This window comes from Arthrobacter sp. MMS24-S77 (assembly GCF_054888235.1).
Map to the genome: position 1 here is coordinate 4123363 of NZ_JBTZRN010000001.1, position 56347 is coordinate 4179709.

Below are 56347 nucleotides of genomic sequence, written 5' to 3' on the forward strand. Positions count from 1 at the left end.
GCTGAAGGACATCATCGCCTGCAACACCATGAAGATGGTGACCTCCCAGGCGACCGCGGAACGCCAGACGTTCGCACCGCCGTCGGCGGCGTTGTGCCGGACGGGATGCTGGCGGAGCGCCAGCGGCAAGAAGAGCAAAAGTACGACGGCGGCGGGCAGCGCCCAGAACCACAGCGCCGAGGTCCAGTGCCCGGCAGCCGTGAACACGGGGTAGGTGAAACCGGCACCCAACGCGGCGGAGGCGCAGATCGCCGTCGTGTAGAGACCGCCCATGAGCCCAAGCCGATGCGGGAAGTCGCGCTTGACCACGCCGGGCAACAGCACGTTGCATAGCGCGATCGCGGCGCCGCACGCTGCCGTTCCGGCGAGTAGGGCGGGCAAGTGCCCGGCACCGGGGAGGTCCACGGGACGGAGCAGCAGCCCCGCTGTTAGCACGGCCATAGCGCCGAGCAAAACCCTCTCGGCACCGAAACGGCGGGCAAGGATCGGCGCCAGCGGCGCGAAGACGCCCAACAAAGTCACTGGCGCGGTGGTGAGCACCACCACAGCCCAGCCCGGCAGTCCGGCGTCGGCGGTAACTTCCGGAAGGACCGCCGAAAAGCTCGAGAACACGGTCCGCAGGTTCAGGCCGATGAGCACCAGGCAGATCCCCAGGAAGACCAGTCCACGTCGAGTCTTGACCTGCGTGGGTTCGGCGGCGGGAACCTCATCGATCTCAGCATCGACGAGGACATCCGGAACGACGGAATGCGGCTTGGTGTTCTTGGAAGCGCTTGAACCGGGGGTCACCAACCCATTCTGGCAGTTTGTCCTTATACGCCGACTCCGCGGCGGGGCTTTGACAGCGCGACGGTATTCTGGAGGGGATGAGTGAAACCCCAGAATCCCCTGAAACACCGCAGTCTTCGCGCCCCGTGACCCCAGGCAGCCAGGCCTCCTTCGGCACGTATGGCGGCCGGCCGGTCAGTTTCGTGCGCCGCGGGACACGCCTTCAGGGCCGCCGCCAGGCCGCATGGGAAGAACATTCGGACCGTTGGGCCATCCAGGTTCCACGCCATGTCGCCAACACTTCGGTGCACCCGGATTACGTGTTCGACGCCGAAGCGGAGTTTGGGCGCAAGGCACCGCTGATCGTTGAAATCGGTTCGGGACTCGGCGACGCTGTGTGCCATGCGGCGGAGGAAAACCCGGACAAGGATTTCCTCGCCGTTGAGGTCTACACCCCTGGGCTTGCCAACACCATGATCAAGATCAACAGCCGCGGCCTCAGCAACGTCCGCGTGGTGGAAGCCAACGCCCCCGAGGTGCTGGCGACCATGCTGCCCGTGGGCTCGGTCAGCGAGCTCTGGGTCTTTTTCCCCGACCCCTGGCACAAGTCCCGGCACCACAAGCGCCGCCTCATCCAGCCAGCGTTCGCCGAGCTCGCGGCGCGGTCCCTCAAGAAGGGTGGCCTGTGGCGGATCGCCACCGACTGGTCCAACTATGCCATCCACGTCCGCGAAGTCCTCGCCGGCTCCACCGAGTTTGAAAACCTGCACGACGGCGAGCGGACCGGCGCGGAAAGCCCCCTCACCCAGGTGTGGGAATCCGGAGTCGAATCCATGGTGGGCGGGGCACCCGTCAAGGAAGGCCGCGCCCCGGTCAGCACCGAGCACACTGGCCCCAACGAGGGAGTGGACCACGTGGGCGGATGGGCTCCGCGCTTCGATGGCCGGATCCGCACGAGCTTCGAAAACAAGGCCCACGAGGCCGGACGCATGATCTTCGACCTCAGCTACCGCAGGATCTAGCCAGGGGTTCAGGCGTCCGCTGTTGGAAAATTAGCCTGATCATAGGCGACATACCGGGGCCTATTGGGCCGGGCACTCCTGTAGCTATCCCTACCCGACACGTAACTGACCAACTCAATGAGACCGGACAGGCGAACTTCTTCCTTGCCTTTAAGTGCCTCGGGAAGCATTCCACTGGCGGCACCAGAAGGAGGATTCAACCTACGCATAGAGTCGCGCACTGCCCCTGCAGATCGTTGCCGAAGGGGCAGTGCGGGCAGGCGCTATGCTAGGTCCGAGGCGGCGCGGTGAGGGGCGATTTCGCCAAGTGTCCAGCCATCGGAATCCGTGCTTTGGCTGCCGTGATCCGCCCTAAAATCAGCACCAACACCAGAGCGATGACCACGGGCACGCATACTGAGAGAACGATGATCCTGGTATCCACGCCGAGTCCAATGAGGACGCCGCCGAAGATCGGGCCGACAACCGATCCGAGTCGGCCCAGTGAAGCCGCCCAGCCGACGCCGGCGGTCAGCGTTGCTTGGCGGTACAGCGTCACTGCCACCGCGGCCTGGCCGATCATACCCGCCTGAAGTCCGAGGCCGACGCCACCGAAGACCAGCAGTAGCAGCGCTTTGTCCGGACCGAGGAATGCAGAGATGGCTAGGAACGCGATCGCCGCTGCGGAGGTTCCAGCCAGGACCGACGTCATCCGGAATCGGCGCGATCCTAGGATTAGTACGCAGGCACCGATGATGCTTCCTATGCCCAGGGCCGCCGATCCCAGCGGTGCCAGACTGGTGCTGAAGCCGTAGCTGGTGAGCAGGGTCGGCAACCACGACGAGAACACGTAGAACACCGCGAAGATGAGGAACGAAAAAGCCCACAGGAGAAGCGTTCTGCTTCGTACAGAAGCATCGAACAGACGCGCAACCGATGCATGATGCTTGGCCTCGGCCGCGTCGTTGGGCGTGCTCGATACGTGGCTACCGGACAGTCCGAACCACAGGAACGGCAGAAGTACAGCAGAAGCGATAGCTCCGATAATGAACACCCATTGCCACCCGAACGCGCCCACGATACCGCGCCCGGCCAGCCCTGCGATGAGAGCCCCGAGCGAGATGCCCGTCATCACTACCACCGCAATCGATTGACGCATACGACCAGGATTGACTGCGGTCGCATGGGAGACAGCGGCCGGCAGCACGGCACCCAGTCCCAGGCCGGTTACGAAACGTAGAATCGTCAGCTCCACAATCGAACCCGACCACGCTGTCAGCAGCGAACCCAGGGTGAACACCACGACCGCCGAAAAAATGACGTTTCTAGTGCCCAGCTTGGCCACGAGGCGCCCTACCGCCAGATACCCCAGAGCGACTCCAGCGCTGGTCAGTGCGAGCGCAGGAGTGAAGTGCGAGGGTTGAACACCCCAGTTCTTAGCGATCGCCGGTATGGACAGGCCCAACGCGACCGTGTCGTATCCATCGAGCACTACCGCGGTACATGCGAGACAAAGTACCCACCAATTCGGTTTGGTCTCTTCCTTCTTGGGTTCGCTCATCGTGTCCATCGGACATCCTTAAGGTTGTGAGGGCTTCGAATGCAGTCTCGAAGCGGGGGCATGCCAACGTCATCGGTGGCTCGCCATTCAAGGCCGTGGACGAGGCGCACGCGTCGCAGGCTACGTCACGGCGTTCCCCGTTCAAGCCTGACACGTGCTCTCTGTCGGCCCAGCCACAGAAGCGGACTGGCGAAGTGCGCAAGTGTGATGGAGATCATGGCACTGCGTTAGTTTTATCTCCTTAGTGCTTAAAGGTCAAGCATCAATTTCCTTGACACAAAGTATCTTAGTACTGATATTCTTTGGCATGACCTAGTTCACATTTCGGTCGTTTCTACGGCCTGCAGGACAAGTCGAGAACAACGTCGACGGCCAGCATGAGTGACTATAAAGATTGGTGGACCCTGAGGATGACAACGCTGAGCAGCGCGGGCATCGTGGACCGGCCGGCCGGTACGAATTCTGATGGATTCGTGCCCTCTGGCCACTTCGAACCAGGCATGGACATGCTGGATGAAATTTATGTCGGCGGGGTCTGGGCTCGGGGAGCGGGTGCGCTGATCGAGTCTGTTGATCCCGCAACCGCTGAGGTCTTCGCGACGCTCCATGGTGCCACTGTTGAGGATGTGGATGTGGCGGTCGCGGCCGGCCTGAAGGCCATTGAAGAGTCAGGCTGGGCCCGTAAGATGCCGCACGAACGTGCTGCTGTGTTGCACCGGATCGGCTCGGCTATCGAAGCCAACGCGGCCCGCATCGCTTTTCTGCAGACCCGGGACACAGGTAAGACCCTCAAAGAGACGCGAGCCTTGGCAATGAGCGCTGCGGCCACGTTCCGTTTCACCGCGTCGGCCCTTGAAACCATGGAGGATTCGCTAACGCCGCCTCGGGGGGATTACCTGAGCATCTCCACCCATGAACATATCGGTGTGGTGGCTGCTATCACGCCGTGGAACTCCCCGATTGCCAGTGACGCGCAAAAGGTTGCCCCGGCACTTGCCGCCGGCAACGCCGTCGTGATCAAACCGCCGGTATGGGCGCCATGGGTGTCGCTGCTGCTCGCCCGGATCTGTGACGAGTCCGGACTTCCGTCAGGTCTGCTTTCGGTGCTTCCGGGCCCGGGCCGGACCGTCGGGGATGCGCTGGCACGGCACAGGGATGTCGGCAAGGTCTCCTTCACCGGCGGCACCTCGACCGGTCGGCACCTGGGCCGCATCGCAGCGGAGAAGATCATGCCGATCACGCTGGAACTGGGCGGAAAATCGCCGACCATAATTTTTTCGGACGCGGATCTGGACCAGGCCGTCGCCGGGGTGCTTTACGGCATCTTTTCCTCCAGCGGCCAGAGCTGCATCGCTGGCTCGCGGGTGTTCATCCAGCGCGCCGTCTATGACACAGTCCTGGCACGCCTGGTCGAAGGCGCGAAAGCCCTGCGGGTGGGTCCTGGAACCAATCCGGACACGCAGGTTGCACCGCTGGTTGCCCACGCCCACCGAGATTTCGTTGAAAAGATGGTCGAGGACGCACGAGCTGCCGGGGCACGGGTCCTTTGCGGCGGTGCACGGCCTAGCGAGCGGGAACTACAGCAGGGCGCATACTACCTGCCCACCATCATCGCCGGTGTGGCGAACTCAGACCTGATCTGCCAGGAGGAGATCTTCGGTCCGGTGGCAGTGGTCCTTCCCTTTGATGATGAAGCTGATCTGCTCGCCCAGGCCAATGACAGTGTCTTTGGTCTTGCCTGCGGCGTCTGGACGGCAGACTACCGGCGGGCATGGCGCATTGCTCGTGCCGTTGCTGCCGGCACTGTCTGGATCAACACGTATAAGCAGTTCAGCATCGCTACCCCCTTCAGCGGGGTCAAGGAAAGCGGTCTGGGAACCGAAAAAGGCAGGGACGGTATCCGTTCCTATATGCGCCAGAAGAGCATTTACGTGGATCTTTCCGGCGCACCGTTGCCTTGGGCCGGCGCATGAAATCCGCAGCAGTTTCCAATCCATCCCCGATGAAAGGCAAGTCAGTGAGTGCTCACCCGTATAGCCCGGCATACCAGGCCGGAGGTTTCGGCTTCGTGTCCGGGGCGTTGTCCGTTGATGAAAACTACAAGCCCGTCAGTGGCCGTCTTGAAGCCATTGAGGCCGCTGCAACCAGGCTCTCGGAGCGGCTGGGAACCATCGGCATGTCCCTGCAGGACATCGTCAAAACCACCTACTTCGTCACGGACCTGACCTTACGGGATGAGGCCAACAGCCACTACGAACGGCTCTTCAGTGAGCCCCGGCCAGCCCGGACCTTCGTAGAGGTCACCGCTCTGCCGTACGGTGCGACGGTTGAAATTGAAGCCATAGCGCACCGGGGCGAGGAGTGAACAATGACTATCGCCACTTTGAACACCAGGGGACCGGAAGAATCACCCCAGCCGGTTGCCAACAGTGACCGGGCCGTCGACGGGGAGCCATCCGCACGGACCCTGAGGGTACAGCAGAAGACCTGGGAAGCAGACGGGGTCACCAGTGTCACCTTCGCTGATCCCTCCGGGGCGAGATTGCCCCAATGGAAGCCAGGTTCGCACCTGAGTCTTCATCTGCCCAACGGGCTGATACGCGAGTATTCGCTGTGCTCGAATCCGCTGGATCCGAGCAGCTGGACAGTGGCTGTCCTGCGGACGCCTGATTCACGCGGCGGCAGCCAGTTGGTCCACGATGGCCTGCCGGTAGGGTCTTTGCTCAAGGTCGAAGGCCCGCGCAATAACTTCGCGCTGGAAGATGCTGGACGCTACGTACTGGTTGCTGGCGGGATCGGCATCACACCGATCATCTCCATGGCGCGGGAGCTTCAGGCGGCAGGGGCGGACTGGTCGCTGCTCTACACCGGCCGGTCCCGCGCCACTATGGCCTTTCTGCCTGAGATCGTGGCCCTTCCCCAAGACCGGATTACCATTCACGCCGATGACGAGGCCAACGGCAGTTACCCTGACCTGGCGGCGGCTGTCGGAACCCTGAGCCCCGATGCGCTGGTTTACGCCTGCGGTCCGGAACCACTGTTGAAGGCTGTTGCCGGGGCGATGCAGGACGAAGCCCAGCTCCGGATCGAGCGGTTCAAGGCACCGGAGAAGGCCGTCGTCGCGAAGGAAAACGAATCAGTGTTTGACGTGGTGTGCAACAGCACCGGCCAACGCATCCCTGTGGGGCCTGATGAATCTGTCCTTGATGCTCTCAACAACGCCGGGATAGACGTTCCCAGCTCATGTGCGGAGGGAATCTGCGGCACGTGCGAAACCCGTGTCATCAGCGGCGACGTGGAACACCGTGATTTTCTCCTCAGCCAGGCTGAGCAGGCCGCAAACAAGTCCATGTTCGTCTGCGTCTCGCGTTGCCGTTCGGCCGAACTGATCCTTGACCTCTAAACCCTCGAAAAGCAGGAAGGTAGCCCCATGAATTTCTTTGCAGCAGAGCCTGTGTGTAAATTGCGGTCTCTTCGGTCAGTGTCCTTGAAGGTACCGGAAACGGCGCGTGCCAAAGACTTCTATCACGAGGTCTGGGGCCTTTCCACCGTTGAAGAGGACAGTGACCGCTTCTGGCTCCGCGGAACCGGCTCGGAGCACCACATTCTGAAGCTGGAAAAGGGCCAGCAGAACGCCCTCGGCGGCGTGGCTTTCGCCCTCGCTACGCCCCGGGAAGTGGACCGGGCCGCAGGCAAGCTCACCGCCCTGGGTATTCCCCTCTTCCGCGAGCCGGGACCCTTGGACGACGCTGCAGGCGGTTACGGCCTGCAGCTTGTTGACCCCGAGGGAAGACTCGTTGAACTTTCCGCTGATGTTCACGCCGTTCTCAACCAAGAGCCTGCAGGGCGGCGGGCGGTCCCGCGCAAGATCGCCCACGTCGTACTGAACACCATTGACATTGACCGGGCTACGGCCTTCTACACCCAAGTTCTGGGGATGCGGGTCTCGGACTGGTCTGAACATCAGATGGCATTTCTTCGGTGCAATTCAGAGCACCATGTCATCGCTTTCAATCAGGCCCCCTGGACAGCGGTCAACCACGTGGCGTACGAAATGCAGAGCATCGACCATTTCATGCGCGGCATCGGGTCACTCAAAACCCACGGTATTGCTCCCCAGTGGGGTCCGGGACGCCACGGTCCCGGGGACAACACCTTCTCCTACTTCACTGACCCGGCCGGCCTTGTTTGTGAGTACACCTCTGAAGTGGCGCAGGTTGATGAAGATAGCTGGCTGTGCCGCACCTGGAAGCGGACTCCCGAGCTGTCGGACCAGTGGGGAACTGCCGGGCCGCCCACCGTAAGTGTTCGCACCGCCATGGCCGGAATCCCTGATGAGGGCTACCGCTCGCTGGTTGTTCCGGGTAGCGCAGATTACTTCACCGTTCCCTCGGCAACTGCGGCAAACCATGCAGCTGCCCACTGAGATGGCCACCGCCACCGGAAACCCGGACAACCGTATTTCCCTCCACGGCGTATCGCTGGTAGTCCGCGGTGAAGGAGCGCCTGTGTTCCTGCTGCACGGCATCGGGGAAACGCCTCCTCCTGCGCGGCGTTGGCGCAACTGCTCAGTGAGGCCGGCTACCGCACGTTCTGCTGGGACGCGCCCGGCTACGGGGAATCCGCGGATCCGCGGGGCCCGGTGGACCACTCCAGGCTCGTCCTGCAGATTCTGGCTTCCCTCGCCGTCGGACCCGCCCACCTGATCGGGACTTCGTGGGGAGGGGTTATCGCCACCAAAGCGGCCGCGCAAGCGCCGGATGCTGTCCGCTCCCTGGTTCTAGCGGACAGCACCAGGGGGTCGGCTGTTACCGGGGATTCGGCGGACAGGATGCTGGCGCGCATCCCGGAGCTGGCCGAAACCGGGCCGGAAGCCTTTGCCGGGCGACGGGCTCCCCGGCTGCTCTCGCCAGCAGCGGATGCCGCCACGGCCGAGGCGGTCAGGACCGAAATGGCCGCGGTTCGGCTTCCCGGTTACGCGGCGGCGGCAACCATGATGGCGGCCACGGACACCTCGGATGTGCTGCCGTCTCTGCAGGTACCGTCACTGGTCCTGGTCGGCGAAGACGATGTAGTTACCGGTGTGGCTGAATCCCGGATCCTCGCTGAATCCATAACAGACGCTTCGTTCAAAATCATTACCCGTGCCGGCCATGCCGCCGTGCAGGAGAAACCGGCCGAAATGGCGACATCGATTCTGGAGTTCTGGAAGAGGCTTCCATGACGCGGCTGATAGTAGTCACCGGCTCCGGACGCGGACTGGGGTTCAGTATCGCCGAACGGCTGGCAGCCGGAGGCGATCGCATCGTCATTGCCGAGAAAAACGCCGAGATCGCAGAACGTGCAGCAGCCACTCTGCGGGAACGCGGCTTCGATGCTACGGCAATCATTACCGATATCGCGGATAAGGCCTCCGTTGCCGCCTTGGCCCATGCTGTTCAGGAACTGGGCGGGGCAGATGGTCTTGTCAACAATGCAGCTCTTGCTGACGGGGTCGGCGGGGACACCTTCTGGGAACTCGACGAGGATTTCTTCCAGCGGGTCATGACTGTGAACGCCTACGGTACATGGCTGGTGAGCAAACATCTGTATCCACAGCTGGCCCAAAAACGGGCAGGGTCCATCGTGAACGTCGCTTCCGACGCCCCACTGTATGGCTCGCCGCGCCTGGTCCACTATGTCGGCTCCAAAGGTGCTGTCTTGGCGATGACGCGGACCATGGCCCGTGATGCGGGAGCGGCCGGGGTCCGGGTGAATGCAGTCTCGCCGGGCCTGACCAGGGTTGAAGCAACCGAATCCGTGCCGTCCTCGCGCTACCGGCTTTACGCGGAGAACAGGGTGCTGGAAAGGGACCAGGTCCCCGAGGACATCTCCGGGGTTGTCCAGTTTCTGCTCTCGGACGCTGCGGCGTTCATCACCGGTCAGAACATCGTGGTGGACGGCGGCTTTGTCATGGGGCATTAGACGGCTATCACCATTTGGAACATCCCTCATTCCCAAAACCACCCAACGATGCCGGGCACCGGCTGATGATCAAGGAGGCCAACAGATGGATCTGCAATTGGAGAACCGCACCTTCGTTGTGACAGGAGCGAGTTCCGGGGTCGGGCTGGCTACCGCCCGTTACCTGCTCGCAGAAGGCGCCAAAGTAGCTGCTTGCGCCCGTGACGCCGGGCGACTCGCGGCAGCTTTCGATCAGTGTGTCTGGACTGATAGGGACTCGATCTACCTGGCCAGCTGCGACGTCACCGACCGCAAAGCCACCGACGCATTTGTTGCCGGGACGTTGGAGAACTTCGGAGCTGTTGATGGGCTGGTGTGCAATGCCGGCCGTTCCCTTATGGCCACGTTGGATGAGACGGCTGACGAGCAGTTCCGCGAAGAATTCGACCTCAAGATTTTCGGGGTGTTGAACATGGTGCGCTCGGCGCGGGCTGCCCTGGCAGCGTCACCGCACGGCTCAGTGGTTAACGTCAATGCCATCCTGTCCCGCCAGCCTGAGCTGCGCCTGGCCGCTACTTCGGCCGCGCGTGCCGGGTTGTTGAACCTGAGCCACTCACTGTCTGAAGACCTCGCCGCGGACGGTACCCGGGTCAACTCAGTGCTGCTCGGATTGATCGACACCGGCCAGTGGCGCCGTCGATTCGAGCAATCAGGCAGCGGGCTGGACTTCGCGGACTGGAGCGCCGAGATCACCAAAGACCGGGGGTAAAACTGGGCCGCTTCGGCACAGCTGAAGAAGTCGCCTTCCACATTCTCACCCTTCTATCCCCGCTAAGCGGCTATACAACAGGAGCCACGATCGATGTCGGCGGCGGTGTTGGCCGCTATGTGTAAGGCGCCTGCCATCTGGCTCACATTGAATCGCCTGCCCAGCCTTGATCTACGAAAGAGATGAGTCATATCCATGGAACAAGGAACGAAAATGCCCCAAAACCCTACCGGCGGTGACATCCTCGTCCGTGTCATGCGCAGGCATGGCATTGACACCGCTTTCGGGGTGATCAGCATCCACAATCTTCCCCTGATCGAGGCCGTGGACCGGGAACTTAACTTCGTCGCCGTCCGCCATGAAGCTGCGGCCGTGAATGCGGCGGATGCATACGCGCGCGCTTCGGGCAAGTTCGGAGTTGCCCTGACCAGCACCGGGACAGGTGCCGGCAACGCTGCCGGGTCCATGGTGGAGGCACTGACTGCAGGCAGCCGCGTGCTACACATCACCGGCCAGATTGACAGTGAATTCCTCGGAAGCAACCGGGGAGTGATCCATGAGGTCCCGCGCCAGCTGCAAATGCTTCAGGCAGTATCGGGCTACGCACGGACCATTTTCAACGCCAAAGATGCCGAAGCGGACCTGGAGGAAGCTATTTCGCACCTGCTGTCCGTCCCGCATACTCCGTCCAGCCTGGAATGGCCCATTGACCTTCAGTACCTGGCCCTGCCAGAGGACCAGCGACCAGCGGACCCACCCAGCCGGCCTGAAGCCTCCATCGCCCAGGAAGCCGTGGCCGAAGCCGTCGAACTGCTCTCGCAGGCCAAGAGGCCCCTCATCTGGGCAGGTGGCGGGGCCGCAGGTGCTGGTACGGCCCTCGCAGAGCTGCTGCACCGCCTCGGGGCCGGGTTGCTGACCAGCAATTCAGGCAGAGGGGTGGTGCCCGAAGACGACGATCAGGTAATCGGAAACTTCGCAACCACACCCGAGGCGCTGGCACTCCTCGAAGACGCGGACGTGCTGCTGAGTGTTGGAACGCATTTCCGTTCCAACGAAACGAAGCACTACTCTATGGCACTGCCCAGCACGCACATCCAGCTTGACATTGATCCTGCCGCCATCGGCCGCGTCTACCCGGCCAATGTCGGGCTGGAGGGGGATTCCCGGATCTTGCTCGAGCAGATCGTCGGGAAACTCTCCGCCCCCGGCGTCGAGACGGGCTGGACCGAGCGGGTGCGCGCGACGCGCCGCAACGTCCGTGCCGCCCTGACCGAATACATCGGCGGGTATGCCGAGATCTGCGAAAGCCTTCGCCGGCGGCTTGACCGCGAATCAGTGATCGCCCGGGACGTGACGATCCCCTCCAGCCAATGGGGCAACCGCCTGCTGGAAATCTACTCTCGGGAAACGAACATTTTCCCGCTCGGCGGCGGGATCGGTCAGGGACTCGCCATGGGCATCGGCGCCGCCTGCGCCCGGCCCGGGATCCCCACAGCGGTGATCGTCGGCGACGGCGGACTGGCGGTCCACCTCGGTGAGCTCGCCTCCCTAGCAGGTTCGGGTGCCTGGTGCGTAGCCCTGGTCTTCAATGACAGTGGCTACGGAGTCCTTCGGAACATGCAAAAGGCCAACGGCTTCGCCGAAGCCGGCGTGAACCTTCACACACCGGACTTCGATCTGTTGGCCCAATCACTTCACCTGCCGTTCTGGCGGGTCCGTGGTTCCGGACAGTTCGACCAGGCGCTGGCGGAAGCGCTGGCAGTCCGAGGACCGGCGGTAATCGAAATTGACGTCACGGCCCTGGACCCAGCCCCGGGAGCGTTTGTGCCGCCGGTGCATATCCCCAGCCGGAACCACTAAAGGACGAAGAGGAAAAATGGCACACACAGAACCACCAACTCTGGACAGTCCACAAGCGGACACACGGCGGATCCGGCACCGGGTCGTCTGTCTCCACAACGGCTCCGGAGCCGGGGAATGGTACACACGGCAGGTGGCCGCCTACGATGCCCAAACCTGGGGTGGCGCCCATCTGGGTGCCACCGTCCCAGAAGACCAGCTTGAAGGATGGGTCACAGCTGCTGCGGCAGCGCTGCGGGACGGCGGGGTCACCCCGGTGCACCTAGTGACTTCCGGCCGTGCCGTCTACGGCACGATCGTGCTCGCCGGCCGTTATCCCGAGCTGGTCAAAAGCATGATTCTCGGTGACCCGGAGGTTGATACCTCCGTCGAGGGGTATGCCCATTCGCTCCAGCTCGTTCAAGCCCCATCGCTGGTTATCGCCGCCGCGCCGCAGGCAGACACCGACATCGCCGAGCCCCAGAGCATTGCCGGCGGCATCGACAATGGGGTCTTCGTCATTATCGAAAATACCGCCGTCCCCGCACACCGAACAAGGGCTGACTCTTTCAACGAGTGGGCCACATCATTCATGAACATCGCCGAAGGCCTGCACACCTTCGCCGAATCAGAGGAGGATTCCCGTGGCTGAACAGTACCTAGAACCGAATCAGGCCCGCACCGGGCGTGTGACTCCCTACGAGAAGAAACTCGCCGGGGCACTCAGCGAGATCTTCGCTGACGGCACAAAAGATCTGCCGGGAGTGGTTGCAGGTTTGAACGGCCTCGGCCTGAATGCTCCGGATGGCAGCCCGTGGGACGAAGCCCGTTTCCGCGCCGAAATGCGACGACTGGGAGAATAAGAAATGACAACAACAACACAAACCGCACGCCCCGCCGCCGGCAAGAGCAAGACAAAAAACGTCGTCGGCGTCCGCCACGAAGTCGATGCCAAGGAACTGGCAGCGATGGGCCTGCGGGACCGCTGGTACCCGATCTACCCCTCCCGCTTCGTCGGGGTCGGGGACATGGTCAAGGTCAAGCGCCTGGGCGTGGACTGGCTGCTGTTCCGCGACGCCACCGGACGTATCTGCATGCTCGAGGACCGCTGCCCCCACCGCAGCGCCCCCCTCTCCGTCGGTCAGCACCTCGGAGACCGCGTAGCCTGCAAATATCACGGGGTACAGGTCGATGGAAACGGTACGGTAATTTCCGTTCCTGGCATGCCCGGATGTGCCCTCGAAGGCCGAACCGTCACGACGTCGCTGGCAGTTGCAGAAGCAGCCGATACCATCTTTGCGTTCATGCCACTGACAACTGACTCCGAGGTAACGGAGTTCAAGCTGCCGGACCGCTTGGCCAATCCGGAAATATCCTGGTTCTCGAACTTCGCGGAATGGAAGGGGCCCTGGCGTTTCTACATGGACAACGTCCTGGATCCGATGCACGGCGCTTTTCTTCACCGCGACTCACACTCAATGTTCGGCGGAGACACCAGCGCCCGTTTCCGCATCCGCGAAACCGACCGTGGCTTCTTCTTTGAGAAGACGGACCAGCGCGGCGTGAACTTCGACTGGGTCGAATACTGCCGCGAAGCCATGGACTACGTCGATCTGGAAATCCCCTATGCCGAGTCCGCAGGACCCGGCGGGACTTTTGGCATCGTCGGCATGGCCACTCCCATTGATGCAAATAACTCGGCCATTTTCCATTGGCGCACCCGCACAGTCTCCGACTGGGAGCGCGACGTCTGGCGGTTCATGTACAAGACGACCCTTGAAGAAAAACACTGGGCAGTCTTGGAACAGGACCGAGAAGTCCTCGAAGCACTCGCGGCCGACGCTGACAAAGACGAACACCTCTACCAGCATGATCTCGGCGTCGCACGGATCAGGCGTGTATACGAAGCCGACGCTGAAAAGCAGGCCGCCGTCCTCAGAGGGGAAGGCCTTAATAGCGCCTCCGAAAGTCGGAATGTAAATGGCAATCCGACTTTCGGAGGCCACCAACCTCCTCTCCCGCTAAGGCGCTGTAGAGCGCGTGCAAGCACCGGTAGTTCAGAGTGCGAGCGGAACTAACTGCCCACTCTCAATACTTGAAGGACACTATGAAGTCAGCACGCACCTGCCGGGTCGGAGTTATCGGTTACGGCGCCATCGGTGTACCCGTCGTTGCTGGGATTAATGAGGGACGGGTCGCAGGGGCTGTCTTGGAAGGGGTCATCTCCCGGAGCCTGCTAAGTAATGCTCCGGTGAAGCAGCTGGACCTGACGGAGGCTCTCGAATGCTGCGACTTGCTGGTTGAATGCGCAGGTCAGGAAGCACTCGTCGAACACGCCGAGGTTGTGCTCCGGGCGGGTGTTGACCTGCTCGTGACGTCGGTTGGTGCCCTGGCGGATAGAGAATTCTCAAATCACCTCAACACCGCCGGGCCGGGGCGGCTCTTCCTGACTTCTGGCGCAGTTGGCGGCCTCGACCTTTTGTCCTCAGGCGCCCGTGCGGCAGGCTATGACAGAGTCACGATTACGACGACGAAACTGCCGGGCTCCCTTGTCCAGCCCTGGATGAACGAGGCTTTGGTTGAAGAGATACGCAATGCTCGTGGCCCACTGGACATTTATGAAGGATCGGCCGCTGAGGCCGCGCTGTTGTTCCCCAAGTCCCTAAACGCTGGCGCAGCCGTTGCCATCGCTGTTAACAACTGGGACGTTGTGACGGTCAAAGTAAGGGCAGACCCCGCAGCGGAACTGACCAGCCACGTCATCGAAGCTTCTGGAAACATGGGGGAATACCGGTTCGAAATCCGCAACAAGCCTTCTGAGGACAATCCGAGGACAAGCGGTGTAGTACCGTTTGCCGTACTACGATCTCTGGACTCTATTATCGGTGGCCGAGGTGGACTGATATGAGTGCAGGAACCGCCTCGAACTACAGCCTCCCGCATCGGGCAGTAAGCGTTCAGGAGCCTCGGTCAACCGCTTCCATCGCATTTACATCAAATGCGACTACCGATGCCTCTGCCTTCTTCAATAGCGCTGCGAGTTGATCGAGCTCCGATGGTGTCAGACCGCTCAACATTTGACGTTGCTTGTCTAGATGCCTTCCAAATGCCTCATCGATAACAGCCTTACCATGTGCGGTCAGCTGGGCGTAGACAACCCGACGGTCTTCGCGGGTCCGAACTCTCTCGATGAGGTTCTGCTCCTCCATCCTGTCCAACCGGAAAGTAATACCACCGGTCGTGAGCATGGAGGAGGTCGCGAGCTCGCCAGCAGTCTTCCGGTGCGGTGGCCCGGAGCGGCGCAGATTGGCCAGGACGTCGAAGGACGCAAGTGTCAGACCGTACGCATCAAAGTAGGAACTTTCGACAGCGCGGACCTGATTGGCCAGCCGCAAGAGCCGCCCGAGGACGCCAATTGAGCTCGCATCCAAGTCCGGCCGTTCACGTAGCCAATCCGCCAGAATGCGGTCAATGGCGTCGGCTTCAGTTGAATCGTCAGGCATGGCCCCGTCCTTTCGATGTAGGTGATGCATCTAAACATTGAGCTTTTCGGCAATCAATTAACTCAGTCTAGTTCCACTCAAGGTCTTGTTACTTAGTTCAAGTTACCTTAGTGTTGAGATAGTTAGAGTTGAGGGAGTCGCTCCTGAGCTTTGCTGCCAATTTTTGGTTTACATCGCCCCAGTCAGAGAGGTTTAACAATGAGTGAAACCGTAAGTGCACCGACAACAGATCTGGAAGAGCTCATCGATTCGTCTATCGCGTCCCGTGAGAGCCGTGTCGTTGACTTTGACACTCTGAAGTTCCAGACAAAAATGGGAGACAAATTCCGGCGTGGCCAAGTCCGCTACATCGGCTCCGGAGCTACCGGGGACCACTCGGACGATAACAACATCCTCCAGGCCGAGCACTTCACGTTCTCTAACATGGTTCTACCGGCCGGGTGCGTAGGACCGGAGCACACTCACCCTGACGTCGAAGAGGTGTTCTTTGTCCTCGAGGGGCAGGTGGAGTTCAGCGTCCACGATGTCGAGGACGGTACAAAGACGGCCAGTCGTGTTTTGGGTTACCGCGACCTGATTCGTGTTCCTGCAGGCGTTCCCCGGAGCCTTCGCACTGTCAGCGAAGATGATGCGCTGATCTGCGTAATCATCGGTGCGAAAAAGCCGGAGATTCCCTTCTACCCGCCGACCTCCGAGATGCACGGAGTCACTCGCTAGAAATGTGCTCCGAGAAGCGCGGGTACCAGCTCAAGCTGGTACCCGCGCTTCCGGAGGTCCGGTTTCACTAACCACCCTTTGCGTGCCGCACAGGCACCGGATACCATGTGAGACGTGTCACCGAAGGGTGGCACGTGCTTATGATCTGCGGCGGGAGAGCCCTGCCGGTACGTTTCAGCAGGCGCCGTAGGAGCAAATCCTCCCCAGGAATCTCTCAGGCCCATGTACCGCCGCGGCAAGGCAACTCTGGAAAGCAGCCCGGGCAACCGGACTCACCGACGGTGCAAGCGTCCAGCCGCGAAGGCGGGTGGCGCGGAAACTCTCAGGTCCAATACAGAGCGGGGAGGAACCGAATCATCGTGGTGCGTCCGCGCCACCTGAATTATGGAGTTCCTCATGACCCTGGCACCTGAAGGCCGTAAGCTGCTGCGCGTTGAACAGCGCAACAAAGCCGTCCCGGTCGAACGCAAGCCCGAGTGGATCAAGGCCAAGGTCCAGATGGGCCCGGAATTCGTGGGCCTGAAGAACCTCGTGAAAAAGGAAGGCCTGCACACCGTCTGCGAGGAAGCCGGCTGCCCGAACATCTTCGAGTGCTGGGAAGACAAGGAAGCGACCTTCCTGATCGGCGGCTCCGAATGCACCCGCCGCTGCGACTTCTGCCAGATCGACACCGGCAAGCCCTCCCCCGTGGACCGCTTCGAACCCACCAAGGTCGCCCGCTCCGTCCAGGCCATGGCCCTGCGCTACGCCACCGTGACCGGCGTGGCCCGGGACGACCTCGAAGACGAAGGCGTCTGGCTCTACGCCGAAACCGTCCGCAAGATCCACGAACTGAACCCCGGCACCGGCGTGGAACTGCTCATCCCGGACTTCTCCGGCAAACCCGAACACATCAATGCGATCTGCGACTCCGCCCCCGAGGTCTTCGCGCACAACGTCGAGACCGTGCCCCGGATCTTCAAGCGCATCCGCCCCGCGTTCCGCTACGACCGCTCCCTGGACGTCATCACCCAGGGCCGCAACCTGGGCATGGTCACCAAGTCCAACCTGATCCTGGGCATGGGCGAAACCCGGGCCGAGATCTCCGAAGCCCTGGCCGACCTGCACGCCGCGGGCTGTGACCTGATCACCATCACCCAGTACCTGCGACCCTCCGAACGGCACCTGCCCGTGGACCGCTGGGTCAAACCCCAGGAATTCGTGGACCTGCAGCACGAGGCCGAGGAGATCGGCTTCCTCGGCGTCATGTCCGGACCCCTGGTCCGCTCCTCCTACCGCGCCGGACGCCTCTGGGCCACCGCGATGCGCAAGAAAGGCCGCGACATCCCCGCCCACCTGGCCCACATCGCCGACGGCATCCAGGACTCCGGCACCACCCGCCAGGAAGCCAGCACCCTCCTCGCACACCACGCGACGGCCTGATCCGTAAGGACCCCAGCATGCTCCCCACGCGGATTGAAATCATTCCCTCGGACGGAATCGTCGAGAAGGTCCAGGCCACGGTGCCTGTATCCACAACGCTCACCGTTACCTGTTTGCCCCATCACGGCATCACGCGAACCATGGAGGCCTCCCTCAAGCTCAGCCTCCTTGGCTACAACGTGATCCCGCACCTGTCGGCACGCGGGCTGGAGGACCGGGGCAGCTTTCCGGAATCCTCCGGGACTGCGAAGCTGCAGGGATCACCGAGGTCTTCGCCATTGGTGGGGACGGACCGCGGGGTGCTGGCCCCTACGAATCGTGCCTCCACCTCTTGGAGGACATCGCCGAGTACTCGGGAGGCAGGATCTCCGCGGGCATCGCCGGCTATCCCGAAGGTCATCCTTCCGTGGGCGGGCTGGACCTCTTGGATGCCCTGTTGGCCAAACAGCACCTGGCCACGCACGTTGTCACGCAGATGTGCTTCTCCGCCCCGAAGATCCTCGACTACGCAACACTCCTGCGCCGGGAAGGCGTCGAGCTTCCGGTGTGGGCCGGAGTGGCCGGGGCCGTTCCCCGGACCAAACTGTTGGCCCTGGCAACCCAAATCGGTGTGGGGACGTCCCTGAAGTTCCTCAGCAGCAAGGGAACTCTCGCCCGTCGGCTCCTGAGCGGCGACAAGTACTCACCGGAGAGCCTTGTCGCCGAACTCGTGGCGCACCCAGAGAGTGTCTCGGGAATCCATCTCTACAGCTTCAATAGGCTCGATAAGCCCACGTGGCAAGCAATGGACCTGCGCGAGCCTACGGCCAACGAACCGGCATCCGCGTAGCCGGCGGACAATCACCACCGGCTCCGGGGACCCCTAGCTCCCCGGGACCGAAATTACCGCGACCGTCCTCTGGGCGTCGTCCCGCAGTTCCACGCCCGAGATCCCGGCGAGCTGGACCGGCGTCGCGCCCGTCACCTTGATGTGTCCACTGGACGTCGCGGCCCAACCGCACGCCAATTCCTCGTTGCCGTCGCGGCCTTTGACCCACAGGTACATGGTGCCTTGCAGCGGCATGCTGTGGCCTTCGAGCTGCAGCTCGGTGCCCCACGATTTCCTGACGAGCCCCACGGTGAGTTGCAGGCCATTGTCCGTTTGCACGGAGTAGCTGGCGTCAGGCTTGGGCGGCTGGTTCAGCAGCGGCCCGGCCAGGACTCCCAGCCCGAGGCACGCCGCGGCCACGGCACTCACCAGAGACGTCCACCGCCGTCGGGATTTCCGTCGTCGCGCTGCCATTTTCAGGAGGATCGGCTGCGGGAGCGTTTCTGAAAAGGGTCCCAAAAGTGAGCGAGCGTCGGAAGTGGACTCGACGGCGGGACGCTCGGCGAGGCGTCCGGCCGCGGATTGCGCGGCGGATTGCGCCACGGCAGGGCGCTCGACGGCGGGGCGCCCGGCAGTGAGCGCGACGGCGTCGGGCACGGGGACAGCGTCAAGGAGGGCCGGGAGGCTTTCCAGCTCGCCTAGCTCACGCCGACAATCAGCGCAGGTTTCCAGGTGCTCCTCGAAGGCCCTGGCCTCGTCAGGCTCCAAGCCGCCAAGCAGGTAGGCGCCCAGTAATTGGTGAAGTCCGGTTTCGTTCACCGCTGCACCCCCATTTCGTCCAAAATCGTGCGAAGCGCCCTGACGGCGTAGAAGGCCCGGGATTTCACGGTTCCGCCGGGGATGTTGAGCCTCAGCGCGGCCTCGTTCACCGTGAAACCTTCATAATGCAGGGCTATTAGGACCTCCCGGTGCTCGGTGCTTAGCCGCAGGAGGGCTTCTTCCATGAGGACCCGGTTGAGGAGCTCGTCAACGCGTTCGGTGGCTTCCTCCGGGTCCGCTATGTCGCGTTCGGCAGCCTCGGCCGGCCGCCGCTGGGCCTTCCGATAATTGTCGATAATGACGTTGCGGGCCGTGCGGAACAAATAGCTGCGCAGGCTCCCGGTGATCTGGGGGGCGTGCTGCCATACCCGAAGAATGGTTTCCTGCACCACGTCTTCAGCCGAGATGTGCGTCCGGCGTGCAGCTCAGCACGAAGCGGCGCAGGGCTGTGCCGTGGTCGCGGTAGATCGCGGCCACGACATCCTCGTCGAGCGGCATCGGCGCCTCCTGTCTGCTGCGGCTTCCCCTTCTCCTGCGATACGACGTGCCCGACACGAAAATGGTTCAGCCCTTTGAACCATTCTTCACCTCACGTCGTCGTACGGGTTAGTTTCCGGTACGTCGACGGCCGGTCCAAGCAAAGGAGCACGCCATGAAGAAGCAACTCGGCACCGGTCTGGGCGTCCTCGCACTGGCCATTGTCCTGAGTGCCTGCGGAGGCAGCCCGGGGACTTCTACAACTTCCTCAAGCCCGGCGAGCTCAAGTGCCGCAGCGCCGAGCCCGACGGCGACGAGTCCGGCACCGTCGTCGAGCGCTTCCGCCGCTGCTTATGACCTGGAGACCGCGACGTCGAGCGCCGGCCAGATTGTGGTGGCCGCGAACGGCAGGAGCGTGTACTTCTTCACCAAGGACGTCAAGGATTCGGGCAAGAGCGCCTGCACCGGAGGCTGCGCCACGTCGTGGCCGGCCGTGACAACGACGTCGAGCACGCCGACTGCCGAGGACGTGAGTGGAACCCTCGGCACCATCCCCACGGCAGACGGCAAGATGCAGATCACCATCAACGGCATGCCCATCTACTTCTTCGGGCAAGACAAAGCCGCCGGCGACATCAAGGGCCAGGGCGTGGGCGGTGTCTGGACCTTGGTCAGCCCGTCCGGCTCCATGGTGACAGCAAGCGGAATGGCCTACTGAAACCCTCGCTCACCTTTGAGCACCAAACAGCAAACGCTCCTTCAGATCTGTCCGGTCAGGCCGGCAGATCTGAAGGAGCGTTCGCCTTGGAGGCCCCAAAGGTGAGCGAGCGTCTTAGGCGTCTTCGAACTCGACGGCCGCGATGATTTCCTTCGTCTCCGGGTGGATCATGAAGGCTTCGTCATCCTCTTCGATCATGATGTAGTTGCCGTGGTCCGTGGCGAAGTGCCAGGCGAGGATCGTCTCGCCGTCGTGCTCGTAGTTGGGATCGCCCATGGTGATCTTTTCCAGCTGGTAGCCGGCAACGTCGCACAGTTCACGGATGATGAGCTCGAATTCAGGGGCATTTTCGAGCTCGGCTTCGGCGGCCTCGGCCTGGCGCTCCTCGAGGTTCGGAATGAGGGCAACGCGCTCGGCGATGTGAGCCTTGAGCTGCTCTTCGTCCAGGTAGAGGACGCCATCCTGGCTACGGAGCCATGCTGCGTTGAGTTCGATGATGTCCTCGGTCTCGAGGAGGGATTCGAATTCGCCGTCGAGCGCTTCGAGTTCGGCAACTGCTTCCGGAGCCTCCTCCGACTCGTCAAGGTCGCCGTCAAGGTAGGCCTCGGCGTCGTCCTCGGACAGGGCGTCGAAGGCTGCTGCGGTGCGGTTGAACAGCTCAAGGTGGCCGGTGGCCCCCATACCTTCGAGGCCTTCGCGGACAAACGCATCCACCTCTTCGCGCTCCGGGACGGTGAACACGTACTGGGCAAAGCCGCCTGCGAGTGCTTGCGTCAGGTAGTAGTCCACAAAGTAGCTGCGCAGCGCGTTGGTAGCGATTTCCTCATGGTTGAGGAGCTCCTCGTACATCTCGTTGACCACGGTGACGTTCGCGTCCACAACGTCTGCGTTGGCGGCCTCGATGCTGTCCTTCGTCAGAATGACGGGGTTCTCATTGCTGGTCATGGGATTTCCTCACTGCTGGGAAGCTTGTGCTGCTCCGGACCCTTTCAACGTACGCGGGGGCAGCAGCCGGGCAGGCTAGGCCGAGGTGAACGTCCGGCAAAGTTTCAGGGCCGGTCCCGGCTGGCTAGGATTCATAGATAGCCTCCTGCCGAAAGTAGCCCAAACGAATGCCTTCCCACTCAGACGACTCCTGGGAACTGGCGATTCAGACACCCGCCATTAACGACCGCTCCTTGGCGGCCGGCCTCGCCTATGCCATGGGAAGCCGGGTCAGTGGCATCACTTTCGACTCCGCCACGGGTTTGATGATGGGCAAGGTCCGGGGCAGTGGCCCAGCAGCGTATTCGACGTCCGCCAAACTGGTCCGCAAACCCGGAGGCTGGAGCTGCACCGTGGGGGTGTGCAGCTGCCCGGTCCGCAAAGACTGCAAACACGTGGCGGCCCTGCTCTTCGCTGCCGAGGACCATCCTGCCGTGCGGGCGCAACTGCTCAGCGCCCCGGCGTTCGGCCAGACTGCCCAGACCGGGGCAACCGTGCAGCGACCGGCCTGGGAACAGGCCCTCAGCAAGCTCATCGCCACTCCGGGGACCGCCCCGCAAGGCCAGGGCCTCCCCTTGGCGCTGGCATTCGAAGTGGAAGAGCCCGCCCCGCATTTCTCCTACACGGGCCGGCGCGATCCCCTCCGAAGCGTGCGCCAGCTCAAGGCCCGCCCGGTGATGATGGGAGCCAAGGGCAAGTGGATCCGCGGCGACGTCTCCTGGACCAACTTGAACTACCTCGGCTACAAGCGCGAATTCAACGAAGCCCACATCGACTGGATGCAGAACTTCCTTGCCGCGCATTCCACCACCGACTACCGGCAGCTCACGTCCAGCATGTGGATGTTGCTCAATGAATTCGCCGGCAAGAACTTGTGGAACCTGCTGGCCGAAGCCGCGAAAGTGGGCGTCGCGCTCATCCACTCCGGCGGGACTGAACCTGTCCGCATCGCGGCGGAGCCCGCCGTCGTCGGGCTTGACCTGAGCCGGCTGGAAAGCGGCCGGCCCGACGGCGGGCTGCAGCTGGCGCCGTCGGTGACCTTGGGCGGGGACGCCCTTGATCCGGCGACGTTGGGCTTGATCGGCCGCCCGGCGCATGGCTTGTTCTTCACAGGTCCTGGCGAGGGCCATCTGCCCGGCGTTTCGGCGCCCGAGAACCTCATCACGATGGCCCCGCTGGAGGGCGGCGAGTCGCAGGAACTCCTGGACTTCGTCGTGGGCGCGTCCCGGCTCCAGATTCCGGCCAAGGACGAAGAACGATTCCTCACGGCGTTCTATCCGAAGCTCAAGCAGTCCACCCGGGTTACGGCGGCGGACCATTCCGTGGAGTTGCCGGTCCTCGCCGTGCCCACGCTGTCCCTGCTGGCGAACTACGGCGCGGACCACCGGGTGCGGCTCCACTGGGAGTGGCACTACAAGGCCGGCAAGCTCGTCACTGCCCAGCCCCTCTGGCGACACCCGGACGATCACGGCTACCGCGACGACACCGAGGAAGCCCGGATCCTGGAGACCCTGGGCCGGCCTTGGGATGTGGTTGGCGCGCTGGGCGAATCCTCAAGCGGCGGGTGGGGAGCCCCGCGGCTGGCGTCCTCGGTGGAGCTCGACGGCCTGGACACGCTGGCCTTCACCGAAGAGGTCCTCCCCCGGCTCCGTGAACTGCCCGACGTCGTCGTGGACACCTCCGGCGACATCGCCGACTACCGCGAAGCCACCGAGGCTCCCGTTGTCTCCATTTCGACCAAGGCGACGGACAGCCGCGATTGGTTCGATCTCGGTATCGTCATCACCCTCGAGGGCGAACCGGTGTCCTTTGCCGCGGTGTTTTCCGCCCTCGCCGCGGGCCAGAGCCGCATGTTGCTGCCCAGCGGCGCCTACTTCTCCCTCGACCTGCCCGAGCTGCACCAACTCCGTGCGCTCATCGACGAAGCCAGGTCCTTGCAAGACAACCCGGACCGGCACGGCACCCTGCAGATCAGCCGCTTCCAGGCCGGGCTCTGGGATGAACTCGCCCAATTGGGGATCGTTGACGAGCAAGCGGCCGCGTGGCGCGAGGCCGTGGGCGGATTGCTCAACGACGGCGTGACCGGGCTGCCGCTGCCGGGCTCGCTTGACGCTGAGCTGCGTCCGTACCAGCTGGAGGGCTTCAACTGGTTGAGTTTCCTGTACCGTCACAGCCTGGGCGGGGTCCTGGCCGACGACATGGGCCTTGGCAAGACGGTGCAGGCGATTGCCTTGATGTGCGCGGCGAAGGAGCAGGCTGAATCCGACGCCGGCGGCGCGGACTCCGGCGAGTCCGGTTCCGGCGGCAGCGCTCCTTTTCTGGTGGTGGCCCCCACCAGCGTCGTGGGCAACTGGGCCGCAGAAGTGCAACGCTTCGCGCCCGGCCTGAGCATAAAGACCGTCGGAGAGACCTTCGCCAAAAGCGGCGCGGATCCGCAAGAAGCCATGGCCGGGACCGACGTCGTCATTACTTCCTACGCGCTGTTCCGGATCGACTACGAGGCCTATGCCGCCAAGCTGTGGGCCGGGCTCATGCTGGACGAAGCCCAGTTCGTGAAGAACCACCAGTCCAAGGCGTACCAGTGTGCCCGGAAACTCCCGGCATCGTTCAAGCTGGCCATCACGGGAACACCGCTCGAAAACAACCTCATGGAATTCTGGGCGCTGACCTCCATCGTGGCGCCGGGACTGTTCTCCAGCCCGCGCCGCTTCGCGGAGTACTACCAGAAGCCCGTCGAAAAGAACGGCGACAAAGCCCAGTTAGCCAAGCTCCGCCGTCGGGTCCGTCCGCTCATGATGCGCCGCACCAAAGAGCAGGTCATCAAGGACCTGCCACCCAAGCAGGAGCAAGTGCTGGAAGTGGTCCTCAACCCGCGGCACCAAAAGGTGTACCAGACCCACTTGCAGCGTGAGCGGCAGAAGATCCTTGGTCTCATTGACGACGTCAACAAAAACCGCTTCACCATCTTCCAGTCACTCACCTTGCTCCGGCAGTTGAGCCTGGACGTTTCCCTGGTGGATGAGTCCCTCTCTGCCGTGCGCTCGTCCAAGCTGGATGTGTTGTTCGAGCAGCTTGAGGACATCGTCGCCGAAGGGCACAGGGCGCTCATTTTCAGCCAGTTCACGGGATTCCTGGGCAAGGTCCGCCAGCGCCTTGAGGAAGAGGGTACGGAATTCTGCTACCTCGACGGCAGCACCCGGAACCGGGCCGACGTCGTGAGCGAGTTCAAGAACGGCGCAGCGCCCGTGTTCCTCATCTCCTTGAAAGCCGGTGGCTTCGGCCTGAACCTGACAGAGGCCGACTACGTGTTCCTGCTGGATCCATGGTGGAACCCGGCCTCTGAGGCACAAGCGGTGGACCGGACCCACCGGATCGGGCAGGCCAGGAACGTGATGGTCTACCGCCTGGTGGCCAAGGACACCATCGAGGAAAAGGTCATGGCGCTCAAGGCCAAGAAGTCGCAGCTGTTCGCGGATGTCATGGAAGGCGACGCCTTGGCTGGCGGCGCCCTGACGGCGGAGGACCTGGCCGGGCTGTTCGCTGAGTAAGGTCGCGTCTGCGGCTCAGAAACGGCCACCCCCCCTTCGCTAGCATGTGTTCAAATTCTGACGATCGTCATATCTCATCGAGACTAGATCATCAGGGCTGCGCAGGGCAATGACTTTTCCGAAGTTTACGAAGCGCTCACCCTGGAGCCAAAATTCCTCATTGGTATGCCAAGCGGCGTTATTCTGCGGCTTGGCGCGCATTCACCCCTCGCGTGATCGCCTAATTTAAAGGAAATCCTCAAAAAGCCCATTGACGCCAAATTTCAGTTTGGTATACCGTGAGCGCAATCGACGCCCCGCTTGACGGGGTGCCATGACGAGGAGGGAAGAGTCTCAATGGTTGAGCTGGAATCACATGCCGCTCCCGAGGGATTGGGCTGCGCGGCCTGCGGCCATGATGGCGCGGTTACGGAAGAAGCGTTGGCGAAAGACGCGAGGCTCCTCAGCCGCAGCCGGGGCGTATCCAAGGGACAGACCGTAGCCCTCGCGGAGCGGGTGGAGAGCGACTCGGTCCGCGCGCAACAACGAGGCCTCGGCGCTGACGGACAGCGCGATCAAAACCGCCCGTTAGTGTTGGCCGCAAGTTGGGTCCTGGCGCATCAGAACGGCGAAATGGTCCTTCTGCGCGATCACGAGGTAGTGGTGCGCGGTGACCGAATCGAGGCCGTCCGCCCTTGGTCCGGTACTACGGACGAACGCATCGACATGCAGGGGCAGCTTCTGGTTCCGGGGTTGATTTCCATGCACAGCCACGTGGCGGGCGGCGCCGCCACCCGCGGGTACGTCGAGGGCAACCTCACCCCGATGAGCAAAGGGGCCACCTTGCGCCAGGGCAGGCAATTCCTCAATGCCATGGTGCTGTTGGAGGATCTTCCCGACGAGGACCTCGATACCATGACTGCCCTGAACCTGGCGGAAATTCTCCGAGGTGGTTGCACCACGCAAGTTGAAATGTCCAAGGGCTTGAGATCCATGCAGTCCTACGTTCGCGTCGCGCGGCAATTCGGTATCCGCGGCTATCCTTCCGGCGCCGTGCCAGGAATGAGGCGCATCCTGCCGATCTGGAAACGCGGTGACGACGACAAGAAATTGTTCGATTCGGTGCCCGAGACACTTGCCGAAATCCAGGAAAACCTCGCCTACGCCAGGACTATCAACGGGGTCGACGACGGCCGCATCCTGCCGATGATGGCGCCGGCAACGAACGCGGTGCACACCCCGGAAACGTTCGCTGCCATGAAGGCTGCCGCCCAGGAACTCCACGGACTCCACATCCACCTGCAGGCAGGTTATGGCCGGGCACCGCAGCCGGACAAAGTGGCCATGAACCGGTTGTGGGGCCAGGACGAGATCCCCTGGTTGGACAGCCTTGGCCTCTTCGATGGCTCGGTGCGGGTCTTTGGAGCGCACCTTCTGGGAATCGACTTTGAACGGGACCTTCCGCTGCTTGCCAATCCCAGCTTTACCTTCGCCAACTGTCCGTCGGGCACCGGCGCGGGTGTCACGCCCGCGCAGTGGCCTTGGCCGGAAGTGCTCGGAGCCGGCGTAAACTCTGGCATCGGACTGGACACACACTCGAACGACTACATCGAGAACGTCAAAATGGCGGTCATCTATGGCCGGATCAGGGCAGACTTCCTCGGCGATTCAACCCCGGTACCCATGGTCCGTCCGTCGATTTGGACCGCCATGGAATCAGCGACCCTTGGAGGCGCCCGGGGTCTGGGCCGTGAGGACCTCGGCCGCATATCCGCCGGTGCGAAAGCTGACCTGACGAGCATCGATGTCAGCGGTCTGCTGGTTGGTGTGGGAACGGTTCCTCGCGAGCCGCTCAATCACCTGATGTACGCCAACGGCCTCTCCGTCAAGAACGTCATGACCGACGGCCATTGGCAGGTCCGCAACGGCGCACTCGTGGTGGTGGACGAAGCGAAGCTGGTCCGCGAGGCCGGCAAGGTAGTAGAGCGCATCTGGGACCAGATGGCCGCCGACGGCGTCTTCGTCGAGGAACCCCGCAGCGACCTGATCCCGGCTGCCATTTCCTAGCGTCCGGCACTGTCGCTGAACGCGTGCCGGCACTGTCGCTGAACGCGTGCCGGCACTGTCGCTGAACGCGTGCGGCGCCGCCCGCAGCTCCGCTGCCCGGGCTGAGCTTCCCTTTCATCTTTTTGCCCATGTTTGTTCCCGTTCACCACAAGTAGGAGAAAAATCAATGAAGAACTTTGCTCCCCGGGTACCAAGTCTCTGGAGAAAAGTCGCGATCGCAGCGGTTCTTGGCTCGACGCTCGCCGGCACTGCCGCCTGCGGAGGACAGGGTCAGGCCGCATCACCCACAACAGACAGTGCCAGCGCAGCCCTTGCGGCCTTGGTGCCGGCAGACATCAAGGCGAAGGGGACCATCACGGTCGGAACCCAGCCTGATTTCGAGCCGGCCAACTTCACACCGATCGGTGAAAACGGAGTAAAAGGGTTCAACATCGACCTTATGGACGCTATGGCCGCCAAGCTCGGCCTGAAGATCAGCTACCAGAAGGTGCCTTTTGACCAGTTGTTGGTTGGGGTCCAAACTGGCAAGTTCGATGCCTCCATCGCGGGAATGACCGACCGCAAGGGCCGCCAAGAAAAGGTGGACTTCGTGGACTACCAAGTTGCGGGCACGGTCTTCATGGTGGCCAAAGGCAACCCGAAGAAAATTACGGGAGAGCCCGACGGCGGCTGCGGCATCAAGATCGGCGGGGTCAAAGGCAACGACGACGAACGCCTGGTCGGGATCATGGCCAAGGCCTGCACAGCTGCTGGAAAAACGGCTCCCGAGCTGGTTACCTTCCCCACTGGCAGCGACAAGAACCTCGCGTTGACTTCGGGGCGCGTGGACGCAATGTTCTGGCCGGACATGGCGGTATCCGTCATCAACAGGGAGACCCAGGGGAAGCTCGAATCAGTGCCGGTGAACTTCGAGCCCAAGGTCTTCCTCGGCATGATCTTCAACAAGCAGAGCCCCCAGCTCCGGGATGCCTTCCTGAAGGCGACCGAGGCAATGCATGCCGACGGAAGCTACGACGCGATCCTCAAGAAGTGGGACGTCACTGTCATCGACCTGCCAAAGCCAGGCGTCAATCTCGCAACGTCTTAGTCATTGCCGGAGTGCGGCCTGCCACGGCGGACCGCACTCCGGGCTCCAGTTCCGCAAAGAAGGACAGCACATGTGCATGAAAACAACATTCCCGCCGTCGGATGATCCCCGCCATGATCGTTGACAGCCATCAGGCACCGGCGCCCGATAACACCGGAAACCCTCCCGTGCCCGTTTTTGATCCAACATGCACGCCGGACGGCCACGTGGCCGGGATCCGGGCCAAGCGCCGGAAGCCCTACGGGCAGGTGGCAAGCGGGACGCTCATTGTGGCGATTGCCGCATTGTTCATTTGGTCCCAGGCGGCGAATGAGAACCTGGACTGGTCCAGCGTCGGAGAGTTCATGTTCCATCCGGTCATCTTCAAGGGCATCGCCGTCACGCTGGAACTCTCGGTCTTCAGCATGTTGATCTCGGTGGTCCTCGCGTTCGGAGTGGCCCTCATGTGCCAGAGCCGGAACCGGCTCGCGGCTGTTGTTGGCCGACTCTACGTCTGGTTTTTCCGGGGTGTGCCGCTCCTGGTCCAGATCCTCATCTGGTTCAACCTGGCGGTGCTGTTCCCCAAGATCCTTGGAGCCGACACCAATCAGCTCATCTCGGGCTTCACGGCGGGCCTCTGTGCACTGTCTCTGGCCGAGTCGGGCTACATGGCAGAAATTATTCGTGGCGGCATTTTGTCGGTCAGCAAGGGACAGACCGATGCCGGCCTCAGTATCGGCCTGACGCGCGGACAAGCTTTGCGGCGGATCGTCTTGCCGCAAACCATCCGGGTCATCATTCCACCGACGGGAAACCAGTTCATCGGCCTCCTCAAGGCGAGCTCCTTGGTTTCCGCGATCGGCGGAAGCGATCTTCTGACGCAGACCCAGCTCATCTACGGCCAGAATTTCAAGATTGTGCCGCTGCTCATCGTGGCCACAACCTGGTACCTCATCCTTGTCAGCGTTGCCAGCATCGGTCAGTACTTCCTGGAACAAAAGTTCAGCCCGGACGGCGCCGCCGCCCGCCGGTCGTTGCGGGAACTCATCCGCCGGAATGTCCTGCTGCGGAATCATTCCGACCTTCCCCGAAAGGCAGTCCAGCCATGACCTTCGCTCCAGCACAAGCACGAGGCGCAGCACAGGCACCGCTGATGGTGATCGACGACGTCCACAAGTGGCTCGGAAAGAACCACATCCTGCGCGGCGTGAACATGTCCGTCGCATCAGGGGAAATCGTTTGCGTCCTTGGCCCTTCGGGGTCCGGAAAGAGCACGCTGCTGCGCTGCATCAACGGTCTCGAGGCGGTTGAATCCGGGACCGTTGAAGTCGGTGGAGACCGCGTCGGCTACAAGATCCACAAAGGGCAGCTTTTCGAACACACCGAACGGGAGTCGGCCAAGATGCGACGGCGGATCGGCATGGTCTTCCAACATTTCAACCTATTCACGCACATGACGGCACTGGAGAACGTCAGCTACGGGCCTAGGCGCGTGCTTGGGCTGTCCAAAGCCGAGGCCAATGAGCAAGGGCTGGACGCTCTGGACAAGGTGGGCCTGAAAGACAAAGCAGGGTCCTACCCGGCACAGCTCTCCGGCGGCCAACAACAGCGGGTTGCCATCGCCCGGTCGCTGGCCATGAAACCCCAAGTTATGCTCTTTGACGAACCCACCAGCGCCTTGGACCCGGAACTGGTGGGCGACGTCCTTCAGGTCATGAAGCGCGTTGCTGAGGAAGGCATGACAATGGTTGTGGTGACCCACGAGATCGGGTTCGCCCGCGAAGTCGCTGACCGGGTGATATTCATGGACGAAGGCCGGGTCATCGAGTCCGGCCCGGCGGCAAACGTCCTGGATAGTCCTTCCCACGAACGCACCGCCAATTTCCTGCGACACGTCAGATGAGCCGAACAGCTTCCGCATACGCCGAAATAAGGGACCGGATCATCAGCGGCGAGCTGACGCCCGGGACCTGGCTACGGGAGAGGGACCTCTCGGCCGAATTGAATGTGTCACGGGTCCCCGTCCGGGAGGCGCTCCTGCAGCTTGAAGCAGACGGCTTCACCACGACGGGTCCGCGTCATGGAGCGGTCGTCAGGCAAATGACGATTCAAGATGTCGATGAAGTGTTCGATATCCGGCTCAGCATCGAGGTTTCGGCAGCGAGCATCGCTGCCCGCCAGGTTGCTGCCGGGGCCAGCCCCGAGCGCTTGCTATTGGTCCTCGCGGACGCCGAGGCGCTCGTGGCTAGCGACGACGATGACCTCAAGGCCAGAACCAACGTGGCCATCCACGACGAGATTTTCAGCCTGACCGGCAATGAACTCCTGACCACCGTGATCCGCCCGGTCGCAAACCGCATGAGGTGGCTCTTCGGAAACGTCGTCCAGCAGGATGCCGGGCAACTCTGCCGGGAACACCGCGCGCTGTGCGATGCCATCTGTGCCGGGCAGGCTGAGCTCGCGTCCGCGTTGGCGGTTGCCCATATCGAGCACAGCCGCGGACCCGCCATTTCGCAGTTGGAGGGGAAGCTTCCCCTCCGCCGCCCGTCATCTGCCGTGAACGGCCGGATGCCGAGCCGCGGGGAACGCTGATCCCGCCTCCTTCGGCATATCGGGTTCCGAACGGCCGTCACTTGATGTATACAATTGAACGCGGCCTGAGCAGTACAACGTCGCCGAAGGGGGAACCGTGGAGTGCACCGAAGCGCCGCCAGTGATGCAGGCAAGCATCGACAGAACTGTGGAATGGGATCGGGGCTCTGAAACGTGATGGACATGCCCACTCCCCCGGTGCGCCACCAGCAGCTGATCGTCACCATCTACGGGCTCTACGGCCGCAGTTCAGGCGATGCCCTCCCTGTTTCCGTACTGATTTCCATGCTGGGCGACCTCGGCTACGACGCGCCGGGAGTCCGATCCTCAGTCTCGCGGCTGAAGGCCAAGGGTGTCCTCAAAAGTGTCCGCAAGGACGGCGTCGCCAAATACGAACTCTCTGACACCGTTCTGGACGTCTTCCGCGAGGGCGACCGGAGGATCTTCGCCGCTGATCGATCCCCCAAGTTGGAATCCTGGATCCTCGCGGTGTTCTCCGTCCCCGAGTCAATGCGGAACCGCCGGCACCAACTGCGTTCCGAGCTGTCAGGGCTCGGTTTTGGGTCCGTGGCATCAGGGGTATGGATTGCGCCGGCACAAGTCCTTGACCAGGCCCGGGAGCGGCTTGCTTCGCGCAGTCTCATCCAGTTTGTGGACTTCTTCCGGGGCGATTACCTGTTTGAGGGCCCCATGCGGCCGAAGGTGGCCGAATGGTGGGATCTGAAGGCCATCGACGAGCAGTTCGCAGAGTTCTTGGATCTCTACGAAGGGGCCGGGGATCTTTGGGCCGGGCTGGTAGGAGATGATCCAGTGACCGCTCTGGCCAACTCGACGGCCCAGCTGCGCCGGGATGCTTTCCGTTTCTACATTCCCATGTTGACGCTGTGGCGCCGCTTCCCGTACCGGGACCCGAACCTGCCGATGGAATACCTCCCGAAGGACTGGCGCGGCCCGGCGGTTCGCGAGACGTTCCAGGCGGTTCATCGCCTTGCCGCGCCACTCGCGGCAGCCCATGCACACGACCTCATCCACGGCGGCGTCGATCTGGTGGCGCCCTAGCGCCTAGCGCAAGTCCAGGGAGCACGCGGGAGGGACCCGCCGCAGTGCGGCCGGTCCCTCCCCACGCCCAAGGAGTGCGCGCCCACACCCTATGAGTGCGCTGCCCCCTCCAGGTTCCGCTCGACGTCGGACTCTGCAGTTCCCGAAGGGTCGCCTTGGCGGCCCCTCTTCAAAATGAAGTAGAGGACGACGATGCAAATGGCGAACGGGACCCCGAAGATCAATGTCATCCGGAAGGCCTCGACGAAGAGCGTCGTGACCATGATGGCAACCATGAGGATGGCTCCGCCCCAGGACGCCGCCGGGTAGGGTCGAAGCTTGTATGACAGGGCTGTCCCGTCACGCTTCACTGAGCGTCGGAATGCCAAGTGGGTTACGAAGATCATGAGCCACGTGGCCATGGCCCCGAACATCGACAATGCCATCATGAAAGTGAAGCCCGACTCCGGGTTCATCGCGTAGACGCAGGCCGCAACCGCGATTCCACCTGTGCAGAGGATCAGCGCGTTGACCGGGGATCCGTTCTTGTGGAGCCGCCCGAACACGGCTGGCGCCTGCCCGGCCCGGGACAAACTGAACATCATGCGGGTGGAGATGTAGAGCTGCGAATTCATCGCTGAAAGAGCAGCGACGATCACCACCACGTTGATGACCGAGTCTGCGAACGGAATGCCGATGACCTGCATGACGGTGACGAAGGGGCTGTTTCCGGCAAGGATCTGGCTGACGGGCGCAATGGCCAGGATCAACGCCAGGGTCAGGATGTAGAAGAGGAAGAGACGGAATACCGTGACCTTGAATGCCTTCTTGACCGCCGTTCCCGGATCCTTCGCTTCACCCGCAGCAATGGCGATCATCTCCACGGAGAGGTAGCTGAAGATCGCGACAATCACGGCCACCCACATGCCGGACACCCCGTTGGGGAAGAACCCGCCCTCGGCAGTGTAGTTGTGGATGCCGTAGCCAGCATCCTTCTTTCCAAAGACCAGGATGGCGGCGAGCAGGATGAATCCCAGGATAGCGAACACCTTGATGCTGGAGAACCAGTACTCCAGGGTGCCGAAAGCCTTGACGTTGAACATGTTGACGGCAATGAGGACGCCGGCAAACAACAGGATCCAAACCAGCGGAGGAACTCCGGGGAACCAGAGCTTCATGTAGTCGCCGATGGCAAGGACCTCAGTGCCCACGGCCAGCACGACACAGGACCAATAGAGGTACTTCACCAGGAATCCCGCGAGGGGCGAAATGTAGTGCTCAGCGAAAGCCCCGAAGGATCCGGTGGTCGAATGCGCCACGGTCATCTCAGCCAGCGCGCCCATCAGCATCACGGCGATCAGCCCACCGATTGCATAACTCAGCAGGACGCTTGGCCCGGCGAAGGATATTGCGAACTTGCTTCCGAGGAAGAGTCCGGTGCCGATCGCGCCACCCAGCGCGATCATGGTCAGCTGGGGACTGGTGAGCTCGCGTTTGAGTCCGCGCTCACGGTTCTTAATCAGGTCGAAGCTGTGTGACATCGTTGTCTCCTTTGCTCGAAACTTTCTTGAATGTTGTGCCCTTAGCGCCTAGCGCTCCGGAATGACCGCGATGCCTTGGATCTCGATGAGGGCTTCCTTCTGCCAAAGCCGCGTGACGCCGATTCCAGCCATGGCGGGATACTCGGATCCGGCCATTTCGCGCCAGATCCGTCCGATCTCGCGGCCGTTGGCCATGTAGTCGTCCACGTCGGTGAGGTAGATCGTCACACTGACCAGGTCCTCGGGTAATCCGCCGGCCTCGCGCAGGGTAGTCAGCACATTGGAAAACGCCTGGGTGAACTGTTCTACGATCCCGCCGGGAACGATGTTCATGTCCTTGTCCAGGGCCGTTTGCCCACCGAGGAACAAGGTGTTTCCGGCGAGCATTCCGTGCGCAAAGCCTGACGGCTTCGGGAGCGACCCGGGATTGACGGTCTTGTGGCTCATGTTGTTCCTCCTTTTGATGGCGGCTGCAACATGTTCGAAAAAGCCCCTGTGCAGATCATTCCCGCCGTGCTACGTTGAGCATATGTGACGATCGTAAAAAAGTCGACACATCAGAAAGAATGTAGGAATCGGCAGCATACGGAGGGACATCACGCATGAAGCTGGCCACCTTACGGACAGCCAACGGGGGCACGACGGCGGCGCTCGCCATGGGCGCGGACGCCTACTTGCCGCTGCAGGCCACCGACGTCGGGGCGCTGCTTGCCACGCCGGATTGGCGCACAATCGTCGAGGCAACCGCCGCGGCGCCCGAATCCGCCGTCGTCACGGTGCCTGCGGCCGGGCTCGCAGCCCTGCTGCCACGGGCAGGGAAGGTCATCTGCTGCGGCCTGAACTACGGCGACCACATCCAGGAGATGGGCCGCGAACTGCCGTCCTACCCCACCCTGTTCGCGAAATATGCGGACACCCTCACCGGACCGGCGGACACCATCCATGTCCACGGCAGCGCGAAGGTCGACTGGGAAGCCGAGCTGGCCGTCGTCGTCGGCTCCGAGCTGTTCCGCGCGGACGAAGACGAAGCGCGGCGCGGCATTGCCGGTTACACGGTGGCCAACGACGTTTCCATGCGCGATTGGCAGAACCGGACCCTCCAGTGGTTCCAAGGCAAGGCCTTCGACGGAACCACCCCCGTGGGGCCGGTCATGGTGACCCCGGACGGGATCGACGGCGATTTCGAGGTCCGCGGTTATGTGAACGGTGAGCTGGTGCAGTCGGGGAACACAGGGACGCTGGTGTTTGGGCCTGCGCGACTGCTCTCCTACATTTCCCAGTTCACTGTCCTGCGCCCAGGGGATCTGGTCCTCACCGGCACCCCGGGCGGAGTGGGCATGGGCATGACTCCCCCACGGTTCCTGAACGACGGAGACATCCTCACCACCGAAATCGACGTCATCGGAAGGCTGGAGAACACCATCCGGATCCACACAGCCGCCCCGTCAGAGACAACCACTACATCCACAAGCGCTTCCAAGGAGTGAGCATCATGAACCCAACCGCTACCGACTACCGCCTCGAGGGCGACAACTCCATCTACGCCCAGGCCGATGGCACAGTGGTACCCGTGGTCACCCGTGCGGGCGAAGAGGACACCAACACGGCCCAGTCCGGCGATTGCGTCCGCGTCTCCGGGGTCAGCATCCAACACACGCCGGCCACCAAGATCTGGTTCGGGCAGGTCTCCAACGTCCCCGGCTACCGCTCCTTGCCGCACCACCACGGCGAAGCGGAAACCGGAGGCTACGTGCTCCGCGGCCACGGACGCATCTACTTCGGCGAGAACTACTCCGAGTTCCTGGACATGAAGACCGGCGACTGGGTATTCGTCCCGCCGTTCATGCCGCATGTCGAGGCCAACATGTCCGTCACCGAAGAACTCGTGTGGCTGACCGCGCGCACCCCGGAGAACCTGGTGGTCAACCTCGAGGACGTTGCCGACGAGACCCTCGCCGGCTTCCGCAGGGCCTGATGGACATGTCCACCGGAATCCTGACCTCGGAGACGTTCCTCAAGGCCATCGAGCTGACGGCCGTCCCGGCCCGGATCAACGACGAGGCCTACGAAGCCACCTCGCAGTACGTTCCGTGGCCCAAAGCCTACGGTGGGGACATGGTGGCCCAGGCCGCGGCAGCGATGATGCGCTCGGTCGACGCCGACCGCTCGCTGCATTCGATGCACAGTTACTTCATGCGCCCGGTGGAGATCGGGGCCACGGTCCGCTACGAGGTTGAACGCCTCCGCGACGGCCGTGGATACTCGACCCGCAGCGTGCGGGGCTACCAGAACGGCAAGACCGTCTACGCGGCGATGGGTTCCTTCCAGGTGCCCGAAGACGGCCCGGAGTTCCAACCCGAGGCGCCGTCCGCCGTCGAACCCGAATCCCTCCGTAGTGCCGCCGAGGTGCTGCAAGGTGTCGAAGGCCCCGCCGCCGAGTACTGGTCCTCGAAGCGCAGCTTCGACATGCGGCACATTCCAGGACCGGTATATCTGCAGGTAGAAGGCGAATCCGTGCCTCACCAGGCCATCTGGGTGAAAACCTTCGAGCAACTGCCCGACGCCGGTAACGAACACGCCACCGCCGATCTGCACCGCGCGGCACTTGCCTACGTCTGCGACTACACCATCCTGGAGCCCCTGCTCCGGGTGAACGGACTCCACTGGTCCAGCCACGGACTCGCCACGGCCAGCCTGGATCACTCCATGTGGTTCCACCGGAACGGCCGCGCCGACGACTGGGTCTTGTACGCCCAGGAGGCCGTGTCGGGGCAAAGCAACAGGGGGCTGGCCACGGGCCGCTTCTTCGACAGGCAAGGACGCCTGCTGGCAACCGTGGCCCAAGAAGGCATGATCCGCGCCGGCTCCTGAACCCGTTCGAATTATCCGCCGTACTACTGAAAGGAGTGGCCATGACAATGTTGAGATCAGCCCACGTGGACACCTTCACCCGCGACCACCTGCCCCCGGCCGGCACTTGGCCGACCCTCGAATTCACCCTGCCGGAACTCCAGTACCCGGCCACACTCAACGCCGCAGCTGTGCTCATAGACGACGCCGTCGCAAAGCATGGTTCAGAGCGGGCCGCCCTGCGAACCGCCGACGGCGCGGTCTGGACTTACGGTGAACTGCAGCAGCGCGCCAACCAAGTCGCGCAGGTCCTCACTGAGGACTTCGGAGTGGTGCCCGGAAACCGCGTCATGCTTCGCGGGCCGAACAATCCCTGGATTGTCGCGGCCTGGCTTGGCGTGCTCAAAGCCGGAGCCGTCGTTGTCACCACCATGCCGATGCTGCGTTCCAGCGAGGTCGGAACGCTCATCAGCCTCACGCGTCCGAGCGTAGCCATCTCCGACCACCGGTTCATGGACGAACTGCTCGCGGCCGCAGGAGAGGACACCGTTGTCCTTTCCTACGGATCCGACGACGCCGGCGACCTCACGTCCCGCGCCGCCGCCAAGAGCGGCGAGTTCACCGCCGTGCCCACCTCGGCCGACGACGTCGCGCTGCTCGGCCCGACGTCGGGTACCACGGGCACGCCCAAGATCACCATGCACTTCCACCGGGACATTCTCGCGAACGCCGACACTTTCGCGCGCCACATTCTGCAACCAACGGCCGACGACGTGTTCGCTGGTTCACCGCCCCTCGCCTTCACTTTCGGCCTCGGCGGGCTGGTGGTCTTCCCGCTGCGGTTCGGCGCATCCTCCTTGTTGACCGAACGGGCCACCCCCGTGGAACTTGCCGAGAGTGCTGCCGCCGCCGGCGCCACCATCCTCTTCACCGCACCCACCGCATACCGCGCCATCCTCAAGGAAAAGCGCGGGGACCTGCTCCGCGGACTGCGCATCGCCGTTTCCGCCGGCGAGCATTTGCCCAAGGAAACGTGGGAGGCCGTCCGGGAGGCCACAGGCCTGCGGCTCGTCAACGGCATCGGAGCCACCGAGCTCTTGCACGTGTTCATCTCCGCTGCCGGGGACGACATCCGGCCCGGCACCACCGGCCGAGCCGTTCCCGGGTACAGGGCAGCCATCCTCGACGACGAGGGGCTGGAACTGGGACCCGGGCAGCTTGGCCGGCTCGCCGTCATCGGTCCTACCGGATGCCGCTACTTGGATGACCCGCGGCAATCGAACTATGTGGTCAACGGCTGGAACGTCACCGGCGACACCTTCACCAAAGACGAGGACGGGTATTTCACCTACCAAGCCCGCTCGGACAATATGATCGTCTCCTCCGGCTACAACATCGGCGCGCCTGAGGTGGAAACGGCCATCGACCTGCATCCGGATGTGGTGGAGAACGCCGTCATCGGCCGGCCCGACGAGGCACGCGGCAGCGTTGTCTGCGCGTTCATTGTCCTGCGCGAAGGCGTCAAGGGCGACGACGCGAAGCGCGAGGAAATTCAGGACTTCGTCAAACGGACGATCGCCCCGTACAAGTACCCGCGGGACATCCGGTTCGTCGACGAACTTCCCCGCAACCCCAGCGGCAAGCTGCAGCATTTCAAGCTGCGCGACTGCATCAACAACCACCCCGAACAGTTTGCCGGCGCGGGCCTGGGCCAGGCCTGAGAAGGAGCAAAAGCATGAAAATCGCAATCGTAGGAGGCGGCCCGGGTGGCCTGTACTTCGCGGCACTGATGAAGCAACTCGACCCGTCCCACAAGATCACCCTCTGGGAACGCAACGCCGCCAGCGACACTTTCGGTTTCGGCGTCGTATTTTCCGATGAGACGCTCGGCGGCATTGGCAACGCCGACGCCGTCGTGGCCGAGTACATGGGCCGGCGCTTCGCCCGCTGGTCCGACATCGACATCCACTTCGGCGGCGAAACGGTGACGGTGGGCGGCCAGGGCTTTGCGGCCATGAGCCGCAAGGAACTGCTGGAACTGCTTCAGCGCCGGTGCGCCGAGCTCGGCGTCGACCTGCGTTTCCAGACCGTCGCGCCGCCGGTTGAGGAACTGGAGGCCAGCTATGACCTGGTCCTCGCAGCAGACGGCATCAACTCCCAGATCCGTGCCAAATACGCGGACTCCTTCGTTCCAAGCCTGGACCTGCGGCCCAACAGGTTCATGTGGCTGGGCACGGACCAGGTTTTCGAAGCCTTCAAGTTCTTCGTCAAGGAGACCGAATGGGGAGTCATGCAGATCCATGGCTACCCTTACTCCGACGAAGGTTCCACGTTCATTGTCGAAATGCACGAGGACGTGTGGCGCGCTGCCGGGTTCGACGAGACCGCGGCCGACGTCTTCCCGCCGGGCGTGTCAGACGAGAAGGCGATCACCAAGATCCGTTCCATCTTCGCCGAGGAACTCGATGGCTTCGAGGTCCTGTCCAACAATTCCAAGTGGCTCAACTTCACCACTGTGCGCAATCAAAAGTGGCGCCATGGAAACGTGGTGTTGCTCGGCGATGCGGCGCACACTGCACATTTCTCCATCGGCTCCGGAACCAAGCTGGCCATGGAGGACTCCCTGGCACTCGCAGCGTGCCTGCACGAGCACCCGGATGTGGAATCTGCGTTGTCCGCCTATGAAGCCGAGCGGCGTCCGGTGGTGGCCTCCACCCAGCGTGCCGCCCAGGCTTCCCTGGAATGGTTCGAGCGGATCGCCCAATACAAGGAGCAGGACCCGACGCAGTTCGCTTTCAACCTCCTCACGCGGAGCCGCCGCATCACCCAGGAGAACCTGCGCCTGCGCGACCCGGAATTCGCCGACGCCGTGGACCGCAACTTTGCCCAGTCCCAAGGACTGGCAGAGACCGCCCCGGCCATGTTCCAGCCGTTCCGGATCGGCGGACTGGAACTGAAGAACCGCATCGTGGTCTCCCCCATGGACATGTACTCCGCGGTCGACGGGATCCCGGGCGACTTCCACAAGGTCCACCTCGGCTCGAAGGCACTTGGCGGCGCCGGACTGGTCATGACCGAAATGGTGTGTGTTTCCGAGAGCGGGCGTATCACCCCCGGCTGCACCGGCCTGTACACGGACGGCCAGCGGGACAACTGGAAGGAAATCGTGGACTTCGTCCATGCCAACTCGACGGCGAAGATCGGCGCGCAACTTGGGCACTCCGGCCGCAAAGGCTCCACGCGGCTGATGTGGGAAGGCATTGACGAGCCGCTCGCGTCCGGCAACTGGGACGTCGTCGGACCGTCCGCCGTGCCTTACGGTCCCGGCAACCAGACGCCTGCGGAACTCGACCATGCAGGCATGGCCGCCATCACGGCGCAGTTCGTGGATGCCGCCCGTCGGGCGGATGAAGCAGGTTTCGACCTCCTGGAGCTCCATGCCGCCCACGGCTACCTGCTTTCCTCTTTCCTCTCGCCGGTGTCCAACCGTCGGAGCGACGAGTACGGTGGCAGCCTGGAGAACCGCCTGCGGTTCCCCCTGGAAGTGTTCGACGCCGTCCGCGCGGCGTGGCCTGCCGGCAAGCCCGTGACGGTACGCATCTCCGCGACCGACTGGATCGAAGGCGGCAACACCTCGGATGACTCGCTCGACATCGCGCGGGCATTCGTGGCCCACGGCGCCGCGGGCATTGACGTCTCTACCGGCCAAGTCGCCAAGGAAGAACAACCGGCTTTCGGCCGCAGCTACCAGACGCCTTTCGCCGACCGCATCCGGCAGGAAGTTGCCGCGCCGGCGGGCGCCGCCGTCATCGCTGTCGGTGCCATCTCCAGCTACGACGACGTGAACTCCATCCTGCTCGCGGGCCGTGCGGATCTCGTCGCCCTGGGCCGCACGCATCTGTTCGACCCCCAGTGGACGCTCCACGCAGCAGCCGAGCAGGAATACCAGGGCCCGGGAGCCCAATGGGTGCCGCAGTTCCGGGCGGGCCGACGCAAACCGCCGAGCTCCCGCACGGATGCCGTGCGGCCCCGGCTTTCGCTCTTGAAAGAGCCCGCGTCCGACGCCGACAACACGCACCTGCGCTGGACCCCGAGTGCAGTCCCCGCGCCCGCACTGGCCAACTGAGCTGCTCGGCGCGTATCGCTTCGATGATCCGGACGGCGAAGTGGGCCTCGAGACCCACCTGGTCTCCCACGGCGGCAACGTCTATCAGGTTCCCTTGAGCTACCGGGGTTCTGAATTGGCGGGTGCCGAGGACTCGCTTCTCGGCACCATGGCGCATTCCGTCCTGGGAAAGCGGTGGGTGTACGACGCCTGCGCCGATCCCGTCTACGTCGTTGAACTGGCCACCGCCATGCTCACTGGACAGCGGGAAGCGAAGTCCCCGCACTGAGCCCAGCGGCCCCGATCACCCAGGACACCATCACCAGCATCGACGCCGGTGAACTCACACTGCTGGTGAACCGTGTCCTGGATCCTGGGACACAGGGCGCGGATGATTCTGCGGCATTGCGGGGTACTTGGGCCGATCAAAGCAGCCCGGTGCTGCTGGCGTCCCTGTCACAGGCCTAGAGGGCTACTCCCCCGGACGCGGCCGCCACACCACAACTGCCTGGGACCGCGCCCGGGGGCGCTGCCCGCGGGCCAGGCTGACGACGTCGCCCGCTGCTCCTGCCGCGAAGACTCGGGCCTCCACAGGGCCCCGCCGCCGCTGCAATTCCTCGCTCAGCTCGGCCACGCGGTATTGCAGCGCGGCCACTTGGTTTTCGAGATCGAGGATGCGCTTGATGCCCTCGAGGGATACGCCTTCGTGGGAGAGTCGCTGGACTTCACGCAGGCGGTCGATATCCCGTTGGGAGTAGCGCCGGGACTTGCCCGGTGCACGGCTCGGCGACACTATGCCGAGGCGGTCGTACTGGCGCAGCGTCTGCGGGTGCATGTCAGCCAGTTCGGCCGCGACGGAGATGACGAAGATCGGCTGGTTGATGTCGATGCCCATGACTACGTCCCTCCTGTGTGTTGCTGCCGCTACAAGCGGGCCTTGGCGGCCAAGTCGTGGCGGGGATCGGCGTCGGCAGTTGCCGCGGCGAATGCCTTGACGGCCTCCTCAGCCTCTTTGTTGAGGTTCTGCGGGACTGCGACGTCGATTGTCACCAGCAGATCGCCGGTGCCCTTCGTCGTCTTGACGCCACGGCCTTTGACCCGGAGGGTGCGCCCGGAAGGCGTGCCGGCCGGGACGCGGACGGTGACACTGTCGCCATCGAGCGTTGGCACGTGGATGTTGGAACCCAAAGCGGCCTCCGCGAAGGTGACCGGCACGTGGATGCGGATGTTGTCGCCGTCGCGGACAAAGAAATCGTGGGGCTTGACGTTCACCGTGATGATGAGGTCCCCGTTGCCGGCGGCACCTGGATTGCCCTTGCCGCGCTGACGGACCTTCTGGCCGTCCCTGATGCCCGCGGGAATCTTGACTTCGATGACGTTGCCGTTGCTTTCGCGCAGGCTCACCGTGGTGCCGTGGATCGAGCCGGCAAAGGAAATCGAGGTGGACGCCGTGCGGTCGCTGCCCTTCTGCGGAGCGCGCTGGAAACCGGTCTGTCCGCCACCGAAACCGCCGCCGAACAGGTCGGCGAACTCGGGAGGGATCCCGCCCGCACCGGCGGGCTGGCGTGCGCCGCCGCCGAAAAGTCCACCGAACAGGTCCTCGAAGCCGCCGTTGGCCGGCCCACCCCGTCCCGCTGCGCCCGGAGCGAAGCGTGCCCCGCCCATGGCCCGAATGGCATCGTACTGCTGACGCTCCTCGGCATCCGAGAGCACCGAATAGGCCTCCGAGATGTCCTTGAACTTCTTCTCGGCAGCAGCATCCCCGGAATTGGTATCCGGGTGGTACTTCCGCGCAAGCTTGCGGTACGCCTTCTTGATGTCAGCGTCAGAGGCGTCCTTGGCGACACCAAGGATGGCGTAAAAATCCTTCTCAACCCAGTCCTGGCTGGCCAAGGGCGTTTCCTTTCGTTCTGTTCTTGCCGAGCTCTCCGCGATACATGGGCCCCCGCCCCTCCGCCGGGTGGCCAAGGATCTTCGATCCTCAGCCACCCGGCTCCGATAGGCCCGATGCCACTCCCGGGGCCCATGTATCGCTGCGAGCTTGTGGTCAACTCACCTTAGGCGAGAAAACCGCTTGAGCCGTAGCGGATGAGGGGGCCCGGGAGTGGCATCGGGCCTGCCGGAGCGTGGCGGCTTGGGTCCGCAGGACCTAGCCGCCACGCGTAGGGGCGGGGCCCCCTCATCCGCGAAGGCGCAGTGAGTACAACTAGGGCACGAACCTCAGGCCGGCACAGCCACGATCACTTGGGCTGCGCGCAGTACCCGGTCGCCGGAGCGGTAGCCGGAGCGCAGCACTTGGCTGACCGTGTCCACTTCGATGTCCTCGCCCGGCTGCTGGATAAGGGCTTCGTGGATCGTGGGGTCGAAGTCGACTCCGGTTTCCGCGATGCGTTCCAGGCCGTACGTTTTCAGCGCGTTCTCCAGCTTGGCGGCGATCGCGGCGAACGGGCCGTCCACGAGGTCGCCGTGCTGGCGGGCGGCGTCGACGTCGTCGAGCACCGGCAGCAGGGAGTTCAGGACGCCGATGACGGCCATTTCCCCTGCGACGGCGCGGTCGCGTTCCACGCGCTTGCGGTAGTTGACGTACTCGGCCTGCAGGCGCAGGAGGTCGTTGCGGAGTTCCGCAGCCTCTGCTTCCGCCGCGGCACCGGGGGCTACCGACTCTCCAGCCGGAACCTCGACGCCGTTGAGGATTTCCTCAGCCTGGGACAGGGCGTCGCCCTCGGCGGAAGCGGACGTGGAATCAGCTCCCGATCCTTGCGGGTGGCGGGCAGCCCCGGTCTCCGGGTCAACCTTGCGGTTGTCCCGGATGACCGGCTTGTGCTGCTCATTACCCTCGTTGTTGGAAGGTGAGTGCTCTGCTTCGTTGCCGTGGTGGGGCATGGTTACTTCTTCTCGTCTTCGTCGATGATCTCGGCGTCGACGATGTCCTCGTCGGCAGCCTTGGCATCGGCGTGAGCGCCCTCAGCACCGGCAGCGCTGCTTGCACCGTCCGGGGAACCAGCGTGCGAGTAGATCGCTTCGCCGAGCTTCGACTGCGAGTGCTGCAGCTTCTCGAAAGCGGTCTTCACTGCTGCGTCGTCGGTGCCTTCGAGGGCCTTCTTGAGGGCGTCGACGTCGGCCTTGACCTCGGTCTTGACCTCTTCAGGCAGCTTGTCGTCGTTTTCGGCGATGAGCTTGTCCACGGAGTAGGCCAGCTGCTCGGCGGTGTTACGGGTGTCGGTGGCTTCGCGGCGGGCCTTGTCCTCGGCTGCGTGTTCCTCGGCTTCACGGACCATGCGGTCGATGTCTTCCTTGGACAGCGCAGTGCCGCCGGTGATGGTCATCGACTGCTCCTTGCCGGTGCCCTTGTCCTTGGCGGAGACGTGGACGATGCCGTTGGCGTCGATGTCGAAGGTGACCTCGACCTGGGGGACGCCACGCGGTGCCGGAGCGATGCCGGTCAGTTCGAACGTGCCCAGCGGCTTGTTGTCGCGGGTGAATTCACGCTCGCCCTGGAAGACCTGGATGGCCACGGACGGCTGGTTGTCGTCAGCGGTGGTGAAGGTCTCGGAACGCTTGGTGGGGATGGCCGTGTTGCGCTCGATCAGGTGCGTCATGACGCCACCCTTGGTTTCGATACCGAGGGACAGCGGGGTGACGTCGATCAGGAGAACGTCCTTGCGCTCGCCCTTCAGCACGCCGGCCTGGAGGGCTGCGCCAACGGCAACAACTTCGTCCGGGTTGACGCCCTTGTTGGGCTCCTTGCCGCCGGCGAGTTCCTTGACGAGGTCGTAGACGGCGGGCATACGGGTGGAGCCGCCCACCAGAACGATGTGGTCGATGTCGGAGAGCTTGATGCCGGTCTCGGTGATGACGTCGTGGAACGGCTTCTTGGTGCGCTCCAGCAGGTCCTTGGTGAGGTCCTGGAACTTGGCGCGGGTCAGCTGCTCGTCCAGGTGGACCGGGCCGTCGGGGGTGACGGAGAGGTACTGGAGGGAAACGTTGGTGCTGGTGGAGGAGGACAATTCCTTCTTGGCCTGCTCAGCGGCTTCGCGCAGACGCTGCAGCGCGATCTTGTCCTTGGAGAGGTCGATGCCCTTGACCTTGAGCTGGTTCAGCAGGTAGTCAACAACGCGCTGGTCCCAGTCGTCGCCGCCGAGGCGGTTGTCGCCGGCAGTTGCGCGGACCTGGATGGTGGAGAAGCCGTCTTCGTCCTTGCCGACTTCCAGCAGGGAGACGTCGAACGTTCCGCCGCCGAGGTCGAAGACCAGGATGAGCTCGTCTTCCTTGCCCTTGTCCAGGCCGTAGGCTAGTGCGGCCGCGGTGGGCTCGTTGACGATGCGCAGGACGTTGAGGCCAGCGATTTCGCCGGCTTCCTTGGTGGCCTGGCGCTCAGCGTCGTTGAAGTAGGCCGGGACGGTGATGACAGCGTCGGTGACCTTTTCGCCGAGGTAGGACTCGGCGTCGTTCTTCAACTTCATGAGGATACGCGCGGAGATTTCCTGCGGTGTGTACTTCTTGTCGTCAATGGCAACGCTCCAGTCAGTGCCCATGTGGCGCTTGACGGAGGCGATGGTCCGGTCGATGTTGTTGACGGCCTGGCGCTTGGCGATTTCGCCAACCAGGACTTCACCGGACTTGGAGAATGCAACGACCGACGGCGTGGTGCGGCCACCCTCGGCGTTGGCAATGACGGTGGGCTCGCCACCTTCGAGAACAGAGACGACGGAGTTAGTGGTTCCGAGGTCGATACCTACAGCGCGTGACATATGTTGCTTCCTTTCAATGGCCGACGATCGAGATTTCACCCGATTCCTCTGCCCGTGGAGGGTTTGGATGCGGGGAGCACTCAACATTCGGCTAGTTGAGCGTTCTGCACTCAACTGTACTCAGGCGTCACTCAAAGTCAATCCAAAGTTGAGTCGACTACGCTCAACTCTGCTTTTGAGCGACCAGAGAACCCCGGAAACACAGTGATCTCAGGCCGATTTCGCCGTGGGAGAACTAGTCCACCTCATCAGGCGGCGTCGGCTTGTAGACCCATGCCACCAGCACCACGGAGATGATCATCAGGAGGAACCACGAGACAAGCTTGTCCGGGGACACCAAGTGCCAGCCATCCAACTGGCTCGGATACAGCCAGGCGTGTGACCACGTGGCGATGTTCTCGGCAAACCAGATGAAGAGCGCCACCAGGAAGAATGCCAGGACCAATGGCATCCGGAACCGCTTCCGAAACACCCGGAAGTGCATGACGCACGGGCCAAAGATCACGACGACGGCGGCCAGCAGGACCCAGCGTGCATCAACGACGTAGTGATGCGAAAAGAAGTTCACGTAGATAGCGGCGGCCAGGATCGCCGTGATCCAACGCCTCGGGTACCTGGAGAAGCGCAGGTCAAAAACCCGGTAGACGCGCACCATGTACGAGCCGACCGCGGCGTACATGAAGCCACTGAAGAGCGGAACAGCGCCGACCCGGAGAACGCCTTCAGCCTCATAAGACCACGAGCCGACGTCGGTCTTGAACAGCTCCATGACCGTCCCCACCAGGTGGAAGAGCACGATCACCCTGAGCTCGCGCAGAGTTTCAAGTTTCGTGGCGACCATCAGTATCTGGATGACGACGGCGGCGATCGTCAGGAAATCGTTCCGCGCCAGGCCCGCGTCGGCTGGGTACCAAAGGTGTGCCCCGAAGATGACGGCGAGGAGCGAAGCCCCAAAGATGCATGCCCATGCTTGCTTGAGGCCGAACACCGTGAACTCAGTGAGCTTGGTCCGAAGGCCCCGGACAGGGGCGGGGCCCAGGAAGCGGCTTGCACTCCCGTCGATAAGTTCCTCTACCGCGGTGAGTTCACGCATCGGAGTGCTGCTGGCCGGCCCTCGCTTGGCCCGGGCGATTCTCGGCCGGCGCAAGTTGGCCAAGATAGTAGTTCATTGGCCAATGCCTGACCTTTTCCGGCAGCCTGGGATAGGCCACGGCCAAGAGACGCATGGTTCCGTCAAAACCGCGCCGATGACGCGCATTCCATGGCAGTCCGAAACCCTCACGAAGCTGCTGGGGCAGCAGGCCAGCCGTGAGCAATCGCGCCAACGGCATGGTCAGGCGCAACAAGAGCGGCCCGCTCGCGGGATAGAGGAGTTCGCGGGCAACCCGCAAAGCCGCCGCGTCCGGTTCCAGGCTCCGCAAGGAATCATTCCAATAGCGTGCGAAGGCCGCGCGGTCCGCGGGCCAGAGTTCAGGGGAAGCTGCAGGGCTGTCCCAATCTGCGCGTACTCGCGATAGATACGATCGGCGGCGTCGTCGTCGAGCGGTCCATGGACTTTTTCGTAGACAGTGACGGCGGTGTCATAGAGGGTCGCAACCACCCACAACTGGGATTGCGCGTCGAAGGCGTTGTACCCCGGGGTGGAATCGTCCGCCGCCCGCTGAACGGGTGCGTGGGCACGGTTCACGGCACGGCGCACCGCAGCCAATTGCTCCTCGGTGCCATAGACCACGGCATAGACGTACGTCATGGTGGCGCGGAGCCGGTCCAGCGGCCGTTCTGCGAAATTGCTGTGCTCGGCGACGCCATGGCCGACCGCGGGATTGGCGATCTGCATCAGGATGGCGCGGCCTGCACCGGCGAGCAAAACGCCCTCCGCTCCAATGTCAGCAAGTCCCCGCGCCATCTAGACACTCTACCGTCGGCAGCTACAAACCCACGATCCCCAGCAAGACCTCGAGCTGGTGTTCAAACAGTTCGTCGCGCGCGGCGAAGGTATCCGCCCCGTATTGGCCGAACACCTCGAAGCTGACGGCGCCGAAGACCGAGGTCCACACCAGCACACCCCGGGCCAGCGCCGGTTCGGGAACCGCCAGGCCCAGTTCGGCCCGGATGGCCTTGAGGTCGGTTGCAAGGGCAGGAGGAACCACGACGGCGGGCGCCACGTCGGCGGCGAGGGCACCTGCGCGGTGGGCGGCGTCGAAGATTCCCACCATCCGGTAGATCACGCGTGTTCCGGGTTCGGTGGTGCGCTCGGCGGGTGCCTGGTATCCGGGCACCGGGCTGCCGAACAGCAGGGCATAACTTGCGGGTTCGCGCAGTGCCCACCGGCGAACGGCCCGCCCGAGCGCCAGGAACCTTCCGCGATAGTCATCCTCGGGGAGGGCGTCGACGGCGGCATCCACTTCGTCGCCCAGCTCACCGTAGGCGTCGATCAGCAGAAGGGTCAGCAGTTCGTCGCGACTCTCGACATACCGGTACACGGCGGAGGACACCACTCCAAGATCCCGGGCCACTGCCCGCAAAGACAGACCCGCAGCCCCATGCAGCGCAAGGTGCTGACGGCCCAACCGGATGATGTCCGCCACGGTCCGGGCCCGGGCGCGCTCGCGGGGCGTCGATTGCTTGGCTGCTGCGGCGGGAGCGGGGTTCATGCATCCAGCATGCCACAAATGAGAGCACTGACAACAAATGTGAGCAGTGCTCTTGACAGGCAGTTCGGATGGGCGCATTCTGGATTCAGAGAGCACCGCTCTCGAATCCATTCCCATCAGAAAGCGAGCACCACCATGTACGTCGTCACTGGAGCAGGCCCCGTCGGATGGACCATTGCCGAGCAACTCGCGGAGCATGGAGAGCAGGTTCGCGTCCTGACTCGCTCCGGCAGCGGCCCGGACCACCCGTTGATCGAGAAGCTCCGCGTGGACGTCTCGGACCCGGCCAAGTTGACGCAAGCCTTCGACGGCGCCACGGCCGTCTTTCACTGCATCCACGGCTCTGCCTACCGGGCCAAAGCTTGGGCGGCCGAGCTTCCTGGAGCAGAGAAAGTGGTGATGGACGCCGCAGCGGCCGCAGGCGCCGTCGTCGTCTTCCCGGAAAGCCTCTACTCGTACAGCGAGCCGGACAAGACCATCACGGAGGGCAGCCCGCGTGAGGCTGCCGGCGGAAAGCGCGGGATCCGCACCACCCTCCTGAAGGAACGGCAAGCACACCCAGCCAACACGGTCAGCGTGGTCGCGGGCGATTTCTTCGGCCCGAGGGCCCGCATGGCCCATGCCGGCGAGCGCATGGTCCCCTTGGTGCTCAAAGGCAAGACGGTCCAGGTGCTCGGAAGCGCCGATCAGCCCCACGCCTTCACCTACGTTCCGGATCTTGCCGCGGCCATGATTGCCGCTGCACAAAAGCCCGAACTCTGGAACTCAGTGCTGCACGCCCCAACGGGCCCGGCCATGACAATGCGGGAAATCGCGGGAAACTTCGCACGCTCGGCCGGTGTTCCGGAACCGAAGCTGAGCGTGGTCCCGGGTTGGTTGCTCCGGACCCTGGGCCTGTTTTCGATGGACATGCGCGAACTTGCCGAAATGCTGTACCAGTTCGAGCGGCCGTTCGTCATGGAGTCCAAGGCGAGCCAGGCCAAGCTCGGACTTGAGCCGACGCCGCTTGCGGACGCGATGGCGGCAACCGTGGCCTGGTGGCGGGATGAGGAATCGGTGGCCGCCCGCTGAGTCCCTTGTGCCGTGAACCATCGAATGGAGTTATTCCTGAGGTACCAGTGACTCGCAGGCCACTGCGGGAGTAACGTAGAGCACGTCGGCTGTGCTGGACCACTTTGTGGACTGGGGTGTCACCGTGGGTGTTGTGAGATCATCGTTGACCGAGCTCCTCGGGGTACTTTCTGACGCCATTTCGCCAGAGCGTGTCCGCTTCGATGACGGCTCCGAACCGCCTACGGGTCAATCCACAGATGCACCTGTCACCGTCCACGCCGTCGCCATGAACAGAGTGGGCCGCTCCAGGAGGGAAGGCCCCCTGCTGGACCTTGAGCTGAAGGTAGCCGTGGAATGCCACGGCCCCACGCAACTGGACAATATGGAAAAGCTCCTGATTGCCATCGAGCAAAACACCCAATACTCAGTGGTCTCCAGCGGCGAATTCCAGCCCGACGAATACGATGCCGGCATCCGCCAAGGCCTCGGTTTCCTGATCCGCGTTCCCGTGGGGATACGGCTCGACGAACCTTTCGGCCCGCCTGTCACTGAACCCCTCATCGCCACCACCACAGTGGCCCGCCGGATCCACGGCCGGCTGGTGGACGTCCACAACAAAGGCATTGCAGATGCCTATATCCGCCCGCATTCGTCCGCCGCCGCCGTCGTGAGCGATCCCACCGGCCATTTCGAGGTCCTGGCCTCGGCAGACGAACTCCAGCACTTTGTCGTGGCAGTCCGCGGCACTGAACGTGAAGTCTCAGCAGACACGAGCAGCCTGCCGGTCATCATCCGGTGGGAGTGAAAGGGAGCACACCATGGCGAATTACCAGGCGCCGGGAGTGTATGTACAGGAAGTGCCCAGCGGGGCAAGATCGATTGGCCAGGTCAGCACCAGCATTGCCGGCTTCGTAGGAGTGTCCCCGGACCCCCTGGCGTATCCGGATGAAGCAAGGGTCCTGGACAACTGGACCCAGTTCGTGGACCAATACGTCGGCAAGTCCACGCAGGGCACAGCCCTGTCCAACGCCGTCTTCGGATTCTTCGCCAACGGCGGCAGCCGCTGCTACGTGGTCAACATCGGTACCGGCGGCAGCCTCACCGGCACCGCCGCAAAGCCTAGCGGCGTGACCCTGTTCGAAGCGATCGACGACATCTCCATGGTGGCCGCCCCCGGATACGCAGACGCCGAAGCGTACGCGGCGCTGCAGGCCCACGTAGAGCATCCCTTGCGGCAGGACCGCATGGCGATCATGGACACTCCGGAGAAAGTGGGCGACGTCGGAGCCCTCACCCGGGCGGCGACTTCCGGCGTGCCGGACGCACCGAAGTCCACCGGCGCGAAAGAGGACGACGACGGCGATGCGGACAATCCTGACGACCCCAAGACCGGCGCCGCCAAGCCGAACGCCGAGCGGGCAATGGGCGAGGACGCGATCGGAGCGCCACAGTCCCCCGGCGGCTACACCGCCTTGTACTTCCCGTGGATTGTCATGACGGACCCGGTGTCCGGCAAGAAGGTGACCCAACCGCCGTCGGGCCATGTTGCCGGGGTCTGGGCACGGGTCGACGCGACGCGCGGCGTCCACAAGGCTCCCGCCAACGAGCCCATCCAAGGCGCGCTGGACCTGGTCCGGCGGGTCAGCCGCGGCGAACAGGAAGTGCTGAACCCGGCCGGCGTGAACTGCATCCGTTACTTCCCGGGCGAGGGCATCCGCATCTGGGGAGCGCGGACCAAGGCACCCGAGGCCAGCGAATACCGCTACGTCAACGTCCGCAGGCTGACCAACATGATCAAGGAATCCGTGGCCGACGGGACGCGCTGGGTGGTCTTTGAACCCAACGACCACACGTTGTGGAAGTCCATCCGCCGCGACATCGGCGCATTCCTGACCAACGTGTGGCGGGACGGGGCGCTGTTGGGCACTACTCCCCAACAGGCCTTCTTTGTGAAATGCGACGAAGAAACCAACCCGCCCGAAGTCCGCGATGCGGGGCAGGTTGTCACCCTGATCGGCATCGCACCCGTCAAACCTGCCGAATTCGTGATCTTCAAGCTCATGCAATCGGCCGACAACACCAGCGAGACAGAGAGCGCAGGAGCCTGAAATGAGCACGCAGCCAAGCACGCCAGCCCCTGCTGCCCAGCCCGGGAACGTGGTGGATCCCTACCGCGCCTACAACTTCAAACTCGTCATCCAAGGCGTGGTCCAGGGGCACTTCACCAAGGTTGAAGGGCTCGGGCTGAAAATCGACCGTATCCTGTACCGCTCCGGTGGCGAGAACAGCACGGTCCGGGTCATCCCCGGCCAGGTCGAGTACACCCCGGTAACGCTCCGCTACGGACTCACCGACTCCACAGAAATGCTCCAATGGCTGTTCAAGGCCGTCGATGGGCATGTGGAGCGGCGCAACGTCTCCATCGCCATGCTCAACGACGCCGGCTCGGTGGAGGTCCGCCGCTGGAACTTGCTGGGCGCCTGGCCGTGCGACTGGTTCGGGGCCCCGCTGGATGCCCTCGGCAAGGACCTGGCCATCGAATCCCTCAGCATCGCTTACGACCGCTTGGAGCTCGACGATGCCCGCGCTCCCGTGGCTTGACGGGAGGTGGCCCCGGAACCCGTGGCGTCACGCGGCGGCGCGGCGGCTGCGGGAACTCGCGGAAAGGCTCGAACGGGCACCGCATCCTGGCGCCGCCCCCGGCGGAAAGGCTGGTGGTCGACCCGCTGGATTAGTTGGAACGGAGCGCCGGGTTGGAACGGAGGGCCCGACGCCGGTGCGAAGACTGGACATGTCCGGCGCACCGGAGCACTGGGTCCGGTTGTTGCGCGACGCCGGCCTCGTCCCCTCCACCTCCAACGCTCGCTCACATACACCCCCCTCCACCCCCAACGCTCGCTCACATACACCCCCCTCCACCCCCAACGCTCGCTCACACCCAGGCGAATATCGCCCCAGTCCCATGAGAAAGACCGGAAGTCCCGGCTCGCTCAGGGACCGCGTCATCGAGCCCGAGCCCCGCCGGGTCACCCCCGAAAATCCAGTCCCCGACGACGGTCCGGCGTCTGGCGCTTCCTCTCCCGCCGACGCCTTGAACGCCACCGAAGCCCCAATCACCCTGCCAAGGTCGACTTTCCTCCCCCGGCTGACGCTGGGCAAACGCCTCCAGAGCGCGAGCGCCGCAAGCTCACCGCCTGTCCGCGCCGCGGAACCGGCGGCAGCCTCCTCCATGCGGACACGCCTGGACAAGCGAACACCCCCGGGCAAGGATTCGAAGGGTTCGGTCGAAACCCTGGCAGCCCTCGGTTCGGAGTCCGTACCCCCGCAGGACGCGCGACCGCGCCACGTCCTGAGGCTTCGCGGGACGCCTTCACCCAACGCGACAACCCGGCCGGCCCCCGCGCAAGCAACACAACACCAAGCTCCCCCAGCAAACGCAACCCCACCAAACGCAGCCCCACCAAACGCAGCCCCACCAAACGCAATCAGGGCCCAGCCGCCCACAACACCACTGCGCCGGCCGCCCGAAGCGGTCGCCGCCGTCGTGGTCCCCGCGGTCGTGGTCCCCGCCGTCGTCGTCGGCTTGAAGAACGCAGAACACCAAAGCCACCCGAGCACGTCACCGGACCGGACTCCGGCCGCACCAATCACCGGAAACTGGCCGGAATTGGCTCCGCGCCCCGCACCACAGCCCGCCGCGGAAACACTGGCAACAGCAGCGATGGCCCGCGCCGCCCGGCTAAGCAACGAACAGTTGGCGATCTGACATGGAACGCGTCGCTTTCCTGATCGAGGACACCGGGGAACACCTTGGCTGCCTGCTCAATCCGGAGACGGTGGTGATGTCGCGGTCGGCCGGTGTGGAGCCGCGGCGCTCGGCGGGCGGCAAACTGACGGGAACGGGCCTCGCAGACGATCCCTTGCTCTTCACGGGAGGCGGACACACAGAGCTTCGCCTGGATCTCCTGTTCGACGTCGACCTTGCGCCGGCGTCGCTCCATGTCCAGGACGTGCGCCAGATGACACGGCCAATCTGGGCGCTCGCGGAGAACTCGGCCGAGGTGGAGAGGCAACGCCGGCCGCCGTCGGTCCGGTTCGTGTGGGGGCGCGCATGGAACGTGCCCGGGATCGTGACCGAGGTGGCGGAGCGCTTCGACCGCTTTTCGCCGGATGGCTCGCCCTTGCGCTCGTGGATGCGCATGGTGTTCGTGCGGGTCGGGCAGAGCGCCGACGAGGAAGGCGGCGAGAATTACGAGCTCGCCCAGCGACTGCCGGCGGTGGACCTGACGGCGCCGCCCGTGGATACACTCGCGGTGGGCGGCGACGGCAGCACCGACAGGGACGCAACAGCGCCCGACGGCGGCGAGCAGCTTCCGGAGGTTCCGCCGGGTGAGTTGGGGCGCCTCAGCCTGGCCGCCTTTGGCACGCCGCTGCTGTGGAAGTTGCTGTTGGAGTACAACAACATCGACGATCCCGCCCACTTCAACGGCCCCCTCGCCGTTCCTCCGGTTGGCGAAGGGCCATGAGGCAGCTCCAGGGCCTCCCGGAACTCATCGTCACCCTCGGTCGGCGCCGCCTCTCCGCGGCCGAAACCGCGGCGATCATCTCGGTGCAGGTCCTCAGCTCGCTCGCCAGGCCGGCCCAGTGCCTCATCAGCTGGCGCCCCGGTCCGGGACGCTCGGCTACGGCACGCGGCGGAGTGGATCCCGCTCCGGGGGACGCGCTGCGCGTGGAACTCGGTGGCCAGCGCACTCCGTTGTTCGTGGGCGAAGTGACGGTGGTGGAGCACAGCTACGGGGCGGATCTTTCGCAGGAGGTGCGGGTCCGTGCCTACGATGCCCTGCACCGGTTGAGGAAGCGCCAGTTCACCCGGCTGCACAGTGACGTCGACCTAGCCGGGTTGGCCCGCACGCTCACGGAGGGCACGGGCCTGCAAGTGGAGGGCGGCGCAACCCGGCTCGGTGAGGTGTACCAATGTGCTCGCTCGGACTTGAGCCTGTTGGTGGAGCAGAGCGCCCGGGTGGGTGCGTATCCTGTGGTGGATGGAGATGCCTTGAGGCTGACGGACTTGTCCGGCGAAGGCGAACCGATCGAGCTGGAATTGGGCAGCAGCCTGCATTCGGCAGAAGTGGAACTGAGCCAGGAGCCGGCGTACCTCGGGGCCAAAACCACGGGCTGGCGGTCCGACGACGCCTCGGTCCAGCAGGCCTCCGCGGAAACCAGCGACGCGAAAGCCAACGTCTCCGCAGACCCTGCGCTTGCCAGTGTTGGCGCTGGTGGTGACCTCCTGCGTGACAACGAGTACTTCGCCTCCGAATCCCTGGCCCATGGCTTGGCCCAGGCGGAACTGGACGTCCGGATGGCGGGGCAAGTCACCGCAGTCTTCGTGGCCGACGGCGATCCCCGCCTCCGCGCGGGACGCCGGGTTCGCGTGCGCGGCCTCGCGACTTCGCTCGAAGGCACCTACGCGATTGCCACCGCCGCTCACAGGCTGGACGGCACGGGCTACGAAACCACCATCACCACACGTCCGCCGGAAGCCCCGACCGCCCGGCGTCCCGATGTCTTCACCCTGGGCACGGTCCTGGACGTGGAGGATCCGGAAGGCCGCGGCCGGGCACGCGTCCGCCTCCCCGCGTATCCGCCCCTGGAATCAGCCTGGGCACCTGTCCTCACGGTGGGAGCGGGAGCGGGGAAAGGTTTCGTGGTGCCGCCCGCCCCGGAGGACACCGTGCTCGTCCTGCTGCCGGCCACGGATCCGGCGCAGGCGATCATTTTAGGCGGGCTCTACGGCCGGGAGCAGACGCCGGACAACGGTGTGAACACGCCCCGGGACAGCCGCTTCACCTTCCGGAGCGCTGACGGCCAGCAGATAGTGCTCGACGGCGGCAGCCGCACCGTCAGTTTCACGGACGGACACGGTTCCTCGGTGGAACTCGGGCCGGAGAAGCTGCGCATCACCGCGGCTACGGACCTGCTCCTGGAGGCACCGGGCAAAGCCATGAAGATCCGGGCGAAGACCGTCGACTTCGAGGAGGCCTGATGCTGAAGCTCCTCGTCAAGGAAGCCATCCTGCGCTGCGGGCACGACGGCAAAGTGGAAAACGTGCCTTCCCAGCAATGGGTCCGCGTTGCCGGCTCGCCGGTTCTGGTCGACAACGATCCCCAAGGACGCGACATCAGCATGTGCCCCAACGTGGGCCTCAACATCAAGCCGTGCAACAAGACGCTGCCGGTGATCAAGGGCTATTCGGGTTTTGTCCGGATCGGCGGCAAGAAGATCTGCCTGGACACTGTGGAGGGGTACACGGACGGCACCCCTCCCGGTGCCGTGAAGTACACGGTCCGGCGGCCGGGCCAGGAATTCGTGGCGGCGGGATCATGAGAGGCGGCCGGCGGTGAGCATCCCCAGATACAAGTCGGTGGCCTTCGTGCACCCGGATTTCGACGCCGCCACCGGCCTCCCCGGCTTGCGGCTGACCCCGGACGGACGGCTCGCCACCGTCACGGACGCAGCTTCGGTCCGCCAGGCGCTCCTCCTGCTGCTGAGCACCAGGCCCGGCGAGCGCGTCAACCGGCCCACCTACGGCTGCCATCTGTTCCGGCTCGCGTTCGCCCCCGCGGATGACACCACGGCAGGCTTGGCCATCCATTATGTCGCCCGGGCCGTGGAGCAATGGGAGCCCCGGATCACTGTCTTGTCCTTGGATGCCTCCCGGTCCCCCGAAAGCCCTGAAGTGTTGGAGGTCCGGCTGCGGTACCGGGTCCGGTCCACCCAGCTCGAAGACCAGCTCGCCATCGCCTTGCCTGTCGATTCCGGAGGTGCAGCATGAGTATCCCCGTGCCGAATCTTGACGATCGCAGTTTCGCGGATTTGGTGGCCGGTGCCCGCGAGCGCATCCAGCAGATCGCCCCGGACTGGACGGACCTCTCCGTCCACGATCCCGGCATCACCATCCTCGAGGCTTTCGCCTACCTCACGGACACCCTGATGTACCGGCTCAACCGGGTGCCGGAAAAGCTGTATGCGGTCTACTTGAACCTGCTTGGCACCAGCCTGTACCCGCCCAGCACGGCCGAAACCATCCTCGAGTTCACCCGCTCGGCCGCAGTAAGCGGTACCGGCAGCCAGGAAATCCGCATCCCTCGCGGGACCCAGGTCAGTTGCCCGCCAGGGGTGCCCGGCGCGCCGCAACCGGTGTTCACGACGACGACGGCGGCCGTCCTCGCGGCGGGTCAGTCCAGTGTGCAGGTCCCGGCAGCCGATGTCACCTTGTACGACGCCGTCCCCATCGGCGTCGGAACCGGCCGCCCGGGCCAAAGCTTCGTCATTCCGAACGCGCCGATCGTTTCCGGGGCGGGCCTATCCATTGCCATCGAAGTCCCCGCTGGCACCCAGCTGAGCAGCGGCGAAGCCGTCTTGGTGGACGGCAAGCCTTTCCGGTTTTGCCGCGAAGTTGAGGCCTTCGCAGATGCCGGCCCGGATGAGGCGCCGGTCCGGATCGACCGGAGTGCCGGCGTCGTAATGTTCGCATGGTGGGACGAAGAGTCCGTAGCCCGGACAGCAGTTGTTCCCGGTCCGGGGGCCGAGATTCGCGCTTGGTACCGCGGCGGCGGAGGCCAGCGCGGCAATGTCGGGGCGGGCCAGTTGACGATCATGCGCACCCCGATCCCGGGGGTGAAGGTCAGCAACCCGGAACCCGCCACCGGAGGCCGCGACGGCGAATCGCTGGAGAATGCGCTCCGCCGGGCACCGCAGGATTTCCAGGCCCGGG

Annotated in this window: 54 protein-coding genes, 2 pseudogenes and 2 riboswitches (2 of these 58 running past the window's edge); of the genes and pseudogenes, 41 read left to right on the plus strand and 15 right to left on the minus strand. The window is 63.7% G+C overall.

Annotated elements, in window-relative coordinates; translation table 11 throughout:
• Positions 1 to 789, minus strand: the 5' portion of a protein-coding gene (locus tag ACX5I4_RS18990) for an MFS transporter (RefSeq protein ID WP_461838028.1). The gene continues 498 nt to the left of window position 1, outside the view; the window shows 789 of its 1287 coding nt (coding positions 1-789); it begins with the start codon at positions 787 to 789; its stop codon lies off the left edge, out of view.
• 77 nt (positions 790 to 866) lie between these two features.
• Here ACX5I4_RS18990 and trmB point away from each other — a divergent pair, with 77 nt between their 5' ends.
• Complete coding sequence (gene trmB / locus ACX5I4_RS18995) at positions 867 to 1790, plus strand: tRNA (guanosine(46)-N7)-methyltransferase TrmB (protein ID WP_461838029.1); 924 nt, start codon at positions 867 to 869, stop codon at positions 1788 to 1790.
• A gap of 268 nt (positions 1791 to 2058) precedes the next feature.
• On the opposite strand, the gene ACX5I4_RS19000 is transcribed toward trmB, so the two are convergent.
• Entirely contained in the window at positions 2059 to 3339 is a 1281-nt protein-coding gene (locus ACX5I4_RS19000) for an MFS transporter (protein WP_461838030.1), read from the minus strand.
• A 368-nt stretch (positions 3340 to 3707) separates the two neighbouring features.
• Between ACX5I4_RS19000 and ACX5I4_RS19005 the strand changes: the two genes are divergently transcribed.
• The 13 genes from ACX5I4_RS19005 to ACX5I4_RS19065 all read left to right on the plus strand — a co-directional run bounded on the left by ACX5I4_RS19005 (position 3708) and on the right by ACX5I4_RS19065 (position 14789).
• Positions 3708 to 5303 carry an aldehyde dehydrogenase gene (locus ACX5I4_RS19005; RefSeq protein WP_461838031.1) on the plus strand — a complete coding sequence of 532 codons (1596 nt, stop codon included), beginning with the start codon at positions 3708 to 3710 and terminating at the stop codon, positions 5301 to 5303.
• A gap of 44 nt (positions 5304 to 5347) precedes the next feature.
• Positions 5348 to 5695, plus strand: coding sequence for a RidA family protein (locus ACX5I4_RS19010; protein WP_461838032.1), 348 nt, complete (start codon positions 5348 to 5350; stop codon positions 5693 to 5695).
• Positions 5696 to 5698: 3 nt separating this feature from the next.
• Entirely contained in the window at positions 5699 to 6733 is a 1035-nt protein-coding gene (locus tag ACX5I4_RS19015) for a PDR/VanB family oxidoreductase (protein ID WP_461838033.1), read from the plus strand.
• Positions 6734 to 6760: 27 nt separating this feature from the next.
• Positions 6761 to 7756 carry a VOC family protein gene (locus ACX5I4_RS19020; RefSeq protein ID WP_461838034.1) on the plus strand — a complete coding sequence of 332 codons (996 nt, stop codon included), beginning with the start codon at positions 6761 to 6763 and terminating at the stop codon, positions 7754 to 7756.
• Between the two features lie 129 nt (positions 7757 to 7885).
• Positions 7886 to 8554 (plus strand): alpha/beta fold hydrolase, encoded by a 669-nt coding sequence (locus ACX5I4_RS19025; protein ID WP_461838035.1) that lies wholly within the window; start codon positions 7886 to 7888, stop codon positions 8552 to 8554.
• Positions 8551 to 9294, plus strand: a complete 744-nt coding sequence (locus tag ACX5I4_RS19030) for a 3-oxoacyl-ACP reductase family protein (RefSeq protein ID WP_461838036.1) — start codon at positions 8551 to 8553, stop codon at positions 9292 to 9294. Before ACX5I4_RS19025 ends, ACX5I4_RS19030 begins: the two co-directional genes overlap by 4 nt.
• A gap of 85 nt (positions 9295 to 9379) precedes the next feature.
• Complete coding sequence (locus ACX5I4_RS19035; RefSeq protein WP_461838037.1) at positions 9380 to 10042, plus strand: SDR family oxidoreductase; 663 nt, start codon at positions 9380 to 9382, stop codon at positions 10040 to 10042.
• Positions 9961 to 10167, plus strand: a complete 207-nt coding sequence (locus tag ACX5I4_RS19040) for an SDR family oxidoreductase (RefSeq protein WP_461838038.1) — start codon at positions 9961 to 9963, stop codon at positions 10165 to 10167. The genes ACX5I4_RS19035 and ACX5I4_RS19040 overlap by 82 nt, the downstream gene beginning before the upstream one ends.
• Before the next feature lie 88 nt (positions 10168 to 10255).
• Complete coding sequence (locus tag ACX5I4_RS19045; RefSeq protein ID WP_461838039.1) at positions 10256 to 11902, plus strand: thiamine pyrophosphate-binding protein; 1647 nt, start codon at positions 10256 to 10258, stop codon at positions 11900 to 11902.
• A 16-nt stretch (positions 11903 to 11918) separates the two neighbouring features.
• Entirely contained in the window at positions 11919 to 12533 is a 615-nt protein-coding gene (locus tag ACX5I4_RS19050; RefSeq protein ID WP_461838040.1) for an alpha/beta fold hydrolase, read from the plus strand.
• Entirely contained in the window at positions 12526 to 12744 is a 219-nt protein-coding gene (locus ACX5I4_RS19055) for a recombinase-like helix-turn-helix domain-containing protein (RefSeq protein ID WP_461838041.1), read from the plus strand. The genes ACX5I4_RS19050 and ACX5I4_RS19055 overlap by 8 nt, the downstream gene beginning before the upstream one ends.
• Before the next feature lie 3 nt (positions 12745 to 12747).
• Positions 12748 to 13959, plus strand: coding sequence for a Rieske 2Fe-2S domain-containing protein (locus ACX5I4_RS19060; RefSeq protein WP_461838042.1), 1212 nt, complete (start codon positions 12748 to 12750; stop codon positions 13957 to 13959).
• A 29-nt stretch (positions 13960 to 13988) separates the two neighbouring features.
• Positions 13989 to 14789 carry an aspartate dehydrogenase domain-containing protein gene (locus ACX5I4_RS19065; protein WP_461838043.1) on the plus strand — a complete coding sequence of 267 codons (801 nt, stop codon included), beginning with the start codon at positions 13989 to 13991 and terminating at the stop codon, positions 14787 to 14789.
• Positions 14790 to 14838: 49 nt separating this feature from the next.
• On the opposite strand, the gene ACX5I4_RS19070 is transcribed toward ACX5I4_RS19065, so the two are convergent.
• Positions 14839 to 15384, minus strand: coding sequence for a MarR family winged helix-turn-helix transcriptional regulator (locus ACX5I4_RS19070; protein WP_461838044.1), 546 nt, complete (start codon positions 15382 to 15384; stop codon positions 14839 to 14841).
• A 198-nt stretch (positions 15385 to 15582) separates the two neighbouring features.
• Here ACX5I4_RS19070 and ACX5I4_RS19075 point away from each other — a divergent pair, with 198 nt between their 5' ends.
• The 3 genes from ACX5I4_RS19075 (at position 15583) to ACX5I4_RS19085 (ending at position 18352) form a co-directional block, all read left to right on the plus strand.
• On the plus strand, positions 15583 to 16101 hold the full coding sequence (locus tag ACX5I4_RS19075) for a cupin domain-containing protein (protein WP_268020207.1): 519 nt from the start codon (positions 15583 to 15585) through the stop codon (positions 16099 to 16101).
• Between the two features lie 141 nt (positions 16102 to 16242).
• A riboswitch (glycine riboswitch) is annotated at positions 16243 to 16341 on the plus strand.
• Position 16342: 1 nt separating this feature from the next.
• Positions 16343 to 16448: riboswitch (glycine riboswitch) on the plus strand.
• Between the two features lie 49 nt (positions 16449 to 16497).
• Entirely contained in the window at positions 16498 to 17523 is a 1026-nt protein-coding gene (gene lipA / locus ACX5I4_RS19080; RefSeq protein WP_461838045.1) for a lipoyl synthase, read from the plus strand.
• A 277-nt stretch (positions 17524 to 17800) separates the two neighbouring features.
• The gene (locus tag ACX5I4_RS19085; RefSeq protein WP_461838771.1) at positions 17801 to 18352 is read left to right on the plus strand and encodes a methylenetetrahydrofolate reductase; all 552 of its coding nucleotides are present in this window, start codon (positions 17801 to 17803) and stop codon (positions 18350 to 18352) included.
• Positions 18353 to 18385: 33 nt separating this feature from the next.
• Here ACX5I4_RS19085 and ACX5I4_RS19090 read toward each other — a convergent pair whose 3' ends face one another.
• Positions 18386 to 19150, minus strand: a complete 765-nt coding sequence (locus ACX5I4_RS19090; protein ID WP_461838046.1) for an anti-sigma factor — start codon at positions 19148 to 19150, stop codon at positions 18386 to 18388.
• Positions 19147 to 19648 (minus strand): annotated as a pseudogene (locus tag ACX5I4_RS19095) (sigma-70 family RNA polymerase sigma factor). The gene ACX5I4_RS19090 and the pseudogene ACX5I4_RS19095 overlap by 4 nt, the downstream one beginning before the upstream one ends.
• A gap of 154 nt (positions 19649 to 19802) precedes the next feature.
• On the opposite strand from ACX5I4_RS19095, the gene ACX5I4_RS19100 reads away from it, so the two are divergent.
• Positions 19803 to 20345, plus strand: a complete 543-nt coding sequence (locus ACX5I4_RS19100) for a COG4315 family predicted lipoprotein (RefSeq protein ID WP_461838047.1) — start codon at positions 19803 to 19805, stop codon at positions 20343 to 20345.
• Positions 20346 to 20459: 114 nt separating this feature from the next.
• Here the strand turns inward: ACX5I4_RS19100 and ACX5I4_RS19105 are convergent, their stop codons facing one another.
• Positions 20460 to 21290: a DMP19 family protein gene (locus ACX5I4_RS19105; RefSeq protein WP_461838048.1), complete on the minus strand. Its 831-nt coding sequence runs from the start codon at positions 21288 to 21290 to the stop codon at positions 20460 to 20462.
• Positions 21291 to 21457: 167 nt separating this feature from the next.
• Here ACX5I4_RS19105 and ACX5I4_RS19110 point away from each other — a divergent pair, with 167 nt between their 5' ends.
• The 7 genes from ACX5I4_RS19110 (at position 21458) to ACX5I4_RS19140 (ending at position 31640) form a co-directional block, all read left to right on the plus strand.
• Positions 21458 to 24877, plus strand: a complete 3420-nt coding sequence (locus tag ACX5I4_RS19110) for a DEAD/DEAH box helicase (RefSeq protein ID WP_461838049.1) — start codon at positions 21458 to 21460, stop codon at positions 24875 to 24877.
• Between the two features lie 336 nt (positions 24878 to 25213).
• Positions 25214 to 26923: an amidohydrolase family protein gene (locus ACX5I4_RS19115; protein WP_461838050.1), complete on the plus strand. Its 1710-nt coding sequence runs from the start codon at positions 25214 to 25216 to the stop codon at positions 26921 to 26923.
• Between the two features lie 166 nt (positions 26924 to 27089).
• A complete protein-coding gene (locus tag ACX5I4_RS19120; RefSeq protein WP_461838051.1) occupies positions 27090 to 28010 on the plus strand; it encodes an ABC transporter substrate-binding protein in 921 nt (306 codons plus the stop codon).
• Between the two features lie 113 nt (positions 28011 to 28123).
• Positions 28124 to 29098 (plus strand): amino acid ABC transporter permease, encoded by a 975-nt coding sequence (locus tag ACX5I4_RS19125; protein WP_461838052.1) that lies wholly within the window; start codon positions 28124 to 28126, stop codon positions 29096 to 29098.
• Positions 29095 to 29892 carry an amino acid ABC transporter ATP-binding protein gene (locus ACX5I4_RS19130; RefSeq protein ID WP_461838053.1) on the plus strand — a complete coding sequence of 266 codons (798 nt, stop codon included), beginning with the start codon at positions 29095 to 29097 and terminating at the stop codon, positions 29890 to 29892. The genes ACX5I4_RS19125 and ACX5I4_RS19130 overlap by 4 nt, the downstream gene beginning before the upstream one ends.
• Positions 29889 to 30581: a GntR family transcriptional regulator gene (locus ACX5I4_RS19135; protein ID WP_461838054.1), complete on the plus strand. Its 693-nt coding sequence runs from the start codon at positions 29889 to 29891 to the stop codon at positions 30579 to 30581. The genes ACX5I4_RS19130 and ACX5I4_RS19135 overlap by 4 nt, the downstream gene beginning before the upstream one ends.
• A gap of 183 nt (positions 30582 to 30764) precedes the next feature.
• Positions 30765 to 31640 (plus strand): PaaX family transcriptional regulator, encoded by an 876-nt coding sequence (locus tag ACX5I4_RS19140; protein ID WP_461838055.1) that lies wholly within the window; start codon positions 30765 to 30767, stop codon positions 31638 to 31640.
• A gap of 89 nt (positions 31641 to 31729) precedes the next feature.
• On the opposite strand, the gene ACX5I4_RS19145 is transcribed toward ACX5I4_RS19140, so the two are convergent.
• A complete protein-coding gene (locus tag ACX5I4_RS19145; RefSeq protein ID WP_461838056.1) occupies positions 31730 to 33160 on the minus strand; it encodes an amino acid permease in 1431 nt (476 codons plus the stop codon).
• A 48-nt stretch (positions 33161 to 33208) separates the two neighbouring features.
• Positions 33209 to 33607 carry a RidA family protein gene (locus ACX5I4_RS19150; RefSeq protein WP_236813204.1) on the minus strand — a complete coding sequence of 133 codons (399 nt, stop codon included), beginning with the start codon at positions 33605 to 33607 and terminating at the stop codon, positions 33209 to 33211.
• A gap of 155 nt (positions 33608 to 33762) precedes the next feature.
• Between ACX5I4_RS19150 and ACX5I4_RS19155 the strand changes: the two genes are divergently transcribed.
• The 6 genes from ACX5I4_RS19155 to ACX5I4_RS19180 are packed head-to-tail and all read left to right on the plus strand — an operon-like array spanning position 33763 to position 40404.
• The gene (locus ACX5I4_RS19155; protein WP_461838057.1) at positions 33763 to 34647 is read left to right on the plus strand and encodes a fumarylacetoacetate hydrolase family protein; all 885 of its coding nucleotides are present in this window, start codon (positions 33763 to 33765) and stop codon (positions 34645 to 34647) included.
• Between the two features lie 5 nt (positions 34648 to 34652).
• Complete coding sequence (locus ACX5I4_RS19160) at positions 34653 to 35135, plus strand: cupin domain-containing protein (protein ID WP_461838058.1); 483 nt, start codon at positions 34653 to 34655, stop codon at positions 35133 to 35135.
• Between the two features lie 5 nt (positions 35136 to 35140).
• Complete coding sequence (locus tag ACX5I4_RS19165) at positions 35141 to 36031, plus strand: acyl-CoA thioesterase (RefSeq protein WP_461838772.1); 891 nt, start codon at positions 35141 to 35143, stop codon at positions 36029 to 36031.
• 41 nt (positions 36032 to 36072) lie between these two features.
• Complete coding sequence (locus ACX5I4_RS19170; RefSeq protein WP_461838059.1) at positions 36073 to 37731, plus strand: AMP-binding protein; 1659 nt, start codon at positions 36073 to 36075, stop codon at positions 37729 to 37731.
• 14 nt (positions 37732 to 37745) lie between these two features.
• A complete protein-coding gene (locus ACX5I4_RS19175) occupies positions 37746 to 40136 on the plus strand; it encodes a bifunctional salicylyl-CoA 5-hydroxylase/oxidoreductase (protein ID WP_461838060.1) in 2391 nt (796 codons plus the stop codon).
• Positions 40105 to 40404: a maltokinase N-terminal cap-like domain-containing protein gene (locus tag ACX5I4_RS19180; protein WP_461838061.1), complete on the plus strand. Its 300-nt coding sequence runs from the start codon at positions 40105 to 40107 to the stop codon at positions 40402 to 40404. The genes ACX5I4_RS19175 and ACX5I4_RS19180 overlap by 32 nt, the downstream gene beginning before the upstream one ends.
• A gap of 183 nt (positions 40405 to 40587) precedes the next feature.
• On the opposite strand, the gene ACX5I4_RS19185 is transcribed toward ACX5I4_RS19180, so the two are convergent.
• The 7 genes and pseudogenes from ACX5I4_RS19185 to ACX5I4_RS19215 form a co-directional block, all read right to left on the minus strand.
• On the minus strand, positions 40588 to 41010 hold the full coding sequence (locus ACX5I4_RS19185; RefSeq protein ID WP_184739619.1) for a heat shock protein transcriptional repressor HspR: 423 nt from the start codon (positions 41008 to 41010) through the stop codon (positions 40588 to 40590).
• A 29-nt stretch (positions 41011 to 41039) separates the two neighbouring features.
• Positions 41040 to 42008: a DnaJ C-terminal domain-containing protein gene (locus ACX5I4_RS19190; protein WP_461838062.1), complete on the minus strand. Its 969-nt coding sequence runs from the start codon at positions 42006 to 42008 to the stop codon at positions 41040 to 41042.
• A gap of 327 nt (positions 42009 to 42335) precedes the next feature.
• The gene (locus tag ACX5I4_RS19195) at positions 42336 to 42998 is read right to left on the minus strand and encodes a nucleotide exchange factor GrpE (RefSeq protein WP_461838063.1); all 663 of its coding nucleotides are present in this window, start codon (positions 42996 to 42998) and stop codon (positions 42336 to 42338) included.
• A gap of 2 nt (positions 42999 to 43000) precedes the next feature.
• Entirely contained in the window at positions 43001 to 44866 is a 1866-nt protein-coding gene (dnaK, locus tag ACX5I4_RS19200; protein WP_461838064.1) for a molecular chaperone DnaK, read from the minus strand.
• A 235-nt stretch (positions 44867 to 45101) separates the two neighbouring features.
• Positions 45102 to 45959: a DUF817 domain-containing protein gene (locus ACX5I4_RS19205; protein WP_461838065.1), complete on the minus strand. Its 858-nt coding sequence runs from the start codon at positions 45957 to 45959 to the stop codon at positions 45102 to 45104.
• A pseudogene (locus ACX5I4_RS19210) lies at positions 45952 to 46772 on the minus strand (oxygenase MpaB family protein). The gene ACX5I4_RS19205 and the pseudogene ACX5I4_RS19210 overlap by 8 nt, the downstream one beginning before the upstream one ends.
• A gap of 22 nt (positions 46773 to 46794) precedes the next feature.
• Positions 46795 to 47520, minus strand: a complete 726-nt coding sequence (locus tag ACX5I4_RS19215; RefSeq protein WP_461838066.1) for a TetR/AcrR family transcriptional regulator — start codon at positions 47518 to 47520, stop codon at positions 46795 to 46797.
• 135 nt (positions 47521 to 47655) lie between these two features.
• On the opposite strand from ACX5I4_RS19215, the gene ACX5I4_RS19220 reads away from it, so the two are divergent.
• The 10 genes from ACX5I4_RS19220 to ACX5I4_RS19265 form a co-directional block, all read left to right on the plus strand.
• Entirely contained in the window at positions 47656 to 48591 is a 936-nt protein-coding gene (locus tag ACX5I4_RS19220; RefSeq protein WP_461838067.1) for an NAD-dependent epimerase/dehydratase family protein, read from the plus strand.
• Between the two features lie 91 nt (positions 48592 to 48682).
• Positions 48683 to 49378 carry a hypothetical protein gene (locus ACX5I4_RS19225; RefSeq protein WP_461838068.1) on the plus strand — a complete coding sequence of 232 codons (696 nt, stop codon included), beginning with the start codon at positions 48683 to 48685 and terminating at the stop codon, positions 49376 to 49378.
• A gap of 13 nt (positions 49379 to 49391) precedes the next feature.
• Positions 49392 to 50681 (plus strand): phage tail sheath family protein, encoded by a 1290-nt coding sequence (locus ACX5I4_RS19230; protein WP_461838069.1) that lies wholly within the window; start codon positions 49392 to 49394, stop codon positions 50679 to 50681.
• 1 nt (position 50682) lies between these two features.
• Positions 50683 to 51174: a phage tail protein gene (locus ACX5I4_RS19235; protein WP_268020181.1), complete on the plus strand. Its 492-nt coding sequence runs from the start codon at positions 50683 to 50685 to the stop codon at positions 51172 to 51174.
• Positions 51175 to 51535: 361 nt separating this feature from the next.
• Complete coding sequence (locus ACX5I4_RS19240) at positions 51536 to 52339, plus strand: hypothetical protein (RefSeq protein WP_461838070.1); 804 nt, start codon at positions 51536 to 51538, stop codon at positions 52337 to 52339.
• Between the two features lies 1 nt (position 52340).
• Entirely contained in the window at positions 52341 to 53099 is a 759-nt protein-coding gene (locus ACX5I4_RS19245) for a CIS tube protein (protein ID WP_461838071.1), read from the plus strand.
• Entirely contained in the window at positions 53096 to 54616 is a 1521-nt protein-coding gene (locus tag ACX5I4_RS19250; RefSeq protein WP_461838072.1) for a phage baseplate assembly protein V, read from the plus strand. Before ACX5I4_RS19245 ends, ACX5I4_RS19250 begins: the two co-directional genes overlap by 4 nt.
• The gene (locus ACX5I4_RS19255; RefSeq protein WP_461838073.1) at positions 54616 to 54957 is read left to right on the plus strand and encodes a hypothetical protein; all 342 of its coding nucleotides are present in this window, start codon (positions 54616 to 54618) and stop codon (positions 54955 to 54957) included. Before ACX5I4_RS19250 ends, ACX5I4_RS19255 begins: the two co-directional genes overlap by 1 nt.
• Positions 54958 to 54970: 13 nt before the next feature.
• Positions 54971 to 55405 carry a GPW/gp25 family protein gene (locus tag ACX5I4_RS19260; RefSeq protein ID WP_265979782.1) on the plus strand — a complete coding sequence of 145 codons (435 nt, stop codon included), beginning with the start codon at positions 54971 to 54973 and terminating at the stop codon, positions 55403 to 55405.
• Positions 55402 to 56347, plus strand: partial view of a baseplate J/gp47 family protein gene (locus ACX5I4_RS19265; RefSeq protein ID WP_461838074.1) — the 5' portion only. Its footprint extends 1682 nt past the window's final position; 946 of the gene's 2628 nt are visible here — the first part of the coding sequence; the start codon lies at positions 55402 to 55404; the stop codon falls past the right edge of the window. The genes ACX5I4_RS19260 and ACX5I4_RS19265 overlap by 4 nt, the downstream gene beginning before the upstream one ends.

What these genes read in the sequence shown, in the direction of transcription:
- ACX5I4_RS19030 (WP_461838036.1), top strand. Translation starts at nt 8,551, where the DNA reads ATGACGCGGCTGATAGTAGTCACCGGCTCCGGACGCGGACTGGGGTTC.
- ACX5I4_RS19075 (WP_268020207.1), top strand. Translation starts at nt 15,583, where the DNA reads ATGAGTGAAACCGTAAGTGCACCGACAACAGATCTGGAAGAGCTCATC.
- ACX5I4_RS19250 (WP_461838072.1), top strand. Translation starts at nt 53,096, where the DNA reads ATGAGGCAGCTCCAGGGCCTCCCGGAACTCATCGTCACCCTCGGTCGG.
- ACX5I4_RS19050 (WP_461838040.1), top strand. Translation starts at nt 11,919, where the DNA reads ATGGCACACACAGAACCACCAACTCTGGACAGTCCACAAGCGGACACA.
- dnaK (WP_461838064.1), bottom strand. Translation starts at nt 44,866, where the DNA reads ATGTCACGCGCTGTAGGTATCGACCTCGGAACCACTAACTCCGTCGTC.
- ACX5I4_RS19135 (WP_461838054.1), top strand. Translation starts at nt 29,889, where the DNA reads ATGAGCCGAACAGCTTCCGCATACGCCGAAATAAGGGACCGGATCATC.
- ACX5I4_RS19150 (WP_236813204.1), bottom strand. Translation starts at nt 33,607, where the DNA reads ATGAGCCACAAGACCGTCAATCCCGGGTCGCTCCCGAAGCCGTCAGGC.
- ACX5I4_RS19020 (WP_461838034.1), top strand. Translation starts at nt 6,761, where the DNA reads ATGAATTTCTTTGCAGCAGAGCCTGTGTGTAAATTGCGGTCTCTTCGG.
- ACX5I4_RS19205 (WP_461838065.1), bottom strand. Translation starts at nt 45,959, where the DNA reads ATGCGTGAACTCACCGCGGTAGAGGAACTTATCGACGGGAGTGCAAGC.
- ACX5I4_RS19035 (WP_461838037.1), top strand. Translation starts at nt 9,380, where the DNA reads ATGGATCTGCAATTGGAGAACCGCACCTTCGTTGTGACAGGAGCGAGT.
- ACX5I4_RS19165 (WP_461838772.1), top strand. Translation starts at nt 35,141, where the DNA reads ATGTCCACCGGAATCCTGACCTCGGAGACGTTCCTCAAGGCCATCGAG.
- ACX5I4_RS19045 (WP_461838039.1), top strand. Translation starts at nt 10,256, where the DNA reads ATGCCCCAAAACCCTACCGGCGGTGACATCCTCGTCCGTGTCATGCGC.
- ACX5I4_RS19060 (WP_461838042.1), top strand. Translation starts at nt 12,748, where the DNA reads ATGACAACAACAACACAAACCGCACGCCCCGCCGCCGGCAAGAGCAAG.
- ACX5I4_RS19235 (WP_268020181.1), top strand. Translation starts at nt 50,683, where the DNA reads ATGAGCACGCAGCCAAGCACGCCAGCCCCTGCTGCCCAGCCCGGGAAC.
- ACX5I4_RS19115 (WP_461838050.1), top strand. Translation starts at nt 25,214, where the DNA reads ATGGTTGAGCTGGAATCACATGCCGCTCCCGAGGGATTGGGCTGCGCG.
- ACX5I4_RS19160 (WP_461838058.1), top strand. Translation starts at nt 34,653, where the DNA reads ATGAACCCAACCGCTACCGACTACCGCCTCGAGGGCGACAACTCCATC.
- ACX5I4_RS19245 (WP_461838071.1), top strand. Translation starts at nt 52,341, where the DNA reads ATGGAACGCGTCGCTTTCCTGATCGAGGACACCGGGGAACACCTTGGC.
- ACX5I4_RS19195 (WP_461838063.1), bottom strand. Translation starts at nt 42,998, where the DNA reads ATGCCCCACCACGGCAACGAAGCAGAGCACTCACCTTCCAACAACGAG.
- ACX5I4_RS19005 (WP_461838031.1), top strand. Translation starts at nt 3,708, where the DNA reads ATGAGTGACTATAAAGATTGGTGGACCCTGAGGATGACAACGCTGAGC.
- ACX5I4_RS19220 (WP_461838067.1), top strand. Translation starts at nt 47,656, where the DNA reads ATGTACGTCGTCACTGGAGCAGGCCCCGTCGGATGGACCATTGCCGAG.
- ACX5I4_RS19175 (WP_461838060.1), top strand. Translation starts at nt 37,746, where the DNA reads ATGAAAATCGCAATCGTAGGAGGCGGCCCGGGTGGCCTGTACTTCGCG.
- ACX5I4_RS19140 (WP_461838055.1), top strand. Translation starts at nt 30,765, where the DNA reads ATGCCCACTCCCCCGGTGCGCCACCAGCAGCTGATCGTCACCATCTAC.
- ACX5I4_RS19240 (WP_461838070.1), top strand. Translation starts at nt 51,536, where the DNA reads ATGAGAAAGACCGGAAGTCCCGGCTCGCTCAGGGACCGCGTCATCGAG.
- ACX5I4_RS19105 (WP_461838048.1), bottom strand. Translation starts at nt 21,290, where the DNA reads ATGACCAGCAATGAGAACCCCGTCATTCTGACGAAGGACAGCATCGAG.
- ACX5I4_RS19065 (WP_461838043.1), top strand. Translation starts at nt 13,989, where the DNA reads ATGAAGTCAGCACGCACCTGCCGGGTCGGAGTTATCGGTTACGGCGCC.
- ACX5I4_RS19120 (WP_461838051.1), top strand. Translation starts at nt 27,090, where the DNA reads ATGAAGAACTTTGCTCCCCGGGTACCAAGTCTCTGGAGAAAAGTCGCG.
- ACX5I4_RS19230 (WP_461838069.1), top strand. Translation starts at nt 49,392, where the DNA reads ATGGCGAATTACCAGGCGCCGGGAGTGTATGTACAGGAAGTGCCCAGC.
- ACX5I4_RS19185 (WP_184739619.1), bottom strand. Translation starts at nt 41,010, where the DNA reads ATGGGCATCGACATCAACCAGCCGATCTTCGTCATCTCCGTCGCGGCC.
- ACX5I4_RS19070 (WP_461838044.1), bottom strand. Translation starts at nt 15,384, where the DNA reads ATGCCTGACGATTCAACTGAAGCCGACGCCATTGACCGCATTCTGGCG.
- trmB (WP_461838029.1), top strand. Translation starts at nt 867, where the DNA reads ATGAGTGAAACCCCAGAATCCCCTGAAACACCGCAGTCTTCGCGCCCC.
- ACX5I4_RS19155 (WP_461838057.1), top strand. Translation starts at nt 33,763, where the DNA reads ATGAAGCTGGCCACCTTACGGACAGCCAACGGGGGCACGACGGCGGCG.
- ACX5I4_RS19215 (WP_461838066.1), bottom strand. Translation starts at nt 47,520, where the DNA reads ATGAACCCCGCTCCCGCCGCAGCAGCCAAGCAATCGACGCCCCGCGAG.
- ACX5I4_RS19015 (WP_461838033.1), top strand. Translation starts at nt 5,699, where the DNA reads ATGACTATCGCCACTTTGAACACCAGGGGACCGGAAGAATCACCCCAG.
- ACX5I4_RS19255 (WP_461838073.1), top strand. Translation starts at nt 54,616, where the DNA reads ATGCTGAAGCTCCTCGTCAAGGAAGCCATCCTGCGCTGCGGGCACGAC.
- ACX5I4_RS19125 (WP_461838052.1), top strand. Translation starts at nt 28,124, where the DNA reads ATGATCGTTGACAGCCATCAGGCACCGGCGCCCGATAACACCGGAAAC.
- lipA (WP_461838045.1), top strand. Translation starts at nt 16,498, where the DNA reads ATGACCCTGGCACCTGAAGGCCGTAAGCTGCTGCGCGTTGAACAGCGC.
- ACX5I4_RS19000 (WP_461838030.1), bottom strand. Translation starts at nt 3,339, where the DNA reads ATGGACACGATGAGCGAACCCAAGAAGGAAGAGACCAAACCGAATTGG.
- ACX5I4_RS19110 (WP_461838049.1), top strand. Translation starts at nt 21,458, where the DNA reads ATGCCTTCCCACTCAGACGACTCCTGGGAACTGGCGATTCAGACACCC.
- ACX5I4_RS19170 (WP_461838059.1), top strand. Translation starts at nt 36,073, where the DNA reads ATGACAATGTTGAGATCAGCCCACGTGGACACCTTCACCCGCGACCAC.
- ACX5I4_RS19145 (WP_461838056.1), bottom strand. Translation starts at nt 33,160, where the DNA reads ATGTCACACAGCTTCGACCTGATTAAGAACCGTGAGCGCGGACTCAAA.
- ACX5I4_RS19100 (WP_461838047.1), top strand. Translation starts at nt 19,803, where the DNA reads ATGAAGAAGCAACTCGGCACCGGTCTGGGCGTCCTCGCACTGGCCATT.
- ACX5I4_RS19130 (WP_461838053.1), top strand. Translation starts at nt 29,095, where the DNA reads ATGACCTTCGCTCCAGCACAAGCACGAGGCGCAGCACAGGCACCGCTG.